General features: G+C 64.9%; 49 protein-coding genes and 1 rRNA gene (1 of these 50 cut by a window edge). 27 read left to right on the forward strand and 23 right to left on the reverse strand.

Going from position 1 to position 56,590, the window contains the following annotated elements; genetic code table 11:
• From rrf to C9F12_RS00015, 3 genes are all read left to right on the forward strand, one after another.
• A 5S ribosomal RNA gene (rrf, locus tag C9F12_RS00005) occupies positions 1-108 on the forward strand; the annotation flags it as partial.
• A gap of 804 nt (positions 109-912) precedes the next feature.
• Positions 913-1,791, forward strand: coding sequence for an MBL fold metallo-hydrolase (locus tag C9F12_RS00010; RefSeq protein ID WP_108447577.1), 879 nt, complete (start codon positions 913-915; stop codon positions 1,789-1,791).
• Positions 1,792-2,162: 371 nt separating this feature from the next.
• Entirely contained in the window at positions 2,163-2,651 is a 489-nt protein-coding gene (locus tag C9F12_RS00015; protein WP_108447578.1) for a DUF2938 family protein, read from the forward strand.
• Here C9F12_RS00015 and C9F12_RS00020 read toward each other — a convergent pair.
• The gene (locus C9F12_RS00020; RefSeq protein WP_162816339.1) at positions 2,638-3,690 is read right to left on the reverse strand and encodes a cytochrome c; all 1,053 of its coding nucleotides are present in this window, start codon (positions 3,688-3,690) and stop codon (positions 2,638-2,640) included. The two genes, C9F12_RS00015 and C9F12_RS00020, sit on opposite strands and share 14 nt — an antisense overlap.
• A 641-nt stretch (positions 3,691-4,331) precedes the next feature.
• Between C9F12_RS00020 and C9F12_RS00025 the strand changes: the two genes are divergently transcribed.
• Positions 4,332-4,772, forward strand: a complete 441-nt coding sequence (locus C9F12_RS00025; RefSeq protein WP_108447580.1) for a hemerythrin domain-containing protein — start codon at positions 4,332-4,334, stop codon at positions 4,770-4,772.
• 100 nt (positions 4,773-4,872) lie between these two features.
• Here C9F12_RS00025 and C9F12_RS00030 read toward each other — a convergent pair whose 3' ends face one another.
• Positions 4,873-6,846, reverse strand: a complete 1,974-nt coding sequence (locus C9F12_RS00030) for an acyl CoA:acetate/3-ketoacid CoA transferase (RefSeq protein ID WP_108447581.1) — start codon at positions 6,844-6,846, stop codon at positions 4,873-4,875.
• 301 nt (positions 6,847-7,147) lie between these two features.
• Here C9F12_RS00030 and C9F12_RS00035 point away from each other — a divergent pair, with 301 nt between their 5' ends.
• Complete coding sequence (locus tag C9F12_RS00035) at positions 7,148-7,999, forward strand: SDR family oxidoreductase (RefSeq protein WP_045993342.1); 852 nt, start codon at positions 7,148-7,150, stop codon at positions 7,997-7,999.
• Positions 8,000-8,112: 113 nt separating this feature from the next.
• On the opposite strand, the gene cysK is transcribed toward C9F12_RS00035, so the two are convergent.
• Positions 8,113-9,084, reverse strand: coding sequence for a cysteine synthase A (cysK, locus tag C9F12_RS00040; RefSeq protein ID WP_108447582.1), 972 nt, complete (start codon positions 9,082-9,084; stop codon positions 8,113-8,115).
• A gap of 279 nt (positions 9,085-9,363) precedes the next feature.
• A complete protein-coding gene (locus C9F12_RS00045; RefSeq protein WP_162816340.1) occupies positions 9,364-10,296 on the reverse strand; it encodes an alpha/beta hydrolase in 933 nt (310 codons plus the stop codon).
• 407 nt (positions 10,297-10,703) lie between these two features.
• Between C9F12_RS00045 and C9F12_RS00050 the strand changes: the two genes are divergently transcribed.
• The gene (locus C9F12_RS00050) at positions 10,704-11,642 is read left to right on the forward strand and encodes an oxidoreductase (RefSeq protein WP_108447584.1); all 939 of its coding nucleotides are present in this window, start codon (positions 10,704-10,706) and stop codon (positions 11,640-11,642) included.
• Between the two features lie 126 nt (positions 11,643-11,768).
• Here the strand turns inward: C9F12_RS00050 and C9F12_RS00055 are convergent, their stop codons facing one another.
• The 8 genes from C9F12_RS00055 to C9F12_RS00090 all read right to left on the reverse strand — a co-directional run bounded on the left by C9F12_RS00055 (position 11,769) and on the right by C9F12_RS00090 (position 20,331).
• Positions 11,769-12,578, reverse strand: coding sequence for a transporter substrate-binding domain-containing protein (locus tag C9F12_RS00055; RefSeq protein WP_108447585.1), 810 nt, complete (start codon positions 12,576-12,578; stop codon positions 11,769-11,771).
• A gap of 110 nt (positions 12,579-12,688) precedes the next feature.
• Entirely contained in the window at positions 12,689-14,188 is a 1,500-nt protein-coding gene (locus C9F12_RS00060; RefSeq protein ID WP_231498630.1) for a tripartite tricarboxylate transporter permease, read from the reverse strand.
• 30 nt (positions 14,189-14,218) lie between these two features.
• Positions 14,219-14,752: a tripartite tricarboxylate transporter TctB family protein gene (locus C9F12_RS00065; RefSeq protein WP_108447586.1), complete on the reverse strand. Its 534-nt coding sequence runs from the start codon at positions 14,750-14,752 to the stop codon at positions 14,219-14,221.
• Positions 14,749-15,750, reverse strand: coding sequence for a tripartite tricarboxylate transporter substrate binding protein (locus C9F12_RS00070; protein WP_108447587.1), 1,002 nt, complete (start codon positions 15,748-15,750; stop codon positions 14,749-14,751). The genes C9F12_RS00065 and C9F12_RS00070 overlap by 4 nt, the downstream gene beginning before the upstream one ends.
• A gap of 126 nt (positions 15,751-15,876) precedes the next feature.
• The gene (locus C9F12_RS00075; protein ID WP_045993337.1) at positions 15,877-16,407 is read right to left on the reverse strand and encodes a chromate transporter; all 531 of its coding nucleotides are present in this window, start codon (positions 16,405-16,407) and stop codon (positions 15,877-15,879) included.
• Positions 16,407-16,973 (reverse strand): chromate transporter, encoded by a 567-nt coding sequence (locus C9F12_RS00080; RefSeq protein ID WP_108447588.1) that lies wholly within the window; start codon positions 16,971-16,973, stop codon positions 16,407-16,409. Before C9F12_RS00080 ends, C9F12_RS00075 begins: the two co-directional genes overlap by 1 nt.
• 3 nt (positions 16,974-16,976) lie before the next feature.
• Positions 16,977-18,638 (reverse strand): gamma-glutamyltransferase family protein, encoded by a 1,662-nt coding sequence (locus C9F12_RS00085; RefSeq protein ID WP_108447589.1) that lies wholly within the window; start codon positions 18,636-18,638, stop codon positions 16,977-16,979.
• Positions 18,639-18,876: 238 nt separating this feature from the next.
• Positions 18,877-20,331, reverse strand: coding sequence for a Na+/H+ antiporter NhaC family protein (locus tag C9F12_RS00090; protein ID WP_108447590.1), 1,455 nt, complete (start codon positions 20,329-20,331; stop codon positions 18,877-18,879).
• A gap of 257 nt (positions 20,332-20,588) precedes the next feature.
• Between C9F12_RS00090 and C9F12_RS00095 the strand changes: the two genes are divergently transcribed.
• On the forward strand, positions 20,589-21,266 hold the full coding sequence (locus C9F12_RS00095) for an FCD domain-containing protein (RefSeq protein WP_045993333.1): 678 nt from the start codon (positions 20,589-20,591) through the stop codon (positions 21,264-21,266).
• 92 nt (positions 21,267-21,358) lie between these two features.
• On the opposite strand, the gene C9F12_RS00100 is transcribed toward C9F12_RS00095, so the two are convergent.
• Entirely contained in the window at positions 21,359-22,051 is a 693-nt protein-coding gene (locus C9F12_RS00100) for a GntR family transcriptional regulator (RefSeq protein ID WP_108447591.1), read from the reverse strand.
• A gap of 107 nt (positions 22,052-22,158) precedes the next feature.
• On the reverse strand, positions 22,159-23,913 hold the full coding sequence (locus C9F12_RS00105) for an IlvD/Edd family dehydratase (RefSeq protein ID WP_108447592.1): 1,755 nt from the start codon (positions 23,911-23,913) through the stop codon (positions 22,159-22,161).
• A 331-nt stretch (positions 23,914-24,244) separates the two neighbouring features.
• Here C9F12_RS00105 and C9F12_RS00110 point away from each other — a divergent pair, with 331 nt between their 5' ends.
• From C9F12_RS00110 to C9F12_RS00140, 7 genes are all read left to right on the forward strand, one after another.
• Positions 24,245-25,216: a tripartite tricarboxylate transporter substrate binding protein gene (locus C9F12_RS00110; protein WP_108447593.1), complete on the forward strand. Its 972-nt coding sequence runs from the start codon at positions 24,245-24,247 to the stop codon at positions 25,214-25,216.
• Positions 25,217-25,273: 57 nt separating this feature from the next.
• Complete coding sequence (locus C9F12_RS00115) at positions 25,274-25,783, forward strand: tripartite tricarboxylate transporter TctB family protein (protein ID WP_108447594.1); 510 nt, start codon at positions 25,274-25,276, stop codon at positions 25,781-25,783.
• A 79-nt stretch (positions 25,784-25,862) separates the two neighbouring features.
• On the forward strand, positions 25,863-27,371 hold the full coding sequence (locus tag C9F12_RS00120) for a tripartite tricarboxylate transporter permease (protein WP_045993329.1): 1,509 nt from the start codon (positions 25,863-25,865) through the stop codon (positions 27,369-27,371).
• A 99-nt stretch (positions 27,372-27,470) separates the two neighbouring features.
• Positions 27,471-28,592, forward strand: a complete 1,122-nt coding sequence (locus tag C9F12_RS00125) for a mandelate racemase/muconate lactonizing enzyme family protein (RefSeq protein WP_108447595.1) — start codon at positions 27,471-27,473, stop codon at positions 28,590-28,592.
• Positions 28,593-28,668: 76 nt separating this feature from the next.
• Positions 28,669-29,610, forward strand: a complete 942-nt coding sequence (locus C9F12_RS00130) for a dihydrodipicolinate synthase family protein (protein ID WP_108447596.1) — start codon at positions 28,669-28,671, stop codon at positions 29,608-29,610.
• The gene (locus tag C9F12_RS00135) at positions 29,603-30,625 is read left to right on the forward strand and encodes a D-glycerate dehydrogenase (protein WP_108447597.1); all 1,023 of its coding nucleotides are present in this window, start codon (positions 29,603-29,605) and stop codon (positions 30,623-30,625) included. Before C9F12_RS00130 ends, C9F12_RS00135 begins: the two co-directional genes overlap by 8 nt.
• A complete protein-coding gene (locus C9F12_RS00140; RefSeq protein WP_045993325.1) occupies positions 30,622-31,860 on the forward strand; it encodes an alpha-hydroxy acid oxidase in 1,239 nt (412 codons plus the stop codon). The genes C9F12_RS00135 and C9F12_RS00140 overlap by 4 nt, the downstream gene beginning before the upstream one ends.
• Positions 31,861-31,881: 21 nt before the next feature.
• Here the strand turns inward: C9F12_RS00140 and C9F12_RS00145 are convergent, their stop codons facing one another.
• Positions 31,882-32,313: an STAS/SEC14 domain-containing protein gene (locus C9F12_RS00145; protein ID WP_045993324.1), complete on the reverse strand. Its 432-nt coding sequence runs from the start codon at positions 32,311-32,313 to the stop codon at positions 31,882-31,884.
• A 281-nt stretch (positions 32,314-32,594) separates the two neighbouring features.
• On the opposite strand from C9F12_RS00145, the gene C9F12_RS00150 reads away from it, so the two are divergent.
• The 5 genes from C9F12_RS00150 to C9F12_RS00170 all read left to right on the forward strand — a co-directional run bounded on the left by C9F12_RS00150 (position 32,595) and on the right by C9F12_RS00170 (position 37,258).
• Positions 32,595-33,125 (forward strand): hypothetical protein, encoded by a 531-nt coding sequence (locus tag C9F12_RS00150; RefSeq protein WP_204248959.1) that lies wholly within the window; start codon positions 32,595-32,597, stop codon positions 33,123-33,125.
• Positions 33,126-33,463: 338 nt separating this feature from the next.
• Positions 33,464-33,940 carry a VOC family protein gene (locus tag C9F12_RS00155; protein ID WP_108447598.1) on the forward strand — a complete coding sequence of 159 codons (477 nt, stop codon included), beginning with the start codon at positions 33,464-33,466 and terminating at the stop codon, positions 33,938-33,940.
• Positions 33,941-34,112: 172 nt separating this feature from the next.
• The gene (locus C9F12_RS00160) at positions 34,113-35,786 is read left to right on the forward strand and encodes a carbon starvation protein A (protein ID WP_108132599.1); all 1,674 of its coding nucleotides are present in this window, start codon (positions 34,113-34,115) and stop codon (positions 35,784-35,786) included.
• Between the two features lie 17 nt (positions 35,787-35,803).
• Positions 35,804-36,070, forward strand: a complete 267-nt coding sequence (locus C9F12_RS00165) for a cory-CC-star protein (protein WP_045993347.1) — start codon at positions 35,804-35,806, stop codon at positions 36,068-36,070.
• A gap of 180 nt (positions 36,071-36,250) precedes the next feature.
• The gene (locus tag C9F12_RS00170; RefSeq protein WP_108447599.1) at positions 36,251-37,258 is read left to right on the forward strand and encodes a TRC40/GET3/ArsA family transport-energizing ATPase; all 1,008 of its coding nucleotides are present in this window, start codon (positions 36,251-36,253) and stop codon (positions 37,256-37,258) included.
• Positions 37,259-37,282: 24 nt separating this feature from the next.
• Here the strand turns inward: C9F12_RS00170 and C9F12_RS00175 are convergent, their stop codons facing one another.
• A complete protein-coding gene (locus C9F12_RS00175) occupies positions 37,283-40,396 on the reverse strand; it encodes an efflux RND transporter permease subunit (protein WP_108447600.1) in 3,114 nt (1,037 codons plus the stop codon).
• Positions 40,396-41,520: an efflux RND transporter periplasmic adaptor subunit gene (locus tag C9F12_RS00180; protein ID WP_108447601.1), complete on the reverse strand. Its 1,125-nt coding sequence runs from the start codon at positions 41,518-41,520 to the stop codon at positions 40,396-40,398. Before C9F12_RS00180 ends, C9F12_RS00175 begins: the two co-directional genes overlap by 1 nt.
• Positions 41,521-41,955: 435 nt before the next feature.
• On the opposite strand from C9F12_RS00180, the gene C9F12_RS00185 reads away from it, so the two are divergent.
• Positions 41,956-43,131, forward strand: coding sequence for an NAD(P)/FAD-dependent oxidoreductase (locus C9F12_RS00185; RefSeq protein WP_108447602.1), 1,176 nt, complete (start codon positions 41,956-41,958; stop codon positions 43,129-43,131).
• Positions 43,132-43,150: 19 nt separating this feature from the next.
• On the opposite strand, the gene C9F12_RS00190 is transcribed toward C9F12_RS00185, so the two are convergent.
• A complete protein-coding gene (locus tag C9F12_RS00190; RefSeq protein WP_108132603.1) occupies positions 43,151-44,053 on the reverse strand; it encodes a LysR family transcriptional regulator in 903 nt (300 codons plus the stop codon).
• Positions 44,054-44,177: 124 nt separating this feature from the next.
• On the opposite strand from C9F12_RS00190, the gene C9F12_RS00195 reads away from it, so the two are divergent.
• From C9F12_RS00195 to C9F12_RS00220, 6 genes are all read left to right on the forward strand, one after another.
• Positions 44,178-45,242, forward strand: a complete 1,065-nt coding sequence (locus C9F12_RS00195) for a tartrate dehydrogenase (protein ID WP_045993316.1) — start codon at positions 44,178-44,180, stop codon at positions 45,240-45,242.
• Between the two features lie 188 nt (positions 45,243-45,430).
• Complete coding sequence (locus tag C9F12_RS00200; protein WP_108447603.1) at positions 45,431-46,408, forward strand: TAXI family TRAP transporter solute-binding subunit; 978 nt, start codon at positions 45,431-45,433, stop codon at positions 46,406-46,408.
• 229 nt (positions 46,409-46,637) lie between these two features.
• Positions 46,638-48,692, forward strand: coding sequence for a TRAP transporter fused permease subunit (locus tag C9F12_RS00205; RefSeq protein WP_108447954.1), 2,055 nt, complete (start codon positions 46,638-46,640; stop codon positions 48,690-48,692).
• 277 nt (positions 48,693-48,969) lie between these two features.
• A complete protein-coding gene (locus tag C9F12_RS00210) occupies positions 48,970-49,533 on the forward strand; it encodes an RNA polymerase sigma factor (RefSeq protein WP_205254604.1) in 564 nt (187 codons plus the stop codon).
• Between the two features lie 206 nt (positions 49,534-49,739).
• Positions 49,740-51,674, forward strand: coding sequence for a VWA domain-containing protein (locus C9F12_RS00215; RefSeq protein ID WP_162816341.1), 1,935 nt, complete (start codon positions 49,740-49,742; stop codon positions 51,672-51,674).
• A 53-nt stretch (positions 51,675-51,727) separates the two neighbouring features.
• Positions 51,728-52,762, forward strand: a complete 1,035-nt coding sequence (locus C9F12_RS00220) for a CHAD domain-containing protein (RefSeq protein ID WP_108447605.1) — start codon at positions 51,728-51,730, stop codon at positions 52,760-52,762.
• A gap of 62 nt (positions 52,763-52,824) precedes the next feature.
• On the opposite strand, the gene C9F12_RS00225 is transcribed toward C9F12_RS00220, so the two are convergent.
• From C9F12_RS00225 to C9F12_RS00245, 5 genes are all read right to left on the reverse strand, one after another.
• A complete protein-coding gene (locus C9F12_RS00225) occupies positions 52,825-53,559 on the reverse strand; it encodes a ParA family protein (RefSeq protein ID WP_108447606.1) in 735 nt (244 codons plus the stop codon).
• A 235-nt stretch (positions 53,560-53,794) separates the two neighbouring features.
• The gene (locus C9F12_RS00230) at positions 53,795-54,094 is read right to left on the reverse strand and encodes a YqjK-like family protein (RefSeq protein WP_045993311.1); all 300 of its coding nucleotides are present in this window, start codon (positions 54,092-54,094) and stop codon (positions 53,795-53,797) included.
• 38 nt (positions 54,095-54,132) lie between these two features.
• Positions 54,133-54,549 carry a phage holin family protein gene (locus C9F12_RS00235; RefSeq protein WP_045993310.1) on the reverse strand — a complete coding sequence of 139 codons (417 nt, stop codon included), beginning with the start codon at positions 54,547-54,549 and terminating at the stop codon, positions 54,133-54,135.
• Positions 54,549-54,938 carry a YqjD family protein gene (locus C9F12_RS00240; protein WP_045993309.1) on the reverse strand — a complete coding sequence of 130 codons (390 nt, stop codon included), beginning with the start codon at positions 54,936-54,938 and terminating at the stop codon, positions 54,549-54,551. Before C9F12_RS00240 ends, C9F12_RS00235 begins: the two co-directional genes overlap by 1 nt.
• 136 nt (positions 54,939-55,074) lie before the next feature.
• The gene (locus C9F12_RS00245) at positions 55,075-56,199 is read right to left on the reverse strand and encodes a phospholipase A (protein WP_108132605.1); all 1,125 of its coding nucleotides are present in this window, start codon (positions 56,197-56,199) and stop codon (positions 55,075-55,077) included.
• 151 nt (positions 56,200-56,350) lie between these two features.
• Between C9F12_RS00245 and mscK the strand changes: the two genes are divergently transcribed.
• Positions 56,351-56,590, forward strand: partial view of a mechanosensitive channel MscK gene (gene mscK, locus C9F12_RS00250; protein ID WP_108447607.1) — the start only. It continues 3,195 nt past the right edge of the window; the window shows 240 of its 3,435 coding nt (coding positions 1-240); its start codon is at positions 56,351-56,353; its stop codon lies off the right edge, out of view.

Below are 56,590 nucleotides of genomic sequence, written 5' to 3' on the forward strand. Positions count from 1 at the left end.
CCATAGCGAGTGGGAACCACCTGATCCCTTGCCGAACTCAGAAGTGAAACCGCTCAGCGCCGATGGTAGTGTGGGGTCTCCCCATGCGAGAGTAGGTCATCGTCAGGCATTTATTCAGAAGAAGCCCAATTCCGAGAGGAGTTGGGCTTTTTCGCATGCATGGGGAAGACCCCTCTCTTTATATGTGGGGCCGCACTGCGTGCGGTCCGGCCGCTCGCAAGCTCGCGTCGTTCGTCACCCCTTGCGGCGTTGCCGCAAAACCCTGGGGTGACTCACCCCCATGCGAGAAACATTGTTATCTTGGTGGCGTCATCCGGCAGTCTTCAGGGAAGAGCGGCGGCCAGGACGGACGGGCGCTGTAGAGCAGAAGGCGGGACCGTCCATCAGGCATTTATTCAGAAGAAGCTCGGTTATCGAGAGATAGTCGGGCCTTCTTTTTGTAAAGAGCGCATGCATGGTCTCTCTACAAGTTCAGCCCCTCTCTTTATATGTGGGGCCGCGCCGATAACCCCCTCGGCGCGGTCCGGCCTGGCTCTTCTCAAGGGCAAGCTCGCGTCGTTCGTCACCCCTTGCAGCTTCGCTGCAAACCCTGGGGTGACTCACCCCCATGCGAGCGACCTTGTTGTCTAAGTGTCATCCTCAGGCATTTAGATAAGCAAAAAACCCAGCTCCGAAAGAGTTGGGGGGATGTCTGTACGATGACCCTTCCTCGTATGCGAGAGTATGCGGAAGGCCGCCCCGGAGAGAGCCGCCCCGACGTCAGGATTTTCTTTAGAAGAAGCCCAATTCCGAGAGGAGTTGGGCTTCTTTCGTTTCTGCTTCCCATGCGGAATGCTGCTCTGGATGGAACAAAGGTGCTAAAGAAAGATCGAAATGGCATATTCATCGTACACAGAGCGAAGGAGGTGCCAGATGCAACGAATTCGTCATTCCGAGGGGCGGCCACAGGTGACGGGGTTCTTCGATACCGCGACATCGAGCGTCCAGTACGTGGTCACGGACCCCGATACCAGACGGTGTGCCATCATCGATCCGGTGCTTGATTTCGATGCGGCCTCCGGTGCGACGTCCACAGCCAGCGCGGATGAACTGCTTGGCTACGTGAAGGAGCACGGCCTCGAAGTCGAGTGGGTGCTGGATACCCATCCCCATGCCGATCATCTGTCGGCGGCGCAGTATCTCAAGCAGCAGACGGGGGCGCCGACGGCAATTGGGCAAAAGATTACCGAGGTACAGGCGCTGTGGAAGGATATCTATCATTGGCCGGAGCTCGCCTGCGACGGTAGTCAGTGGGACAGGCTGTGGGCCGAGGGGGATCGCTTCTCCATCGGTAGTCTCGAGGTCGAGGTGATGTTCTCTCCCGGGCATACCCTGGCGTCGGTGACCTACCGCGTCGGTGATGCTGCCTTCGTCCACGACACCCTGTTTCAGCCCGACTTCGGCACGGCCCGGGCAGACTTTCCCGGTGGCGACGCTCAGGCGTTGTGGCAGTCGATACAGGATCTGCTTGCCTTGCCGGAAGATACCCGCATATTTACCGGACACGACTATCGCCCCGGAGGCCGGGAGCCCCGGTGGGAGAGCACGGTGGCTGAGCAGCGCCGTGACAACATCCATCTCCAGGGTCAGCACGAGGCCGGTTACATCGCCATGCGCAATGGACGCGACCAGGACTTGCCGATGCCTGCGCTGATGCTGCCGTCACTCCAGGTGAATATTCTGGGAGGGCGTTTGCCCAAGGCAGAGTCCAACGGTCGTCGCTACCTCAAGATCCCGCTCAACGCCTTCTAAGCGCCGTGACGCCTGCTGAGAGCGGCCTCCGAGAGCGGAGTCCATGAATATTTCTGCGGCGGGCGCTTGCCGATAGGGTCCGGTGGATATCATCCAGTGATGGTTCCTCGGGCCTTGCCCTTTCGATAGCGACTTCGATATCGACGTCGTTAGCGAGCGCAGGCGCTTGGGCATGCGTTTCTGGTGAAGTGTCTGCTTTCACGCTAGGTTGGTCAGGCGGTTGTCGGCTCAGGTGGCATGAATGGCGCCTCTGCTTGATGGATAGTATTTCCACTTGGCCTGCGCGCGTCGGTGGTGACGCCGATCGTGTGACGGGCGCTTATGCCTTCGGCTCCAGGGCGGTTGATGGAGTCCAGTGTCAGGAGAAAGGGATGTTCGATACGCTTGGTCTTGCCCTGGTGATCGGTGTCGGGGGGACTGCCCTGCTGGATCTGTGGAATTGGCTGTTGAACAAGTCGATAGGGCAACCACTGCCACCCTGGCATCTGGTCGGCCGCTGGTTTTCGGGCTTGCCCAAGGGGAGACTGGTCCATCGGCAGGGGATCGCTTCCTCGCCTGCGATCGGCGGGGAGCTCGCCATCGGCTGGATCATGCACTACGTCGTGGGCGTGAGCTTTGCCTTGGCGCTGTTGTTGGTGTGGGGAGATGGCTGGGCGTTGGCACCGACCTTTGGCCCGGCCTTGATCGTGGGCCTGGTGACGGTAGGCGCGGGCTGGTTCATCCTGCAGCCTGGCATGGGAGTGGGGGTTGCCTGCTCGGGCGCTCCCAACCCGAGCCTCGCCCGCATGAACAACGTGGTGGGCCATATTGTCTTTGCCCTGGGCATGTATCTGACGGCGCGTCTGATCACGGCGGGCTGAGCAGATACCTCGGGGTGAAGCGAGGTTCCAGATAGACAGTCTGGGCCGTCAGAGCAATGCTCTCGAGTGCCTTGTTCAATCGCTCCGGTGTCAGATCGGCCCCCGCTGCAGCCAGGGCTTCTCCGAGCAGGGCGCCAAGGGCGTAGCCGCGCAGGGCTTCGGGCCCCTGATCGTGGAGGGCGGCCCAGCTCAGGGCATCCTGGTGCGGTATGGCGAGGATAACCTCATGGCCGGCTTCTGCCAGGGCAGCGGCGTGTTCGCCGAGATGATCCAGACAACCGACCAGGGTTCTGGGGGTGTCCAGCAGTTCACCATTTTCCAGTTCGTCGACAATATTGTCGCTGGCGACCAGGGTCACATCGGCTGCCGCCGAGAGCGGAAGACTCATGGTCATCAGCCGAAAGCGAAATTCATCGCCATGGCGGCCGAGCAGGCCCACGCGCTGTGCGCTGGTATTGCGCACTTCCTCGACGGCGGCCACCAGGCAGGCGGTCTGCAGGCGCTCTTCCAGCCGGTCATCGATCTCGGCCAGGGTCGTCAACACGTCAGGCCGCGTCGTCACCTCGATACGTCGACCAAAAGCGCCGCCCTGGCTATTGAAGGCAGCAATGGCCGCGCTGAAGCCGATATCCAGGTCCGAATTGCCTGAGATGCCCACCAGCACACGTGTGGGTTCGATGCCGGTGTCCGTCGCCGCCGAGAGCTGTTGCAAGTGGTCGATCAGCGAGTCCAGAACGTCGTCGTCCAGCACGTAACGTGGCATCTGCGCAGACAGTCGGCGTTGATCGGGAGCGATGCCCTGACTCAGTGCCTTCAGCAGACTCGTTCGATCATAGCCAGGCTGGTGGTCTTCGCTGGTCAATGCCGTCCAATGGACAGCAGGTGCAGTGCCATCGATCCCCAGGCCATCGACACCGTGGCAGCTTGCACAGGAGGTATGAGGCGACTCGCCGTGACTTCCCTGCTGGTAGAGGGTCTGTCCTGACGTCAGAGGAGGGGAGTCGGCGGCTCGGGCGGAAAGCACGATGCATGAGGCCATGACGGCAAGTCGAATGCTGGCTCTCAAGGCAGGGTGTCCTCCCGCTATTGCGTGTCCATGTACAGTAACGCAGCTTCCGAGTGGCTGGGCAAGCTACCATCGTCCATCCCCCCGGCTCCTTGCTGCCCACACACTGTAGCCGGGATTGCCGCCTCAGGGCGGCTGACGTCCGAGTTTGTAGTCAGTCGACGCAGCCTCTGTCGGATGCTAACCGACAACCTGTCGGTGCGACTCGAGGTGTTCCCGAAGCCGCACGATTTGGCACGTACCGAGCAAGAATTTGCCAATTGGGTCCGCCCGAAAATGACGTTCGTCCCATTGCTGGCGGTCGTTACCTGGCGCCTCCCGGACGAATCCGACCGGCTAGCGTCCTCAAGCGTTCGCAAAGCGCTCCCGCGGGTTCGCTGAGCAAGCTTTCTTCCCGTAGCCGTCTGGCCTGGGAGTAAAGGCCAGCAGGAGTGGAGAAGAATTGGGCAAAAGACTCGGTAGACTTAGGCGATCGTAGGCTTCGGGTTGCGGATCTTGAACAATAAAACCATCCTTGTATAAGTTTGGTATATGGAAGAGCCGTGACATCGCCATGGAACAGACGCCGTCGACGGCGCGATCCTGGCACCGCTTCTACAAGGAGGAAGAGATCCGTGACCATCTTTGAAGCCCTGCGTGAGAGCCACGACAAGCAGCGCCGCCTGCTGGAACTGCTGGTGGAGACCGAAGGCGACAGTGACGGGCGCGATGAGCTGTTCAAGCGCGTCAAGGAGGAGCTCGAGAACCACGCTGGCGCAGAAGAGCGGGCCCTGTACATGCCGATGATGGAGCATGACATGACCCAGGAGAAGGCGCGGCACAGCGTGGCCGAGCACCACGAGATCGATGAGCTGATCGAGGCGCTCGAGACGACCGACTACAGTTCACCGGGCTGGCTTGCCAGCGCCAAGAAGCTGCAGCATCTGGTCACTCACCACCTCGACGAGGAAGAGCAGGAGGTGTTTCAGCTCGCCGGACGCGCCTTTGACGATGCCACCAAGGCCAACCTCGCTGAAGAGTATCTGCAGGACATGCAGGATCGGGAAGCCGGCTGAAGGCAGACGTTTTTCAAGCCGCTTGCACAAAAGGCGCTGGAGGAAACTCCAGCGCCTTTTTCATGGAGAGCCATCAGACAGCCATATGGTCGCAGAATGGTCAGCTGTCTTGCTGCTCGTCGAGCAGGTGGCTCAGGGCGTCCTTGCGGTTCTCGTAGATGTGCGGTGCATCGGCACGGCGCTCCAGCGCGTCGCCGAGCTTGAGGCGCAGGAAGGCACTGGTGGTGTAGCGAGTGACGCGCTCGTAGAAGCGCTCGGACAATCCGCAGATCATTTCGGTGTAGCGCTCGACCAGGTGCGGCGCGATGGTGAAGTTGTCGTAGTTGACGATGGCATAGACGGGACGGCCCAGGGGCTCAAGCAGGCGTTCGACCTCCCGTTCGATGGTGGCGATGGTGTCATCGTCGTTGACCGCCAGTCCCTCGAAATTGATGAAGAACTGGTAAGTGTCGAGATCGACGCTCAAGCGCTCGGCGATCGGGCGCTCCAGCAGGGTCTCGAGCAGGTCCATGGAGGCGCTGTCGAACAGGCGGGGATCCATGGTGGCAAGGGGCTCGTCGATGTGGGGCCGAAAGTCCATCAGCGCCAGGATGTCGCGCTCCAGTTCCACCCCCGGGGCGATTTCGATCAGCGTCAGCCCTTGCGCACGCAGTTCGAACACGCAGCGCTCGGTGACGTAGAGCACCGGCTGGCCGCGCTTCGCCGCCAGGGGACCGCTGAAGGTGCGGTGCTCGACGCGCTCGACAAACTTGCGCTGGCTGCCGTCGGCGTCGATCTTTAGTCTTCCCGAGTCGATGGACAGCTGGGCACCGGCGGTGAAGGTGCCGACGAACACCAGCCGTTTGGCGTTCTGGCTGATGTTGATAAAGCCGCCGGCGCCGGCAAGCCTGGGGCCGAAACGGCTGACGTTGACGCTGCCCTCCTGGTCGACCTGGGCGAGACCGAGAAAGGCGATGTCCAGGCCGCCGCCATCGTAGAAGTCGAATTGGCTTGGCTGGTCGATGATCGCCTGGGTATTGATGGCGGCGCCGAAGTCGAGCCCGCCCGCCGGCAGCCCGCCGATGACGCCGGGCTCGGCGGTCAGCGTCAGGTACTCCAGCAGCCCTTCCTCATTGGCCACGTTGGCGATGCCCTCGGGCATGCCGATGCCCAGATTGACGATGCTGTTGGGACGAAGCTCGAAGGCGGCGCGGCGAGCGATGACCTTGCGCTCGGTCAGCGAGAGGCTGGCGATGTCATTCATCGGCGCCTTCAGTTCGCCGGCGAAGGCACGACTGAACTGGGTGGCGAAGGTCTGCCAGTGATGCTCGGGCTGTGCCAGCACCACGGCGTCGACCAGCACGCCGGGGATCTTCACGTCCTTGGCCTTGAGGGTGCCTCGTTCGGCCAGACTCTCGACCTGGACGATGACGATGCCTCCGGAGTTGTGCACCGCCATGGCAATGGCCTGCATCTCAAGAAACAGCGCCTCACGCTCCATCGTCACATTGCCGTCGGCGTCGGCGGTGGTCCCGCGCAATAGCGCGACCTGAATCGGCTGAGCCTGGTAGAACAGGTACTCCTCGCCATCGATAGGCATCAGCCGCACGCGATCTTCGGTGGTGCGCTCGTTGATCTTGCCGCCCCCCTGGCGTGGGTCGACAAAGGTATCGAGCCCCACCTTGGTCAGGGTGCCCGGCTTGCCGGCGGCGGTGTCGCGAAATAGATGGGAGATCACGCCCTGTGGCAGGTTGTAGGCCTCGATCTGGTTGTCGATGGCCAGCTTCTGCAAGCGGGGCACTAGCCCCCAGTGGCCTCCGATGACGCGCTTGAGCAGTCCCGGGTGACCGAAGTGATCGACGCCACGGCCCTTGCCGTCGCCCTGGCCAGCGGCGTAGATCAGCGTCAGGTCACGAGGATGGCCGGACTCCACGAAGCGTTGCTCCAGCGCTACCGCCAGTGCCTCGGGAAAGGCCACCCCGACGAAGCCGCCGGTGGCAAGGCTGTCGCCGTCACGGATCAGCTGTACCGACTCCTCGGCACTGACCACCTTGTTGCGTTGGCGACTGACGCTGGGAGGAGTGCGATGGGGCATGGGTGTTCCTTTTCAAGCCATGGGGATAGGGGGCACGTCGGCACGCAGAGCCTATGGACCAGTGTGAGCGACATGAAGGCGGCGAGAGGTCGAGATGCTTGACGGTGCAAAGTCGTTGCTTGCCACTTGAAGTCAGTCGCTGACTGTCCCACTCTGTACAAAAATGGTACACAACCTTCACGTCACGTGCAGAAAAGGGCTTCTGCCGCAGACGCGTGTTGCGTACCGCCGGCCCCCAGGGATGCCCGTGGTGGCGGGGGCCATGACGTTCGCCATGTCGATGAGCCGAAGGAGTGGATCCATGTCTACACAGCAACCCCCTCAGCAACAGCATCGTCAGCCCGGCAGCGAGTCGGCCATGCAGCCCGAGCCGGAGGTGATCCGGGACAGCTACCGTGGCAGCGGCAAGCTGGACGGCAAGGTGGCGCTGATCAGCGGCGGAGACAGCGGTATCGGTCGCTCCGTGGCGGTGCACTATGCCCGTGAGGGCGCGCACTGCGCCATCGTGCATCTGGAAGAAGATCAGGACGCCGAGACCACCCGCCAGATGGTCGAGAAGGAAGGCGGTGAGTGCCTGGTGCTCAAAGGGGACGTCGGCGATGCCGACTTCTGTCGTCAGGCCGTGGCCAGCACCATCGAGCGCTTTGGACGGCTCAATATCCTGGTTAACAACGCCGCCGAACAGTATGACTGGTCCGATATTACCGAGGTGGATGATGCGCAGCTGGAGCGGACCTTCCGCACCAATGTCTACAGCCACTTCTATCTGTCCAAGGCGGCGGTGCCCCACCTCGACGCCGGCGATACCATCATCGCTACCTCCTCGATCAATGCCTTCAAGGGCAATGACACCCTACTCGACTACACCGCGACCAAGGGGGCGGTGCAGGCACTGGTACGTTCGCTGGCGGCGACCCTGATGGATCGCGAGATTCGCGTCAACGCAGTGGCGCCGGGGCCGGTATGGACGCCGTTGATCCCGGCGAGCTTCGACGAACAAAAGGTCGCCGAGTTCGGTGGTCAGGTGCCGATGAACCGGGCAGGCCAACCCAGCGAGATGGGGCCCGCCTATGTCTATCTGGCCAGCGAGGAGTCGTCTTACATGAGTGGTCAGACGCTGCACCTCAATGGCGGCGTGGTGCTCAATACCTGAGATGCCGCGGGAGGCTGCGCGACTCGCCTCTCCAGCGGCAGCGATGAAAGGCGGGATCGAAATGACAGGCGAGCCGGCACGGGCCGGCTCGCCTGTTGACCGTCTGGGCGACGTTACTGGTTGAGTTCCTGCTCGGTGAACAGGTCAGCGAACAGCGCCGAGCTCAAATAGCGCTCAGCGCTGTCTGGCAGTACCACCACGATATTCTTGCCGGCGAACTCAGGCAGCTTGCTGACACGCACCGCAGCCTCGACCGCTGCCCCGCAGGAAATGCCGCAGAGGATGCCTTCCTCACGCATCAGTCGATGGGCCATGGCCATGGCGTCCTCGTTGGTGACCGTCTCGACGCGATCGACCAGATCCATGTCCAGATTGTCCGGCACGAAGCCGGCACCGATGCCCTGGATTTTGTGGGGAGCGGGCTTGAGTTCCTTGCCTTCCCTGGCCTGGGTCAGGATGGGGGAGTCGGTGGGCTCCACCGCCACGGTGGTGATCGCTTTACCCTGGGTCTTCTTGATGTAGCGCGAGACCCCGGTCAGGGTGCCCCCGGTGCCGACGCCAGCTACTAAGACATCGACCTCGCCGTCGGTATCGTTCCAGATCTCGGGACCGGTGGTGGTCTCGTGGATGCGCGGGTTGGCCGGGTTGGAGAACTGCTGGGGCAGGAAGTAGGTCGACGGATCGGACTTGGCCATCTCTTCGGCCTTGGCGATGGCGCCGGGCATGCCCTTGGCCGGTTCGGTCAGCACCAGTTCGGCGCCCAGGGCCTTCAGTACCTTGCGCCGCTCCAGGCTCATGGAGGCCGGCATGGTCAGGGTCAGCGGGTAGCCCTTGGCGGCGGCAACGAAGGCCAGGGCGATGCCCGTATTGCCGCTGGTGGGCTCGATGATGGTCATGCCCGGCTTGAGCACGCCGCGTTCCTCGGCATCCCAGATCATCGCCGCACCGATCCGGCACTTGACGCTGTAGGCCGGATTGCGCCCCTCGATCTTGGCCCAGATCGTGGCGCCTTCATTGACCCGGTTCAGCCGCACCAGCGGGGTGTTGCCGATTGCCTGGGCATTGTCGTCGTGGATGCGAGCCATGTCTGACCTCCGTTGCAGGGCCCCGGGTAGCCAGTACAGGCGAGTCGACCAGGGGCAGATGATGGATGCGAAAGAAATCTATCGAGCGTCCACTATGCCTCAGGTTGGCGCCCGCCACGAGAGAGCGAGGGCTCGCTTACCGCCAGGGGAATTAAAGCGGCTGGCGAAACAGCACGCGCCCGCATCAAGCGGGCGCGTGATCGGCATGGTGAACGCCGTCGCCGTTCAGGACCCAAGGTCGGGTCTTCCGGCGAGCAGCGCTGGCAAGGGCGGAACCTCCTACTGCCGGTCCCACGCAACGAAGGCGTCGACCACCTCCTGTGGGCGCTCCAGCGGATAGAAGTGGCTGGCGTCCAGATATTCCCAGGTGGCGTGGGGCATGATGCGGGCCAGCGCCACGCCGGAGACGTAGGGCGGCTGGAAGGGGTCATGCACGCCCCACAGCAGCATCGCAGGCTTGTTCCACATCACCATCTGAGGTGAGGCCTCAAGGGTGAGGCGGTTATCCATGGCCTTGAGGTACTCGATGAAATGGTTGCGGGTCGACTCGTTCTCGGCATAGTTGCCGTAGAGGTCCTCGAGGATCTCGTCGGTCAGGGTCTCCTCCGGCTGCATGAGACCTGCCGAGGCGAAGTTCTTGACGATCTCGCGGACGTTGTCGGCACTGAAGACCTGGCTGGCCTCGGCGGACTTGGCCTTGGCGATGGCGGCGTTGGCCTCAGGGACCGGCCACATGTCGAGCACGGCGGAGTTGCCGATCACGATCTTGCGGACCTGGTTCTGCTCCTTGAGCTCGGGATCGGTCACCATGATCTGGGCGATGCCGCCTCCCAGGTCGTGGCCGAACAGGATGTAGGGGCCGGGCATGACCTGATTGGCGAAGTCGGTCATGATTTCGGCCTGGCCCTTGAGCGAGTGGTCGGCATCCATGGGGCCGTCGGTGTAGCTGAGCCCGAGTTGGCCGGGCGCGAAGACGTGATAGCCCTGTTCCGCCAGCAGCGGGCCCACCCGGGAGAACAGCACGCTGTTGAGCGGAATGCCATGGATTAGCATGACCGCCGGGTCACCAGGCTCGCCCCATTCGCGATAGGCGACGCGAAAGTCTCCTACATCAGCAAACTGACGGCCGGGCATCTCGTCGGCAAAGGCCGCAAGTGGTGTGATGGCAAGGGCGAGCGACAGGGCAAGGGCGTTGATCGTGCGGATGGGCATGGCGGCTCCTGGGACGGTTATCGATAGCGCTGGCGCCGATGAGCACGGTCGTGATGGCGGTGGCGCAGGCACGAGTGTCAACGGCGGTGCTGACATGGGAGACGGTGGCCGGCCGAGGGCCGAGGCCAGTCGCTTCAAAGGCACTTCATACTCTAGATCAGCGTTACCCGATAAGAAGCCCCCCTGGATTGTCCAAGCATGTTTGAGCATAACGTGATGAAAGCTCGAGTCTGTGCCTTCTCTCCGAGGCCTGTGCCTCTTCACCATGGTCGGGGCTAAAAGAGCACAAGATCGAGCACCTACCTCGAAAGGTGAGTGCCATCTTCGAATTCAAACGCGCTAGCGTGGTAACCGAATCCATGAAATAGGGAGCTTGGCCGTTGAACCATCAAGGGACTGAAAGGTGCGTGCTGGTGACAGGGGCGTCGTCAGGGATCGGCGAGGCGATCGTCACCGCGCTGCTCGAGCAGGGGTTTATCGTCTATGCAGGCGCGCGTAGGGTCGAGCGCATGAGCCACCTGGCTGATAAGGGCGCCCGGGTGCTGGCGCTGGATATCACCGACGCCGACAGCATTGCCGCGGTGCTGACACGTATCGAGCGCGACGGCGTCGAGCTCGATGGGTTGGTCAACAACGCCGGCTACGGCAGCTATGGCGTGCTGGAGGAAGTCCCGATCGAGGAGGCCAGGCGTCAGTTCGAGGTCAACGTGTTCGGGCTGATGGCGTTGACTCGGGAGGTCTTGCCCGGCATGCGACGTCGACGGCGCGGTCGCATCGTCAATATCGGCTCCATGGCCGGCCGTATCTGGTTTCCGGTGGGTGGCTGGTACCACGCCACCAAGTACGCGTTGGAAGCGCTGAGTGATGCCCTGAGGGTCGAGACGCGCCCCTTTGGCCTGTCCGTCAGCCTGATCCAGCCCGGGGTGATTCGCAGCGAATGGGCGGCGATTGCCCGCAAGCCCTTGTGCGAGAACCCTCCCGAGGCGCCCTATGCGCGGATCAAGCGCGGCATGGCCGCCATCCTTGCCGATCACTCCCGGGCCGGCACCCCCGAGATGATCGCCGAGGCGGTGGTCCATGCCCTGACCGCCAGTCGCCCACGTCGACGCTACGCGCGGCCTCGGGACGCCAGGATATTGATCTTCCTGCACTGGCTTTTACCCACCTGGGCGTGGGAGAGAGGCGTCAGGTGGTTGCTGGCACGCTATGCCCGCAGAGCGAGTGACGACAACGGCGGCGGTGCTAGTGTCGACGGAGACGAGGCCGGCCCTGACAGCGGCCCGGAAAACAGCAACGAAAGCGGTAATCCACGCGACGGCGAAAAGCGGGGTGAGGCGGAAAGCTGAGCCGACGCCGGTCAGAACAACGTGGAAAGCATCGAGGGAAGCATCGAGGGAAGCTACAAGGGAAACCACGAAGGAAACGACAAGGGCCCGCCATGCTCAGGCGGGCCCTTGTGATTGCCATGCCGGTTACTGGCGACTGGCGGGGCGCAGGTCGTAGTCGAAGTACTGCTCCATCAGGCGCTGGAAGGTGCCGTCGGCGTAGACCTCGTCCAGAGCCTGGTTGAAGGTCTCGGCCAGGGCTTCATCGCGGGGGCGCACGGCGATGGCATTGCCGCGCCCGAAGATCGATTCTGGCGAATTGATACGCTCGCCGACCTGGGTGAAGTCGCCATCCTCGGCCTTGATATCCAGCGCCTCGATGGCCACCGGGTAGTTGATGAAGGCCAGGTCCAGACGCCCGCTTTCCATGTCGAGGGCGACCTCGTCGGCGGTGGCGTAGCGGCGGATATCGAGGGTGTCGCGATATCGCCCGGTGATGTAGGTGTCCTGGGTGGTACCGCGCTGGACGCCGACGGTCATGCCCTCGAGGCTTGCCAGGTCTTCCGGGTCGACGGCCTCGCCGCGACGGGCCACCCAGACCTTGGGCGACATGGCGTAGGGCTCGCTGAAGCGAACCTGGCGTTCACGCGCTTCGGTGATGCGCATCGACGACAGGATGGCGTCGTACTTGCGTGCCAGCAGGCCGGGGATGATGCCGTCCCAGCCCTGGACGATCCACTCGCAGTCCAGTTCGGCGCGTTTGCACAACTCGTTGCCCAGATCGATCTCGAAGCCCGCGAGTTCGCCGTTGGCGTCGCGGTATTCGAACGGTGGATAAGGCACATCGACGGCGATACGCACCTGGCGAGCCTCGTCGCCGAAGGCGGCGGGCATCGTCAGCATCGTCGCGCAGGCGATGGCCAGGGGGGACAGCAGACGCTGGGAGAAAGAGCGCATGGGGAACCTTGTCGTCAGGGAAGAAGGGGGAGGGGTTATCGTTATGGTGACCGTCGACGGGGCCAGCAGGGCCCCGTCGAGGGTCTGTCGGGTGATTGGCACCCAGGCCGTCAGGCCGCCTGCAGGCGCTTGGCGCGACGGTGGTGGCGTACCGCCAGCACGATCGACAGTGCCGCCAGCAACAGCAGGCCCAGCGATATCGGACGGGTGAAGAACAGCGTCCAGTTCTCGTCAGACATCAGCGCGCGGCGCAGGTTGGTCTCGGCGATGGGGCCGAGAATCACGCCCAGTACCAGCGGTGCCAGCGGGTAGTCCAGCTTGCTGAGCACATAGCCGAACACACCGACGCCGAGCAGCAGGTAGATGTCGGTGACCCGGTTGTTCAGCGCGAAGGCACCGATCACGCAGCACACCAGGACCACCGGCACGATGATCGACTTGGGCACCTCGGTGACGCGCAGAAACCAGCGCATGCTGAACAGACACACCACCAGTACCATCAAGGCGGCCACCAGCATAGCCATGAACATGCCGTAGACCAGATCACCGTGATCCATGATCAGGCGCGGACCGACGCCGATGCCATGGACCATCAGCGAGGCCATCAACACCGCGTCCACCGCGCTGCCGGGGATACCGAGGGCGATCATCGGAATCAGGCCGCCACCGGAGGTGGCCGAGTTGCCGGACTCCGAGGCGATCACCCCTTCCGGCGTCCCGGTGCCGAAGGCCTCCGGGGTCTTCGAGGCGCGCTTGGCCTGGTCATAGGCCAGCAGGTTGGCGATGCTGCCGCCGGCGCCGGGCACCGCACCGATGAACACCCCGACCAAGGAAGAGCGCACCAGGTTGACCGGATAGCTGAGCGTTTCCTTCAGCGCCGCCATGGGGTTGAAGTTGACGTCGTCGGGCATCAGCGCCTTGCCGTGCTTGACGCCCTCGGCGTCTTCCACCTCGGACAGCAGCTGGCTGACGGCGAAGATGCCGATCAGCACCACCAGGAAGGGGAAGCCGTTGGCGAGCAGGTCCGAGTCGAAGGTGAAACGTGCCACCCCCATCATCGGGTCGGAGCCGACGGTGGCAATGAACAGTCCCAGTAGGCCGGTCATCAGGCCCTTGAGCATAGACTTGCCGACCAGGCTTGCGACCACCGTCATGGCGAAGATGATCAGCGAGAAGTATTCCCAGGCGCCCAGTTTGACGGCGATCAGCGCCAGCGGTGGGGCGGCGATGATCAACACCACCACGCTGACCAGCGCACCGAAGAAGGAGGCCCAGATACCCAGCGCCAGGGCGCGGCCAGGCTCGCCCTTGCGCGCCATCGGGAAGGCGTCGAAGGTGGTCGCCACCGACGACGGCGTGCCGGGGATGCCGAGCAGTGCGGCGGAGATCAGGCCGCCGGTGTAACCGCCGACATAGACCGCCAGCATGGTGGCCACGCCCTGCAGCGGGTCCATGGTGAAGGTCAGCGGCAGGGTCAGCACGATGGCCATGGTGATGGTGAAGCCAGGAATCGCCGAGGCGATGACGCCGGCGATGACACCCAGCAGCATGGCGATCATGGTCGAGAGCGTAAACAGTTGGTCCATGCCGGACAGCAGCGCATCCATCATGAGCAATTTCCTCGAGGAGTCGTTGCCGCCTCAGCCGAACAGGCCGCGGGGCAGGCTGATGACGAAGACGTCGCGGAAAAGGGTGTCGACCCCAAGCGAGAACACCAGGGCGACCACCACAGCGATGGCCAGGGCCTTGAGCGAGCGCGCGCCCAGAAGCCATTGACCCGCCAGCAGGAAGGCCAGCGAGGCCAGGCTGAAACCCAGCCAGGGCAGGGCGATGATGTACACCGCAAACAGCGCCAGCACAGCGAAGGCCAGCCGGTGACGCCAGATCCAGGCGCCGACCTGGCCGCGCTCACCGGCGCTCTGGCGCAGGAAGGCACGCGCCTCCTTGAAGGCGATGGCCAGGTTCAATGCCACCAGCGCCGCCAGTACCAGCCGCGGGAAGCTGCCCGAACCCAGTGGTTCCCACATCGACGATGGCAGCGCCTGGGCCCTGACAAAGAGCGCGGTGAACAGCGCCGCCAGGGCGATGTTCAACAGCATATGGGCCAGGGGACCACCCCGGCCCGGGGCGTGCCGCTCCCCGGAAGGGGAGCGGTCGGTGGTGCTCTGGCTCATCGTGCAAGCTTCCCTGACAGACGCTCGATGGTGGCGTTGCTGGTCTCGAGGTACTCGGCGAACGCCTCGGGGCCTTCGAACACCACACTGGCGCCGGCGTTGTGTACCGACTGGGCGAAGGCCTCGTCCTGGCTCATGGCCTCGAAGGCCTCGGCCAGGGTGTCGATGCGTTCTTCCGGGGTGCCCTTGGGTGCCAGAATGCCGCGAATGATGTTCAGCTTGAGCTCAGGATGGCCGAGCTCGGTGAAGGTCGGTACGTCCGGCGCTTCGGGCTGGCGCTCCTCGCTGCCCACCGCCAGGAATCGCAGGTCACCGTTCTTGACGAACTCGCCGCTTGAGGAGATGTCGCCGATGGCGGCGTCGATGTGGCCGCCGACCAGGGCGCGGATGCGCGAGCCGGTGCCCTCGAAGCCGACGTAGCGGAATTGCAGGTCTTCGGCTTCTTCCATCATGGCGGCGTGGATATGCGGCACGCCGCCCAGGGTCACGCCGAAGCGGACCTCACCCGGATTGGCCTTGGCGTACTCGACGAACTCCTCGAAGGTGGTGTAGGGCGCGCCGGCAGGAACCGTCAGGTACTGGGGCGACTGGGTGACGCCGGCCACCGGTTCGAAGTCATCGTAGTTGAGCGGAGTCAGGCCGGTGTGGTGGGCCACCATCAGACCTTCGTGGACCTGACCGATGGTGTAGCCGTCGGCGTCACGCCGGGACAGTTCCTTGAGGCCAGTGGTGCCGCTGACCCCGGGCATGTTGATCACGGGGATCGGCTGACCAAGCTGGGATTCGGCGTGGTTGGCGACCAGGCGCATCAGGGTGTCGCTGCCGCCACCCGGCGACCAGGGCACGATGAATTCCACCGGCTTGTCAGGGTAGGCGTCCTGGGCCACGGCCACACTGGCGGCGGCCAGGGCGGAGGCAGAGACCACCAGGGCCAGCGCGGTCCGGGTGCAAGAGCGGCGGGAAAGAGCGGTCTTTGACGGGGTACGGTGCAGGGTCATGGGATTGTCCTGTGCGTTGAGGGCTTTTGTCTGTGATTGTTGGGATGGATGGTCGGGTTGATTGTTATGGGTGGATCGAAGGTCACGCGTGTTGTTGTGGATGGATCGGTGGTGTCGTGTCGTCTCTCAGCCCAGCAGCAGGGCGCCGTAGCCGAGCCCGAAGCACACCACCAGGGCCGGGTGTACGCGGGTCTTGAGCAGCAGCAGTGCTGCCACAGCGGCGATGATCAGGGTGTGCACCAGGCCCGAGGTCGCCATGCCCTCCTTGAGGAAGCTGACGGTCAGGTAGGCCATCAGCACCATGACGACAGGACGGACCCACTGGCTCATGGACTTGACCTTGATCGAGTCACGGTAGCGATAGAGGGTGCCCAGGGCCGCCAGCATCAGCAGCAGCGAGGGTCCGACGGTGGCCAGTACCGCCACCATGGCACCGCCGGCGCCGGCTACCTCATAGCCGATGTAGCCGGCCATCTTGGTGGCGATGGGGCTCGGCAGGGCATTGCCCAGCGCCAGCGTCTCGGCGAAGCCCTGATGGGTCATCCAGCCATAGGTGCCGACCACCTCGTTCTCGATCAGCGGAATGATCGCGGGCCCACCGCCGTAGCCGACGATATTGGGGATGAAAAAGGCCAGAAACAGCTGCCAGTAGATCATCAGGAGCGACCTCCTTCAGGGGCGTTGCGGGGCTTCTCGGGCCTGAGCAGAGCGGCGATCAGAATGGCGCCGATGATCAGCCCAGGGTGTACGCCAAGACCATAGATCAGGCCACCGGCGGCCACTCCCATGACCAGGGTGGCGACCACGCCGAGCCCGGCCCGGGACTTCTGGAAGAAATCGAAGGTCAGCTGGGCCATCATCACCATCACCACCGGCACCACGCCCAGCCCCATGCCCTGCACCCAGCGTTGGTCGCCGTAGCGGCTGTAAAGGCCGAGCAGCGCGATCATGGCGAAGATCACCGGCACGATCACCGCCACCACCGCATTGATGGCGCCGAACACCCCGCCGACCCGATAGCCGATGTAGCCGGCCATCTTGGTGGCGATGGGCCCCGGCAGGGTATTGCCGATGGCCAGGACATCGGCGAAGGCGTCGTCGTCCATCCAGGCGTGGCGCTTGACCACCTCCTGGTGGACCAGCGGAATCATCGACGGACCGCCGCCGAAGCCGAAGATGCCGATGCGAAAGAAGGCGGCAAATAGCGAAGCTTGTACGCTCATGGGTCAGAGCACCGCGATGGTGGCGTCGGTGCGGGGCTCGGTGCCGCCACAGTAGATGCCGGTCTCGGGGTCACGCAGGATCACCTGGCCACGGCCGTAGCTGCGGCTGTCGGTATCCACCTGCATGCGATGACCACGGGCCGCCATGGCACGTACCAGCGGTGCCGGATAGCCGTGCTCGATACCGATGGTGCGACCGCCCATCCACTGCCAGCGCGGTGCGTCCAGCGCCGACTGGGGGTTGAGGCCGAAGTCGACCAGGTTCATCACCACCTGGACGTGGCCCTGGGGCTGCATGAAGCCACCCATCACGCCAAAGGGCCCCAACGCCTTGCCGTTTCGGGTCAGGAAGCCCGGGATGATGGTGTGGAAGGTCTTCTTGCCGGGCTTGAGCACATTGTCGTGACTCTCGTCGAGGCTGAAGTCGTGGCCGCGGTTCTGCAAGGCGATGCCGGTTCCCGGCACCACGATGCCGGAACCGAAGCCGTGATAGTTGCTCTGGATGAAGGACACCATGTTGCCGTCCGCGTCGGCGGTGGCCAGATAGACGGTGCCACCGGCCCTGGGCTTGCCCGGCTGCGGGTCGATGGCCGCGTCCTGGATCAGCTCGCGACGGGCCTCGGTGTAGGCGTCGGACAACAGCTCCTCGACCGTGTAGGTCATGGCCTGTGGCTCGCTGATATGGGTCTTGCCGTCGGTGTAGGCGAGCTTCATCGCCTCGAGCTGACGATGCAGCAGTTCCGGGTCGTCGCGGTGGGACGCCGGATAGCCATCGAGCAGGCGCAGCGCCATCAGCGCCACCAGGCCCTGGCCATTGGGCGGGATTTCCCAGACGTCGACGTCTCGGTAGCGGGCCGAGATCGGGGTGACCCACTCAGGCTGATAGGCCGCCAGGTCGTCCTTGCGCAGATAGCCGCCGGTGCGACGCGAGAAGGCGTCGATGGCCTCGGCCAGCTCGCCGCGGTAGAAGCTCTCCGCCTGACTCTCGGCGATGGCCTCCAGGGACCTGGCCTGGTCTTCGTTGCGAAACCACTCACCGGCGTCGGGAGCGCGGCCATCGAAGGTAAAGGTGTCGAACCAGGGCTGGGTGGCTTCGCCTTCGAGATGCTTGTGGAAGGTCGCGGTGTCGCGCTGCCACAGGCTGGCGATGACCGGAGACACCGGAAAACCGTCGCGGGCCAGGCGAATGGCGGGTTCGAGCAGGGTCTTGAAGTCCAGCTTGCCGAAGCGGCGCGACAGTTCGGCCCAGGCGGATGGCGTACCGGGCACCGTCACCGGGGTCCAGCCGTAGAGCGGGACCTTGTCGTGGCCGGCCTCGACCAGCGCTTCCCGGTTCAGCGCCTGGGGCGCCACGCCGCTGGCGTTGAGCCCGTGCAGCTCGCCGTTGCCCTGATCGTCGTTGGCGATCCACACCAGCGCGAAGGCGTCGCCGCCGATGCCGCAGCCGGTGGGCTCGACCACCGTCAGCGCGGCGGCGGTGGCGATGGCGGCGTCCACCGCGTTGCCGCCGCGGGCAAGCATATCGCGGCCGATCTGCGCGGCCTGGGGCTGGGACGCCGCCACCATGCCATCGCGAGAATAGGTCGGGCTGCGCCGGGACGGGTAGGGCGTGGCATCGGGGTAGGGAGTGGACAGGGAGCTGGGGTTCGCGCGCTGGGAAGACATGGCGTCTCTCTTCAAGGTGGCTGACTCGAGGTCGCTGATCCAAGCTGGATCGGGTCAATCGTTATTGGTGTTAAAAATCGATTTTATGACCCGACTATGCCGCGCCCTCGAAAGGCCGTCAATCCCCTGAAGAGCGATCCAACGGTTCGGGGCCCGGCAAGGCGGGCCCCGAGAATGATGGCGGGTTTGATGTTCATCTTGGACGCGATCCAGCGGTGACGCAGGCCCTGGCGGAATATCAGGCCCCGGAGGCGGAGCCGGCCGGCTGGCGCTCGTCGCTGCCATGACCCAGGGTCAGGCCGGTGAGTACATAGAGCAACGAGAAGGCGATGGCGCCGTAGCAGAGGATGGCATAGACGAAGAAGTCGGCGGTGGCGACCCCCAGGGTGGCGGCGGTGAAGGCGCCGGTGACGCCCCAGGGCACCAGCGGCGACAGGGTTGTGCCGGTGTCCTCGAGGATACGTGACAGGTTCCTGGTCGGGCTGCCACTGCTGGCGACCAGCGGGCGCAGCAGCGGGCCAAGCAGCGAGAAGGTCACGTAGTAGCTGCCGGTCAGCAGAAAGGCGAGGCTATGCAGCGCCATGGAGCCACCGAGCACCTGGCGCCGTCCGGCGTGGCGTCGGGCCAGGTAGGCGATGGCGGCGTCCAGGGTGCCGGCACTCTTGAACGGGGCCCCCAATACGGCGGCGGCGATCAGCACCGCCACGGTGGACATCATGCCCTGCAGGCCACCCCGGGACAGCATCTTGTCGACCATGGCGACCCCGGTATCGGCGACGAAGCCTGCGTTCATGGCGGAACCGATCTCGGAAAGGCTCGCGCCCTGGAGCACCACCCCGATCAGCGCCGCGCTGAAGATGCCGAGCATGAAGGCGGGCAGCACCGGCTTCTTGGCCAGGATGCAGCCGAACACCACCAGGGGCGGCAACAGGGTCAGCAGGTTGTCGCTGAAGGTGGCGGCCAGGGTGTCGATGATCGCCTGGGTCTGGGTCGACATGCCGTCACCGGCGAGGGTCGCCCCGGAGGTGGCGACGTCGCTGCCGAGCCAGGCGTAGACCACCAGGGCGATCAGGTAGGCCGGCAGGGTCGAATACAGCATATGGCGGATGTGGGTGATGATATTGACCTCGCATACCGCCGAGGCCATCACCGTGGTATCCGACAGCGGCGACAGCTTGTCGCCGAAGAAGGTGCCGGTGACGATGGCACCGGCGGCGTAGGCCGGGGGAATGCCGAGTCCCAGCGCGACCCCCATCAGTGCCACGCCGATGGTGCTGAGGGTGCCCCAGGAGGTCCCGGCCATGACCGACATCAGCGAGCATGACAGGCAGGCCACGACCAGAAAGAGCCCCGGCGTCAGCGACTCGAGGCCCAGGGTGACCATGGCAGGAATGGTGCCGGAAAGCATCCATACCCCCACCATCATGCCGACGCTCATCAGGATCAGAATGGGCACCAGCATGGCCTGGATGCCCTTGAGCAGATCACTTTCAAGGCGGGACCAGGCGATCCCCCAGGCAAGGCATAGCGTCATGGCGATGGCGCCGGCAACGATCAGCGCCACCGCGGTGGGAATGCCAAGACCCATGATGCCGACCAGCAGACTGCCGATGGCGGCGATGAGCAGAATCAGATGGCGAGGGCCAGACAGCGAGACAGCGGGCGCTGTCGAAGGGGAAGCGTCTTGGGACATGGGCGTGTTCCGTTGCTGTTGTTGTGGTGAAGGGGACAGGCTCCGCCCTGTTGGGTCAGGGTTTTCTGTGTCGGGGCATTCTGTGCCAGGGCCTGTTTTGTCAGAGATATCGACCCTTGTGGAAGAAATATCTCGATCGTTGTAAGAAATATCGTCTACTATATTTAATATCGATATTTTGGAAAAACTATGGCCCAGCGCTTGGCGAACGTCAATTGCCGACGTACTCTGCAAGCCTGTTATTTGCGAGTGTTGTCATGATCAATTCCCAACCAGCCGAGGTGGCGGCGAGCGGCGAAACGGCGGCGAGCCAGGTGTTCAGTGCGCTGAAGCAGGACCTGATCCGTGGGCGTTTCGCGGCGGGGGAGAAGCTCGCCATCAGCGCGCTGAAAGAGCGCTACGAGGTGGGGCTGAGCCCGCTGCGGGAGGCGCTCAACCGGTTGGCCGCCTACGGCCTGCTGGAGCAGCACAATCAGCGCGGCTTCCGGGTGCCGCCGCTGTCGGCGGAAGAACTCGAGGATATCTCTCGGCTACGTATGCAGCTGGAGTGCATGGCGCTGACCCAGGCCTTCCAGGAGGGTGACGCCGAGTGGGAGTCGCAGTTGCTGGCCGCCAGCCATCGTCTGTCGCGGGCCAACAAGGCCCAGGGCGAGATCGAACAGTGGGAGCAGGCCCACCAGCGTTTTCACCGCACCCTGTTGGCGCCCTGTGGTTCGCACTGGCTGTTACGCTTCATCGAGCAGTTGCACGATCAGTTCGATCGCTATCGCCGGCTGGCCCCGGGCAACCCGGAGATTCGTGACCGCCTCGATGCCCAGCACGGCGAGCTGGTCGAGCTGGCGCTGGACCGGCGTATCCACGATGCCCGCTACCTTCTCGAAGATCATATCCGTCAGTCCTGGGAGGTCGCCAAGGGCGCCTGCGAGCAAGGATGAGGTGACGCCCCCGACTTGCCATACCGGCTTGCGGGGCTTTTGCCTGCCAGTCCTGGGAGGTTGCCAAGGGCGCCTGCGACGGCTGTCAAAGCCTAGCGATTGGAAGGATGCAGCTCGAGGTAGCGATTCTTGGAGGGCAGCAGGTGCTGCCGGCACAGCTCGCGCAGCGCGTGGCGGTCCTGTTGGCGGATCGCCTCGATCATCGCCTGGTGCTCGTGGCGCGCCCGGGACAGGCTGTGGCTGTCGGCGATGGCGATAAAACGAATGCCGTGGGCCTTCTGGGCGAACTCGTTGATGGTCTCGTAGAGGTAGGGATTGCCGGTCGCCGCGAACAGGGTGCGGTGAAAGGCGATATTGAGGTGGAATACCCGTCGCAGATCATGGGCGTCCACGGCGGTGCTGTAGCGCTGGTGGATGTCCTCGAGCTCGCTCAGCCACTGCTCCGGCGCCGGTAGTGGCAGGGCGTCGACACCGGCGAGTTCGAGGATCTCACGCATGGCGTAGAGCTGCTCGACCTCTTCGGGCGTGTAGGCCTTGACGAAGGCGCCGCGGTTTCTGATGCGTTCGACCAGGCCGATGCTCTCGAGCTGGAACAGCGCCTGACGCACCACGTGGCGCTTGCAGTCGAAGCGCTCGATCAGGTCCTCCTCGACCAGTCGCTCCCTGGGGTGCAGACGCCCCAGCACGATGTCCTCCTCGACACTGCCGACGATGTCCTCCGCCACGCTGGTGGCGCTGGGACGACGGGTGCTGTTGGAAGGGTCCTGCACGCTGACCTGGCTCATCTCGCATCCTCTGCGATCACGATGGTGAAGCGGCGACGAGACGGTCCCGTCGCCGACTCCAGTCTATCAATAGCGCTCACCGCCTTCATCGGCTCGAATGACTTTCCTCACTCCTGGGTCGGCACGCGACAGTGGGGCTCGGGGCGGCACACCTTGAAGTCACAGCCCTGGTCGGCCTGCAGGATCTGCTCCATGAACAGCCGACGATAGCCGAGCATCGGTGGCTGCTCACGCGGCGGGGCCGTGGTCTGCTGGCGGCGGCTCTCCAGGGTCTGCTCGTCCACTTCCAGCGAAATACGGTTGGCAGAGACGTCGAGTTCGATGATGTCGCCGTCGCGAACCAGCCCCAGCGTTCCTCCTTCGGCGGCCTCCGGCGATACGTGCAGCACGATGGTGCCGGCGGCGGTGCCGCTCATGCGTCCGTCCGAGATGCGCACCATGTCCTTGACGCCCTGGGTGGCGAGCTTCTTCGGGATCGGAATGTATCCGGCCTCGGGCATGCCCGGGGCGCCCTTGGGGCCGATGTTGGCCAGCACCAGGACGTCGTCGGCGTTGACGTCCAGGTCCGGATCGTCGATGCGCGTCGCCAGATCCTCCAGCGAATGAAAGACCACCGCCCGTCCGCGATGCTGCATCAGCTCCGCAGACGCCGCCGACTGCTTGATGATGGCGCCGGCCGGGGCCAGGTTGCCGCGCAGCACGGCGATACCGCCTTGTGCGTAGACAGGACGGGAGCGTGGGCGCACCACCGGCTGCTCGACCAGATGCACCGCCGCGTCGATGTTCTCGCCCAGGGTGCGACCATTGATCGTCATGGTGTCCAGGTGCAGCAGGGGCTTCAGCTCTCGCAGCAGCGTCGGCAGGCCGCCGGCGCGATGCAGATCCTCCATATAGCCCTCGCCGGAGGGCTTGAGGTCGACCAGCACCGGCGTCTCGCGGCTCATGCGATCGAAGGCGTCCAGGTCGATGTCGATGCCCAGCCGACCGGCGATGGCGGTCAGGTGGATCAAACCGTTGGTCGACCCACCCAGTGACAGCAGCACCCGCAGGGCATTTTCGAAGGCCTTGGGGGTCAGGATCTGGGAGGGCGTGACCCCGTCACGGGCCAGCCGTACCGCCTCGGTCCCGGACTGCTCGGCGATGCGCTGGCGGTCGGCGTAGACCGCCGGCGCGGTGGCGCTGTTGGGCAGCATGATGCCCAGGGTCTCGGCCAGGCAGGCCATGGTGCTGGCGGTGCCCATCACCGAACAGGTACCCACGGTAGGCACCAGCTTGTCGTTGACCTCGCTGATCTCGGCGTCGTCGATGTCCTGGCCGCGGTAGGCCGCCCAGTAGCGACGGCAGTCGGTACAGGCGCCGACCCGGGTGCCGCGATGGGAGCCCGACAGCATGGGCCCGGTGACCAGCTGGACGGTGGGTATATCGGCGCTGGCCGCCGCCATCAGCTGGGCCGGCACCGTCTTGTCACAGCCGCCGATCACCACCACGGCATCCATCGGCTGGGCACGAATCATCTCCTCGGTGTCCAGTGCCATCAGGTTTCTCAGGTACATGCTGGTGGGGTGGGCGAAGGACTCATGCAGCGTGATGGTGGGGAACTCCACCGGCAGCCCGCCGGCCAGCATCACCCCTCGCTTCACGCTCTCGACCAGCCCCGGCACGTTGCCGTGACAGGCGTTGTAGCCGCTGTAGGTGTTGGCGATGCCGATCACCGGCCGCGACAGCGCATCGTCGGTATAGCCCATGCCCTTGATGAACGCCTTGCGCAGAAACAGCGAAAAGTCGGCGTCACCGTAGTTGGTCAGGCGGTTGGACATGCCCCGGGTGGCGTTGTTGTGGTTGTTGTCTGAGTCCTGGCTCATCGATCGGTCCTCGTATCTTTATCGCTGGCGCCGAACAGCCCCTTCGCAGGAGGGCGTTGCGTCGTGGTTCGCTAGCTAGGTTAGGACGAGAAAAGATGGTTAACAAGATTATTGACAATTTTATTGGCGACCGTCTACGTTGAATCTGGCAGTCACGACGTGCCCGGCGCCTTCGCCCCGACTCAGCGCCCCAAGACAGCGCCCCAGCGTCCTGAGACAGGGCCCAGCGCTCGGAGACAGCGCCTGAGCAGGTGCGCGATGACCGCGCCCGTCGCACGTACCAGTGCAAGACAACGATAAAGACAACGACAACCGCACAAGAGGTGCAGCCATGAAACATCGTGGAGCTTACGCCGCCATCCTTCTGTCGACCCTGCTTCTGCCCGGCGCCGCCATGGCGGAGTACTCCGCCGGCGACGAGATCAAGGTGCTGCAGGGATTCAAGGCCGGCGGGGGCAGTGACGCCCTGGCCCAGCTGACCCAGCCGTTCCTGCGCGAGTCGCTGGGAGTGGACTTCGTCAACGAGTACCTGCCGGGGGCTACCGGTGCCATCGCCTGGACCCGCCTGGCCAAGCAGACCGAGGCCGACGGCACCACCATCAGCATCACCAATACGCCGATGCTGATGACCAACTACATCATGAACGACACCATCACCTACTCGGTGGACGAGCTGACCCCGATCGCCAATGTGGTGACCGACCCGGGCATCATCGTGGTACCGGCGGAGAGCCCCTACGAGACGGTGGAGGAGTTCCTGGCCGCCGCCGAAGAGAACCCGGGCACCATCACCGTGGGCAACTCCGGCGTGGGCGGTGATGACTTCTTCTCCACCATCCTGATCGAGCAGGCCTCGGGGATCAGCTTCCAGAAGGTGCCGTTCCAGGGTGACGGACCTTCGGCCACCGCCGCCATGGGCGGGCAGATCGACGCCAGCTTCAACAACCTGGGCAACGTCTACGGGCACATTCAGTCCGGTAGCCTGAGGCCGCTGGCGGTGTTTGCCCGCGAGCGCCTGTCGATGCTGCCCGACGTGCCGACCCTGAGCGAGAAGGGCATCGAGGTGGTGGCCGGTTCCTCACGTGGGTACAGCGCACCGGCCGGAATCCCCGAGGAGGCGCGCCAGCAGCTGATCGACGCCTTCGAGGCACTCAAGACCAACGAGGAGTTCAAGAAGGTCGCCGAGGAGCGGGCCATGAACCTCGATATCCAGACCGGCGACGACTATCGCCAGATGATCGAGGACATGGAAGGCCAGTTCGAGGAGATCTGGGCCAGCGTGAAGGACGAGATCAACGGTTGATCGGTGCGCTTGCCGACGGGCCAGGCCCGTCGGCAAGCGACCGAGGGAGTCATACTGATGAAACTCAGTCGCCTGCTGTTTGGCCTTTTCGCCCTGGGGGTGGCCACGCTGTTCGGGGTCACCTCGCTGGGCTATCCCGACGCCGCGGCGCGGATGCCGCTGATCTACGCGGTGGTGGTGGGACTGTTCGCCATTGCCATGATCGTGCAGGAGTTGACCGCGCATTCCCGCGCGCGGACTCAGGCCTCGTCGAGCGCCGCGCCCACCCTCGAGGGCAGTCAGCTGGCCGAGGGCGAACTCACCGAAGGCGATGGCGCGCCCGCGCCGCCCGCCAGGCCGCTCAAGGCGATGGCGGTGTTCGTGTTCGCCGCCGTCTACATCTACAGCATCTCCTGGCTCGGCTATGTGGTCGCCACGGCGGCCTTCATGGGCCTGTCGCTGTGGCTGGTGCGCCATGTGTCGCTGCGCTTCAGTCTGATCGGCATCGCCGGTCTGATCACCGTGGTCTGCCTGGTATTCATCGGCTTTCTGGGCCTGCCCGTGCCGCTGTTGCCACCGTTGTTTTAAGTCCTGTCGTGCGCTTCGCCACACCGATCGGCTTCGCTGAGGTCGTCATTGCACCCGCGCGAACCTGGAGCCTGACCCTATGAACGACTCGCTTGTGATGGTGGGGCTGAGCAACGTGCTCACCTTTACCAATATTGCGCTGATCCTCGGCGGCACCCTGCTGGGGCTGTTCGTCGGCGCCATGCCGGGGCTGTCCGCCACCATGGCGCTGGCGTTGCTGTTGCCGCTGACCTTTACCATGGACCCGGCGACGGGGCTCAGCATGCTGGCCTCGCTGTACGTCGGCGCCTCCTACGGCGGCTCCATCGCCGCCATTCTGCTGCGGACCCCAGGCACGCCCTCGGCGGCGGCCACCGTGCTCGACGGCTTTCCGCTGTCCCAGCAGGGGCAGGCGGGCAAGGCGCTGGGGGTGTCGCTGTTCGCCTCCTTCTTTGGCGGCCTGATGAGCGGTATCGCCCTGCTGACCGCCGCACCGTTGCTGGGGGTGCTGGTGTTGAAGTTCGGCCCGGTGGAGCTGTTCGCCATCGCCGTGCTGGGCATCACCATCATCGGCTCGCTGTCCCAGGGCTCCATCGTCAGCGGATTGCTGTCCGGCATCATGGGGCTGCTGCTCAGCACCGTGGGCATGGACCTGATCACCGGCACACCGCGCATGACCTTCGGCAACATCAACCTGTTTTCCGGCATCGAATTCACGGTGGCGCTGATCGGGCTGTTCTCGATTCCCCAGGCGTTGATCCTGATCGAAAACGCCCACGACAGCGACAAGGTGGCCAGCAAGATCACCGATCGGCTGGTGCCGCGGCTGAAAGAGCTGCGCACGCTGATGCCCAACATCCTGCGCTCCGGCGGCATCGGTATCGTTACCGGCCTGATCCCCGGCACCGGCGGCGACACCGCGAGCTGGTTTGCCTACAACGAAGCCAAGCGCTTTGCCAAGGACAAGAGCCGCTTCGGCAAGGGCGACATCGCCGGCGTCGCCGCCCCCGAGGCCGCCAACAACGCGGTGGTCGGCGGCGCGCTGATTCCGACCATCGCCCTCGGTATCCCCGGCAGTTCGTCCACCGCCATCCTGCTGGGGGCGCTGATGGTCCAGGGCATCCTGCCAGGCCCCAACCTGCTCACCGACTATGGCGATGTCACCTACACCCTGATCTGGGCGGTGATCTTCGCCAATGTCGGCCTGCTGGCGGTGGGGCTGATGTTCACCCGGCTGTGCGTCGGGGTGACCAAGGTGCCGGACAGCTTCGTCGCCTGCGCCATCATCACCCTGTGCGTGATCGGCGCCTTCGCCATCAACAACAGTCTGTTCGAGGTGGGGCTGATGCTCGGCTTCGGCCTGTTCGGCTACTGGATGAACAAGGCCGGCATCTCACCGGCGCCGATGGTCATCGGTCTGATCCTGGGGCCGGTGATGGAAACCAGCTTCCAGCAGTCGATGCTGATCGGCCAGAACAGCCCGATGATCTTCGTCGAAAGCCCCATCGCCATGGTGCTGCTCGGCATCGCGGTGCTGTCGATCCTCCAGGCCACGCCGGTCTTCCGCTGGCTGCGAAGCTCGTTGCGGCGCGGGGCACGCACCGGCTGATCGAGGCGCTGTCACCGCTTCAATAGCGGTGACAGCGCTTCATCCACGCCTGCAACCACGCTAGCGACAACCACAACAATATCTTGAAAGGAGCCCACCATGACGCGTATCAGCGACGTCCGTGCCCGCACCATCAGTGTTCCGCTGGACCATCCCACCAGCTTCTCCAATCGTCAGGTGTTCAAGCGCGACTACGCCCTGGTGGAGGTCGAAGGCGACGACGGCGTGGTCGGGATCGGCTTCTGCTACGGCGGCAACAATGCCGGTCTGCTGGTATCACAGGCGGTTCGCGAACTGCTGAGGCCTGTACTGCTGGGGGCCGACGCCCATGCCACCGAAGGCCTGTGGCAGGCCATGTATCAGGAGTCGCTGCTGCATGGTCGCTGTGGCTCGGTGATGCGGGCCATCAGTATTCTCGACACCGCCCTGTGGGATCGCAACGCCCGGGCGGCGGGGCTGCCGCTGTACAAGTACCTGGGGGCGAGTGACAGCGACAGCGTCCCGGCCTACGCCAGTGGCGGCTACTACCTCGACGGCAAGACGCCTGAGATGCTGGGCGAGGAAATGGCCGGCTACGTGGCGCAGGGCTTCAAGGCGGTGAAGCTGAAGGTGGGCCGCGAGGACCTGGCCGGGGAAGAGGCGCGACTGGCGGCGGTGCGCGAAGCAGTCGGCCCACACGTGGCGGTGATGATGGATGCCAACAACGCCTGGCGCGACCTGCCTTCGGCGCTTGCGTTCATGCGCATGGCCGAAGCGTACTCGCCGTTCTGGATCGAAGAGCCGTTCAGCCCCGACGACATCGACAACCACCGCCGTCTAGCCGAGCGTACCCCGGTGCCGGTCGCCACCGGCGAGATCGAGGCCGGACGCTGGCGCTTCAAGGAGCTGCTGGACAAGGAGGCGGCGATGATCCTGCAGACCGACGCCGCCGTGTGCGGCGGCATCACCGAGTTTCGCCGCATCACCGCCACGGCGGCGAGCTACGGGGTCGAGGTCTATCCCCACTGGTTCCATGACCTGCACGTGCACCTGGTGGCCTCGGCGCCCAACGCGCGCATGGTGGAGTTCTTCGCCGATGACCAGGTCCTCAACTTCCGCCGGCTGATCGACACCCAGCTTCAGTTCTCCGACGGCAACCTGCTGCTGCCGAGCGCCCCGGGCCTTGGCTTCAACTTCGACAGCGAGGCGCTGGAGCGCTACGCCAGCGAGCCCTGGTCGTGACCCGTCGTCATCGGCCGCTGGTCGGGCGGCGCCCGACCCCGATCGAGCGCTCCACCCCATTTAAGGAAATCGCATCATGACAGCCACCAACCTGGCCCATGCCAGCGACGCCTGGTCGCCGGTGATCACCCCCTTCACGTCGGATCTCGCCGTCGATACCGAGCGCTTTATTGCCCACTGCCGCTGGCTTGACTCCCACGGGGTCGGACTCGCGGTGTTCGGCACCAACTCCGAGGCCAACTCGCTGACCCTTGGCGAGAAACGCGAATTGCTCTCACAGCTGGGGCAGGCGGGCATCGATCCCTCCCGGCTGATGCCGGGCACCGGCCACTGTGCCATCGACGATACGGTCGTGCTGACCCGCGACGCGGTAGACATGGGCGCGGCCGGAGTGCTGATGCTGCCGCCGTTCTACTACAAGGGCGTCAGCGACGAGGGGCTCTATCGCTACTATTCCGAGGTCATCGAGCGGGTAGGCGATGCGCGCCTACGGCTGTATCTCTACCATATTCCGCCGGTGGCCCAGGTGCCGCTGTCGATCGAGCTGATCGCACGGCTGCGCGAGGCCTTCCCCGAGATGGTCGCGGGGATCAAGGACAGCGGTGGCGACTTCGCCAACACCCAGGCACTGATCGACGCCTTCGGCTCCGACGGCTTTGCGGTGTACGCCGGCAGCGAGCGTTTTCTGCTGGATACGCTGCGCGGCGGGGGAGCGGGCTGCATCAGTGCCACCGCCAACGTCAATCCGGCGGCCATCGCCGGGCTCGCCGCCGACTGGCAGACAGCCGAGGCCGATGAAAGCCAGGCAGGGTTGAACGCCATGCGCGATCTGTTCGAGCGCTATCCGCTGATACCGGCGATGAAGGTGGCTACCGCACATTTTTCGGGACAGGCGTCCTGGGCGACGCTACGCCCGCCCTTGATTGAACTGGCCGCAGGGCGTCGCCAGGAGCTGATCGCGGCGCTGGAAGAGCGAGACTTCGCCATGCCGGGACTCAAGGAGGAACAACATGGATAAAGCACCCGCTGCCCGCGATCGTGGGCAGGCGCCTCGTATCGTCGCCCTGAGGCGGCTGGGCGAGGAGGAACTCGCGGCCTTGAACGAGGTGGGGCAGGTGGACTATTTCGAGGATCTGAACGAGGGCAATCGCGAGGCCTTCGAGGCAGCGATGGCCAGCGCCCACGGTCTGATCGGCGGCAAGCTCGAACTCGATGAGGCGATGCTCGAGCGCTCTCCTAATCTCGAGGTGGTGTCGACCATCTCGGTCGGCTACGACCAGCTGCCGCTCGAGGCGATGAATCGTCGGGGCATCCTGCTGTGCAATACCCCGGACGTGCTTACCGAGACCACCGCAGATACCGCCTTTGCCCTGATCATGGCGACTCAGCGGCGGTTGGTGGAGCTGTCCTGCATGGTGCGGGAAGGACGCTGGACGTCCCATGTCGGTCCCGACCAGTTTGGTCACGACGTGCACGGCAAGGCACTGGGCATCGTCGGCGCGGGGCGTATCGGCGCGGCGATCGCCAGGCGCGGCGCGCTGGGCTTCGGCATGTCGGTGCTGTACACCGCGCGGGCACCGAAGCCTGAGCTCGAGCAACACCTCGGCGCCGAACACTGCTCCCTGGACGAGCTGCTCGCGCGCGCCGACATCGTCTGTCTGGCGGTGCCCTACAGCGATGACACCCATCACCTGATCGACGCCGACGCCCTTGCCCGGATGAAGCCCTCCGCCGCGCTGATCAACATCGCCCGGGGCAAGGTCGTCGACGAGACGGCACTGATCGAGGCGCTGGAACAGGGCACCATCGGCGCCGCCGGGCTCGACGTCTTTACCCGGGAGCCGCTGGACGCCGACTCGCCGCTCGCGCGCATGGGCAACGTGGTGGTGCTGCCGCATATCGGTTCGGCCACCCACGAGACCCGTGCTGCCATGGCGCGGCGCGCGGTGGACAACCTGATCGGTGCGCTGGTCGGCGAAGGCCCGGTCAACGCCGTCAACGAGTCATCCTGGCGAGCAGGGAGGGCATCATGAAGCGACGTCTCGAGCGCATCCTGAGCCTGGACGACTTCGAGCGGGCGGCGCGTCGCCACCTGCCGCGGCCCCTGTTCGGCTATGTCGCCAGCGTGGCCGAGGAGGGCGAGACGGCAAGGGCCGGTCGCGAGGCCTTCAACGAGGTGCACTGGCTGCCCAGGGCGCTGGTCAATGTGTCGTCGATTTCCACCGAGGTGGAGCTGTTGGGGCAACGGTTCTCGCAGCCCTTCGGTATCGCCCCCATGGGTATCAGCGCGCTGACCGCCTACCGGGGCGACATGGTGCTGGCCGAACAGGCCCAGCGTGCCGAGATCCCGATGATCGTCAGCGCATCCTCGTTGATACCCATGGAGGAACTCGCCGAAGCCACCGGTGCGGACTGGTTCCAGGCCTACCTGCCCGGCACCCTGGAGGGCATCGACGCCTTGCTTGAGCGGGTCATCCAGGCCGGTTACAAGCGTCTGGTCATCACCGTCGACTACCCGGTGCCGCCCAACCCGGAAAACCATCGTCGCTCGGGCTTTTCGAGCCCCTTGAAGCCGAGCGCGCGGCTGGCCTGGGATGGTCTGACACGTCCGCGCTGGCTCACCGGCACCTTCCTGCGCACCCTGTTGCGTCATGGCGTTCCCCACTTCGAGAACAACGCGGCGACGCGCGGGGTGCCGGTGCTGGCGAAGCACGCCGCCCGCGACTTCGCCGGCCGGCGTCATCTTGACTGGTCGACCCTCGAGCACGTGCGCTCGCGCTTTCCCGGCCAGCTGGTGGTCAAGGGGATCCTGCATCCCGACGACGCACGCCGGGCCTGCCAGGCGGGCGCCGACGGTCTGATCGTGTCCAACCACGGCGGTCGCCAGCTCGACGCTACGGTGGCGCCTATGACCATGCTGCCCGAGGTGGTGAAGGCGGTGGAGGGCAAGGTTCCGGTGATGATCGATGGCGGCTTTCGCCGCGGCGGCCAGGTGCTCAAGGCGCTGGCGCTGGGGGCCGACTTCGTGTTCGTCGGCCGGCCCTTCAACTATGCGGCGAGCGTCGCCGGAGGGGCAGGGGTCGCCCACGCCATTCGTCTGATGAGCGAGGAGATCGAGCGCAACATGGCGCTGCTCGGGGTGACCGCCATCGACCAGCTCGGCCCCCACCTGCTGCGCCGCAGGGAAGGTGGGACGGCGGGTGCCACGACAGCCGCCGATACGGGTGTCGGGGCAGGCGTCGAGACCGGCGACAAGGCATCCGACTGAGCCGCTCGCGCCTGATGTGCGTCAGGCCCCGTGGTAGCCCTTTTGCTCGGGCTCTTCATCGGCGTCATCGGTGGCTGCTTCGGGCAGTTCGGCCACCCACTCCATGGCCGCGCTGTGCTCCTTGTGGGAGAAGGTGCGGATCTCGATCTTCCTGACCAGCTTGTCCTCGAGATGGGCGATGTGCTTGATCCACTCCTTGTCGGTGATCACCGCGGCGCGATGGTAGTGGTCAAGCTCGCCGATCTGGGTCAGGCCATAGCCCAGGTCACGTAGCAGCGCGGTCAGGGTCATCCAGCGCAGGTTGTCGAGTTCCGCCACCAGGCTGACCTTGGGGCAGCGCTTCTTGGTCATTTCGATCAGATCGATGGCTTGCTGGAGTTCCTGCGCGGTCACGGTACCGCCGGCGCGGATGGCGACCACGTGTTCGGCCGGGTGGGGAATCTGCTCGAGCATCTTGAATCTCCTTGTCGGGGACGGCGGGACTCACGTCGTGATGCAGCGTGACGGGATTTTCTCAGCATAGTCGCTGTGGCATCCATGGCGGTCGATCTTCTGTGTTCGACGCCAACGCTTTGCAGTCCTTGTATTTGGTCGTAAGGCTTGACGTAACGATAGCGACAACGGCAAGTAGGCCCCGACCTTGCTTCGAACGTCGCGATAGATGCAGGTGTGAACGCAGCAATGTCGGCGCCATGACCAGACCAGGCATCATCATGCAAAGGAGGGTGGCGAACATGCAAGCGGATGGAGAGAAAGGCCAGACGGTGGGGTGGGCGAGCTGGGCCCTGGCCTTCGGCCTGGTGGGGGCACTGGGCTGGGTCGCGCCGGCCCATTCACAGCAAGCCCAGGCAGCCGACACGTCCTCCGGTCAGGCAACCGTCATCGAGTTGACCCAGGTCGGCTGTCAGTTCCTGGAAAGCGAGAACGGCACCGATCACGGCATTCACCCCCAGAGCAAGGCCGACTGCGAGGCCTTCAACGACGACACCGGTGAGGCGCGGCTGGCAGAGGCCAGGGTGCTGAAAGTGCCCGCCGGAGACTATGTGTTCCGGGTCAAGAACGAGGGCGTGCCCTATGACCTGGGTTTCTGGCTGCGTGGCGACGGCCTGCTCAACCGCGCTCGGCTACCCAGCGTGTCCGGCGGTGGCCTCGGCACCGGTCAGACCGGGGATTTCGCCGTCAGCCTGGAACCCGGTGAATACGTCTACTCCTGCCCGCTGAATCCGACCCTGGACTATAAGCTGGTTGTCGAAGGCCAAGGATAAAGCGGAAGGCTTGCGCGAAAAGTGCCGGTGCTCGCCGACCTTCCGAAGAAAGCCCGAGGCTTGTCTGAAAGGTGCCTGCGATTGTCGACGGCGGGTGCGAGGCGAGGCCAGGTCAATTCTAGCCAGGCTAGACTAGACCCCGGTCAGTGCGCGCGTGCCTCAGACCCACAGGATCGCGACACCTGACGATCGCCTACGCATCCGACGAAAAAGCTTAACCACCTTGATACCCGCTGTGTCGTTTCGACACGGCGGGTTTTTTGTATCTCCAGCATCAGAGTTTTCCCGTCTAGGCTCTCAGCAATAGCTGTCGTACGCCAAAGCGTCAGGAGGGCCAGATGGCAAAGGTCGAACCCCGCGCGCCCAAGCCGCGTATCGGAATGATCACCCTCGGTGTTCACTCGCTCGAACGGGCCATCGACTTCTATCAACAGGGGCTTGGCTGGCCTCGCCTGGAAGACAGCGCCCCCAGGATCGCCTTCTTTTCGCTGCAGGGTACCTGGCTTGCCTTGTACGGCTGGCACGATCTGGCCGATGACCTGATGGTCAACGCCGGTGGCGAGGGCTTTCGCGGCGTGACCCTGGCCTACATGGCCGAGGACCCCGAAGAAGTGGACGCGGTGCTGCTCCAGGCCCGGCGAGCGGGCGGGAACCTGCTCAAGCCTGGGCAGAAGGCCTTCTGGGGCGGCTACTCTGGCTACTTTGCCGACCCCGACGGGCACCTCTGGGAGGTGGCCCACAATCCCTTCTTCTGGCCTGGACCGGGCGAACCCCAGGCCAGGTCCAGCAACGCCAGATCCAGCAACGATAGTTGATCTCGGTCCACATTCTGGCGGATATCCAGGATGCTGTTTTTCCAATAAAAACAAAGCTGTTAAGCAGGGGGTAGGACGTCGAGGAGAGCCTGGTGGCTACGGGTGCTGTGCTTTCAGGAAGGGACCCTCGACGCAAGGCCGTTACCAATAACCTGCCGCAAGGGAGTCGCTCATGAGTGCAGTCATCGTGTTGGTCCTGGGGTTGGCCGCCATGGCCCTCGGGTACTTCATCTACTCGAAGTTCATCGCCGAGAAGGTGTTGAAGCTGTCCAGGGACTTCGTCACCCCCGCCCACGAGTTCGAAGATGGCGTCGACTTCGTGCCGACCAACCGCTACGTGCTGTGGGGCCACCACTTCACCTCGGTGGCCGGAGCGGCACCCATCGTCGGCCCGGCCATCGCGGTCATCTGGGGCTGGGTACCGGCCTTCTTGTGGGTCATCTTCGGCACCATCTTCTTCGCCGGGGTCCATGACGCCGGCGCGATCTGGGCCAGCGTGCGCAACAAGGCCAAGTCGGTGGGCGCGCTCACCGGGGAAGTGGTCGGCACCCGTGCCCGCAGCATCTTCATGATCGTGATCTTCCTGCTGCTGCTGATGGTCAACGCGGTCTTTGCCGTGGTCATCGCCGGCCTGATGATGAAGTTCCCCTCGGCGGTCATCCCGGTGTGGGGCGCCATCCTGGTGGCGCTGGTCATCGGTCAGTTGATCTATCGCCGGATCATCGGCCTTGGCCTGGTATCGGTGATCGGTGTGGTGGCGCTCTACGCCCTGATCGGCATCGGGCCGGCGGTGCCGATCCAGATGCCCACCGAGGTCGGCGTGCTGTCCGGTCAGGCGGTGTGGATCCTCCTGCTGTTCGGCTATGCCGCCATCGCCTCACTGCTGCCGGTGTGGATGCTGCTGCAGCCGCGCGACTACATCAACGGCCTGCAGCTGTTCATCGGCCTGATCATCCTTTACGGCGCCCTGGCGCTGTTGAACCCGGACATTGTTGCGCCTGGCTTCAACAGCGATGTACCCGAGGGCACGCCGTCGCTGTTCCCGCTGTTGTTCGTGACCATCGCCTGCGGCGCGATTTCCGGTTTCCATGGTCTGGTGTCGTCCGGCACCACCTCCAAGCAGCTGGATCGCGAGACCGACGTGCGCTTCGTCGGCTACTTCGGCGCGGTGGGCGAGGGCATGCTGGCGCTGGGGTCGATCCTGGCGGCCACCGCAGGCTTCGCCACCCTCGGCGACTGGCAGGCCATGTACGACGCCTTCGGCAAGGGCGGGGTCAACGCCTTCGTCGAGGGCGGTGCCTTCATCATCCACAACGGCATCGGTCTGCCCCAGGCCACCGCCGCGACCCTGCTCACGGTGATGGCGGCACTGTTCGCCGGCACCACCATGGATACCGGCCTGCGCCTGCAGCGCTACATCTTCCAGGAGTGGGGTGAGATCTACGACCAGCCATGGATGAAGAAGCCGGCGGTGGCGACCCTGCTGGCGGTGCTGTCGTGCCTGGTGCTGGCCTTCGGTGCCGGGGCAGACGGTTCCGGTGGCCTGATCATCTGGCCGCTGTTCGGTACCACCAACCAGCTGCTGGCCGGCCTGACCCTGCTGGTGGTCACGGTGATGCTGATGCGCAACCATCGCCCGGTCTATTACACCCTGATTCCTCTGGTGTTCCTGCTGATCGTCACGGTGCTGGCGCTGCTGGCCCAGCTCAAGAGCTTCTTCGTCGCAGGCAATTACTTCCTGCTGGCGCTCGATATCGTGGTGCTGATCGCCTCGGTGCTGGTGGCGATGGAGTGCGCCTCGGCGCTCAAGCGGCTGCGTCATGAGGTGCGCGGGGAGGCGCCGTGAGCGATCACGACGAGGGTCTGGCCAAGTGGCGTCGCTGGCTATCGTCGGCGCGCCACTTCGCCGAGGAGTCCTACTCGGCGCCGTACCGCGGCGCCATCGCCCGCGCCCGGCGCGACGAGGACGACCTGTTCATGCTGCTGGTGTTCTCGGAGCTGATGGGCATGCCCAATCCGGTGGGCTACTACACTCTGGAGCTTCAGCCACTGTTGATGGAACGGTTCCATGACTGGCACCAGCGCATGGGCATGGAGCGCTCGCCGCTGGACGACTTCCGCTGCTGTTGAACCGGGGGCGGAGGACGATCACGACACCCTCTAGCAACAATTGCCGGGACCGAGCGTGCGCTGGACAGGGGGTAACGCTGTACCGGGCTGACAAGGACAGGGCTGACAAGGGCAGGGCTGACAAGGGCAGGGCTGACAAGGGCTGGGCTGACAAGGGACCAGAATGGACAAGGGAAGACCATGAAGGAACTGCTGGATCGTCGCCGACTGTGGGTCGGCGGCAAGGGCGGCGTCGGCAAGACCTCGATGTCGGCGGCGCTGGGCGTGCTGGCGGCACGCCGAGGCAAGCGCGTGCTGGTGGCCTCCACCGACCCCGCCCATAGCCTGGGCGACGTCTTTGCCAGTGAACTCGGGGATACCCCGCGGCGGCTATTGCCCGGCCTGGACGCCATGGAGATCGATCCTGATCGCGAGGTCGAGGCGCATCTGGCGCGGGTGACCGCCCAGATGCGGCGCTATGCGGCGCCTGCCATGATGGATGAGCTGGAACGTCAGATGCGCCTGTCGCGGCAGTCGCCGGGGACCCAGGAGGCGGCGCTGCTGGAGCGGCTGTCGCGGCTGATGACCGACGACAGCCTGCCCTACGATCTGGTGCTGTTCGACACCGCGCCCACCGGTCATACGCTGCGCTTGTTGAGCCTGCCCGAGGCCATGGCTGCCTGGACCGACGGCTTGCTCGCCCACAGCCGCAAGTCCGAGCATCTGGGCAAGGTGCTGGCCCATCTGACGCCTGGCTCTCGGCGCGACGTGACCTCGCCGTTCGAGTCGGACGACGAGGCAGCGTCCCGGGATCAGGACCCGCGCACCCGGGATATCGCCGAGACCCTGCTGGCGCGACGGCGGCTGTTTCATCAGGCCCGCCGGCGCATCCAGGACGCAAGTCACAATGGCTTCCTGTTCGTGCTGACGCCGGAACGCCTGCCGATCCTCGAGACCGCCCGTGCCGTGGCGTCGCTGGAGGAGGCGGGGATTCCCGTTGCCGCCACCCTGGTCAACCGCGTACTGCCGGTAGAGGCGGACGGCGACTTTCTTGCCGCCCGTCGCGTGCAGGAAGAGACCTACCTTGCGCGTATCGATACGACCTTCGCCCACCTGCCGCGTCCGCGGGTGCCCTGGCTCGCCACCGACGTCCAGGGTATCCCGGCGCTGGAGACCCTGGCCGACTGCCTGGAGAACGCAGGTTTTTAGAACGCTGGTTTCCAGGACAACGGTTCAGTGTGCGTCCGGCGACTGTTCCATCTCTCGCTCCAGCTTGCGCGCCACGTCGCCGGGCGAGCCGGTGCGCCGTGCCATCAGATCGTAGGCCACCGGTACCACGAACAGCGTAAAGAAGGTGGCGGCGGCGACGCCGGTGAAGATCACGGTGCCGATGACGATGCGCGTCTCGGCGCCGGCGCCGCTGGACAGGATCAAGGGCACGCTGCCGGCGATGGTGGTGACCGAGGTCATCACGATGGGACGCAGGCGGGTCATGGCCGCACGCATCAGCGCCTCGCGGAACTCGGTGCCTTCGTCTCTTAGCTGGTTGGCGAACTCCACGATCAGGATGCCGTTCTTGGCGGCGAGCCCCACCAGCATGACCAGGCCCACCTGGCTATAGATATTCAGCGACTGACCGGTCAGCCACAGGCCGAGCAGGGCGCCGCCGATGGCCAGGGGTACCGTCAGCATGATCACCAGCGGATGGACGAAGCTCTCGAACTGGGCCGCCAGCACCAGGAAGACCACCAGGGTGCCGAGTACCAGCAGGAAGGTGGTGGCGCCGGTGGACTCGCGATAGTCCCGGGCCGCGCCCTTGACGTCGGTCTGCACGCCCGCCGGCAGCACCTCACTGACGGCGTTCTCGAGGTAGTCCAGCGCTTCGCCCATGGAGTAGCCGTCGGCAAGGTCGGCCTGCAGGGTGATCGCCCGCAGGCGGTTGTAGCGGTTGAGCTGGCTGGGACCGGCGAAGGCCTCGACGGTGACCAGGCTAGACAGCGGGATCAGCTCACCGGTGCGGTCCGAGCGCACCCGCACGTTGTCCAGGGAACTCGGCGTGGGGGTGGAGCCGCGCTCGCCTTCGAGGATGACGTCGTATTCTTCGCCCTGGTCGGTGAAGCGGGTCACGGTGCGGCCACCCAGCAGTGTCTCCAGGGTGCGGCCGATCTCGCTGACGGTGACGCCGAGATCCGCGGCGCGGGTGTAGTCGATATTGACGTTGAGCTGGGGCTGGTTTTCCTCGTAGTCGCTCTCGAGGTTCAACAGTCTCGGATTGGTCTGGCGAATATGGTCCATCAGGGCGTCGCGCCAGGTCACCAGCTGCTCGTAGCTGCCCCCGCCAAGCACGAACTGCACGCCCTGTTCGGTGCCGCCGCCGAAGCCCTGGCGCATCACCGGGAAGGCACGGATGCCGGGCAGGTCGGCCAGTGACTGGCGCACCTCGTTCATGATCGGCCAGGCGGGTCGACGCTCGGCCCAGTCCGACAGTCCGACGATGGTGAAACCGGAGTTGAAGTTCTCGGTGTTGCCGCGCCCCTGGGGAGCGATGATCAGCACCCGTTCGACCTCGCCGGTCTCGCGCAGGGGCAACAGCCGTGCCTCGACCTCGTCCATGTAGTCCTCCATATAGGAGAAGGTGGCGCCGGGCGGGCCGCTGATGATGACGAAGAAGGTGCCGCGGTCTTCCCGCGGGGTGTACTCGGCCGGCAGTTGAGGATACAGCCAGGCGATCCCGGCCAGCATCGCCACAAAGCAGGCTACCACCAGCCAGCGCGCCTTGAGCACGACCTCCAGGCAAGCCCGGTAGACGCCCTGGGCCCAGTTCAGCCCCTGGTCGACCCAGTGGGCCAGGCGCCCCTCGTGAAGGCTTGGCGACAGGATCTTGGAGGCCATCATCGGGGTCAGGGTCAGCGCCAGCAGGGTGGAGATGGCCACCGCCGCCGACAGGGTCAGGGCAAACTCGGTGAACAGCTTGCCGACGTCGCCCTGGATAAAGCTCAGGGGCACGAACACCGCGATCAGCACAAGGCTGGTGGCAATAACCGCAAAGGCCAGCTGGCGGGCACCGCGGAAGGCCGCCACCAGCGGCGTCTCGCCGTACAGGTGCATGCGTCGATGGATGTTTTCAAGCACCACGATGGCGTCGTCCACCACCAGGCCGATGGCCAGCACCAGCGCCAGCAGGGTCAGCAGGTTGATGGTGAAGCCCATGGCCGCCAGGGCGGCGAAGGTGCCGATCAGGGTGACCGGCACGGTGACCGCCGGCACCAGGGTGGTGCGCAGGTTACCGAGGAACACGAAGATCGCCACCACCACCAGGCCGATGGCGATCAACAGGGTGCTGACCACCTCGCGAATGGCGCCGGACACGAAGGTGGAGGCGTCGTAGTTGAGTGACAGGCTCATGCCGTCCGGCAGGCGAGGGGACAGCCGTTGCATTTCGGCGCGCACCGCCTTGGACAGCGCCATGACGTTGGCGGTGGACTGCTTGACCATGCCAAGGCCCACCACCGTCTGGCCGTTGCCGCGAAACAGCGAGCGCTCCTCCACGGTGCCGAGTTCCACCCGGGCCACGTCGGCCAGGCGCACCAAATAGCCGCCTTCGCCGCGATCGAGCACCAGGGCGCGGAAGTCCTCGGGGGTCGAGAAGCTTCGTGGCAGGCGCACCATGAACTGACGATCCTGTGACTCCACCGCGCCGCCGGGCAGCTCGACGTTTTCAGCCCTGAGTGCGGACTCCACGTCGCTGACGGTCAGGCCGCGGGCGGCCAGGGCGTCATTGTCGAGCCACACCCGCATGGCGTATTCCTTGGCGCCGCCGACGAACACCCCGGAAACGCCTTCCTGCACCGAGAAGCTGTCCACCAGGTAGCGCTCGGCGTAGTCGGTCAGCTCCGCCGTGGTATAGCCCTCGCCGGACAGCATCAGCCACATCACCACCTCGGAGCTGGTGTCCTCCTTGCGCACCTCCGGTGGGTCGGCCTCGTCCGGCAGATTGTCGGCGGCACCGGAAATTCGGTCGCGCATGTCATTGGCGGCGGCGTCGATGTCGGTGGACAGGCTGAACTCGACGTTGATATTGGAGCTGCCGTCGGTGGAGGTGGAGGAGATCACCTCGATGCCGGCGATGCCGGCGATGCGCTCTTCGAGTACCTGGGTGATACGGGTCTCGACCACGTCGGCGGACGCCCCGGGGTAAGCGGTGCGGATGCTGACGATGGGCGGATCGATGGTCGGGTATTCCTGCAGCGGCAGACGGGTCAGCGCCAGCAGGCCGAAGGCGACGATCAGGGCGGCGAGGACGGTGGCCAGCACCGGGCGCTGGACGGAAACGTCGGACAGGCGCATCAGGTGTCGTCTCCCTGGCGCTGCTCGAGCAGAATGTCGCTGACGCTGGTGGTGTCGTCCTCGACGCCGATCAGCGTGATCCGGGAGGCTTCATGCAGGCGGTCATTGCCGTGGGTGACCACCAGCTCGCCGGCCTCGAGTCCCTTGACGACTTCCACGTCGCCTTCGCGCCGCGAGCCTACCTCGATATCCCGGCGGACCACCTCACCGGCCTCGGTCGACGTCGGCTCACGCGTGGTCAGTACCCACACCCGCTGGCGCTGGCCTTCCGGGACCAGCGCGGACTCGGGAATCACCAGCGCCTGACGCGGGCTTCTGGCGATGGTCACCCGCATCAGCATGCCGGGACGCAGCAGCCTCTCTTCATTGTCGAGCAGGGCACGCACCGAGATGCTGCGGCTGATAGGGTCGATGCGCGAGTCGATGGTGGCGATCTCGCCCTCGAACACCCGGTCCGGGTAGGCCGCGGTGGTGGCGGTAAGCGTGAGCCCCCGTGACAGCGAACCGAGCTGGACCTCGGGCACGTCGAAGTCGAGCTTCATGTGGGAGACGTCGTCCAGGGTGGTCAGCTCGGTGCCCGGAGTGACCAGGGTGCCGACGCTGATGTCACGCACCCCGACCACGCCGTCGAAGGGCGCCTTGACCCGGTAGTTCTCGAGCATCGCCTCGAGCCCGGCGATGGTCGCGTCCACCTGCTGAAGCTGGGCACGGCTGTCCTCGACGTCGGCGCGGGGCGCCAGATTGCGGCTTTCGAGCTGAGCGAAGCGATTGACCGCGTTCTGTCGCTCGGTGCGCAGTGCCTGGGCCTCACGCAGGGCGGCGCGTTCCTCGATGTCGGACAGCTCCACCAGCACATCGCCACGGCTGACCTCTTCGCCGCCCTCGAAGTTGAGCGCCGAGACGGTGTCGGTCACCGTGGCCGACAGGGTCACGCTCTCGTTGGCCGACAGCGTCCCCAGCGACTCCAGCGGATCGGACCAGGCCTCCTGGGTCACCTCGGCGGCGATCACCGGGGTGGGGGGAGGCCCCTGGGTGCCGGCACCGCGCTGCTGCGCCAGGCTGGGCGACACCACACCCGCCAGCACCGGGGCCAACACCAGAGCCAGGGCCAGGCGAACCCCCATCCTCCCTGGTCTCGACGTGCGATGCGATAGGGTCCTGGGGCAACGAACTGACGGCATGGCAAGCTTCCTGCGTTGGGCATTCTACGGTGGACGGCGCTCGAGGCGTGGCCGACGCACAGCGTAAACGATCGGATACGATGGTCGTACACAAGTGTCCGAGGATAGCGACAGCATGCCTGAGACATGGCCTCGCTGGCTTGAGCAAGGTGCGGGTTGCACAATCTTTTCGCAAGTCGTTCGCCGAGTAACAACAGGCCGTTGCATGCCACGGTGTTTCAGGGCGAATCGAGTGGACGGCTCTGCTAGTATGGCGGGCTTTTGTTGCGCCAAGGGTTTCGGCAGCGCGCTTGCACATGGCGACCAGCCCAGGGTGAGGCGCTGCCGACGAGGGCGTCAGGGCGTGATGCGAACAACGGGCGGTGAGGGGAATGATCCATGAAGGTTGACGTGGTAGTGATTGGTGCCGGAGCCGCCGGTCTGATGTGTGCGCTGACGGCGGGCTACGCCGGACGCTCGGTGCTGGTGATCGATCACGCCAACAAGCCGGGCAAGAAGATCCTGATGTCCGGCGGCGGGCGCTGCAACTTCACCAATATGGCGACGACCCCGGCCAACTTCTTCTCCGCCAATCCCCACTTCTGCATCTCGGCGCTCAAGCGCTATCGCCCGGAGCACTTCGTCGAGCTGGTCGAACGCCACGGCCTCGAGTACGTCGAGAAGGCGCCGGGACAGTTGTTCTGCGCCGACTCCGCCAAGGACCTGCTCCAGGTGCTGCTGACCGAATGCGACTGGGCCGGCGTCGAGCTACGCCTGAAGACCAGTGTCGAGCGCATCGAACGCCAGGGCGAGGGCATGCGCCTGGCCACCTCCGCCGGGCGCATCGATGCCGGTGCAGTGGTCGTCGCCACCGGTGGGCTGTCGATCCCCAGCATGGGCGCCACCGGCTTTGGCTACGATATCGCCCGTCAGTTCGGCCTGGAGGTCACCGAGACCCGGGCGGCGCTGGTGCCCTTTGCCCTGACCTCGCAGTGGAAGGAGCGGGCGGCGGCGCTTGCCGGGGTGTCCACCGACGTCGTCGCCCGCTGTCGCGGGGGCGAGTATCGTGAACCCTTGCTGTTTACCCACCGTGGGCTGTCCGGTCCAGCCATGCTGCAGATCTCCAGCTACTGGCAGCACGGCGACGACCTCGAGATCGACCTGATGCCCGGCAAGGACGCCTTCGAGGCGCTGTGTCAGGCCCGCCGCGATACCCCCAAGCGTCGCCTGTCTACCTGGCTGTCCGAGCATTACCCCAAGCGCCTGGCGCAGTCCCTGGTGGAGTGGCAGGGCGATGACGGCGTACTCGCCGAGCGCTCCAACGCAAGCCTTGCGGCCTGGGCGGACTTCCTCAACCGCTTTCGCATCAAGCCCGCCGGCACCGAAGGCTGGCGCACCGCCGAGGTGACCATGGGCGGCGTCGGCGTCGACGCCATCTCGTCGAAGACCTTCGAAGTCCAGGGCCTGCCCCAGCTTCGCTTTATCGGCGAGGTGCTCGATGTCACCGGCGAACTCGGCGGCTACAACTTCCAGTGGGCCTGGGCGTCGGCCGTGGCCTGCGGCCAGTCGGTGTAGACGCTTCGTCCCCCCCTGCCTACTCATGCGACGGCAAGGCCTCCATCTCGCTGACCAGATGGTCGATGAAGCGGCGGATGCGGATCGGCAGGTGATCGGCGTAGGGGTAGACCGCGTAGATGTCGGCGTTGGGTAGCTGGTAGTCCGGCAGCACCCGTACCAGGCGTCCCTGCTCCAGATGTTCGTGCACGTCCCACTCGGCGCGCACGGCGATGCCGTGGCCGCGAATGGCCCAGGTCAGCACGCTCTCGCCGTCGTTGGCCGACAGGTTGCCACGGACCTTGACCTGATGGTGACGTTCTCCCCGGGTGAAGCGCCAGTTGCCGTAGGTGTCCTCGTTCTGTCTGAGCACGATGCAGTTGTGTTCGCTCAATGCTTCCGGGGTGTCGGGATGCCCGTGTTTCTTCAGATATTCGGGTGATGCACAAAGCAGACGTCGGTGGGAGGCGATCTTTCTGGCATGCAGTCCCGAGTCGGGAAGGGTGCCGAATCGGATACCGATATCGAAGGCATTTGCCACCAGATTAAGCGGGTGATCCGAGAGGTGAAGCTGACAGTCGATATCGGGGAATTGTTCGACGAAAGATGCGACGAAAGGAGCAATGTGACGTCGACCGAATCCGAAGGGGGCGTTGATTCTTATCTGTCCCGAGGCTTCGTCGGCGTTCACCTTTAGTGCATGGTGAAGCGCTTCCATGTCGGCCAGCATGCGCTTCGCGTAGCGCAACATGACGACCCCGTCCGGGGTCAGACTCATGGCTCTCGGGGTGCGGTAAAAAAGCTGGGTGTCCAGGGATTTTTCCAGATTTGCCAAGCGCTTGCTGGCAGCAGCCGGGGTGATGTCGAGATCCTTTGCGGTGCGCGACAGGCTGCCCGCTTCACACAGGATGACAAAGAATTCGAGGTCGGCAAGCGATTTCATGGTTAACCCAGGCGTCATGGTAGCTTCAACCGCCAGTCTATTGCCGCCAATTGTCCCTGTCACCTAGCCTTCGTGAACCCGGCAAGACCTCCGGTTTACAGAATCTTCAGTGAGGTGACAGCAGATGAGAACGCATAAGGTGGCGGTGATTCCCGGTGACGGTATCGGCCTTGAGGTCATCGAGGCAGGCAAGCAGGTCATCGAGGCGCTGGCCAAGAAGAGCGGCGACTTCAACTTCGAATTCGAGGACTTCGACTGGAGCTCGAAGCGCTATCTGGAACAGGGCGAGTACATCCCCGAGGGTGGCCTCGCGAAGCTCGCGAAGTTCGACGCCATCTACTTTGGCGCCGTGGGCAGCCAGGACGTGCCCGACCACGTGTCGCTGTGGGATCTGCGCCTGGCCATCTGCCAGGGCTTCGATCAGTACGCCAATGTGCGCCCGGCGCGGGTGCTGCCGGGCGTGAAGAGTCGTCTCGAGGGCGCCGACAAGATCGACTGGGTGATCATCCGCGAGAACAGCGAGGGTGAATACTCCGGCAACGGCGGGCGCGTGCACCAGGGGCTGCCCGACGAGATCGGCACCGAGCTTTCCATCTTCTCGCGCAAGGGCATCGAGCGGATCCATCGCTTTGCCTTCGAGATGGCCCAGAGCCGCCCGCGCAAGAAGCTGACCCTGGTGACCAAGTCCAACGCCCAGCGTCACGGCATGGTGCTGTGGGACGAGGTGTTCTTCGAGGTGGCCAAGGACTTCCCCGAGGTCGAGATCGATCGTGAGCTGGTCGATGCGGTGACCACCCGCATGGTGCTCAAGCCCGAGACCCTGGATGTGGTGGTCGCCACCAACCTGCACGCCGACATCCTCTCGGATCTTGCGGCAGCGCTTTCCGGCAGCCTGGGTATTGCGCCTACCGCCAACCTCAACCCCGAGCGCAGCTTCCCCTCCATGTTCGAGCCGATCCATGGCTCTGCCTTCGATATCGCGGGCCAGGGGATCGCCAATCCGGTGGGCTCGTTCTGGACCGCGGCGATGATGCTCGAATACCTCGGCGAGAACACCGCCGCCGAGCGCCTGATGGCGGCCATCGAGCGCCTGACCGAGTCCGGCATGCAGACCAAGGACCTGGGCGGCGACGCCATGACCCGCGACGTGACGGCGGCCATCTGCGCCGACATCGAGGCCCAGGGCTGAGTCTGAGATCCCCGTCGTTTCCTGCCCCCTGCGGGCAGGAGGCGATGACCTTGCCCCCGTCGGATGGCATCGATGCCGAAACACCGACGCGGGATTCGGGGAGGCTCGGCTTCCGAGCAGAGACTCCCCGCTCCACGAGCCCATCGAGAGGCTTGGCAGTAACAATCACAACGCCAAGGAGCAACGCCATGAAATCCCAAACCCTTCTTTTCAGTGCAGTGATCGCCGCGGTGGCGGCGAGTCCGAGCATGGCCGCCGACGACCAGAGTGACTGGCCCCAGAGTGTCACCATCGGCACCGGTAGCCAGGGCGCTACCTACTACATCTACGGCAGCGGCTGGGGCAACCTGGTAGGTGAGCGCACCGGCATCTCGTTCGGCGCCGAGGTCACCGGTGGCCCGGTGCAGAACGTCACCATGGTGCAGATGGGCGAGCACGAGTTCGGCATGGTCACCATGGGACCGGCCTATCAGGCCTGGCAGGGTAACAGCAAGCTGGCACCGGGGGTCGAGCACACCGACGTGCGCGCGGTCTTCCCGATGTACCAGACGGCGCTGCAGGTGATCGCGCTCAAGGACTCGGGCATCGATTCCATCGATGACCTCGACGGCAAGACCGTCGGTATCGGGCCGGCCGGTGGTACCGGTGATCTGTATTTCCCGCAGATCTTCGACAAGCTCGGGATCGAGGCAGATACCCGCAACGGCGGCGCTGCCGACCAGGCCGGTCAGGTCCAGGATGGCCTGCTCGATGCGTTCGCCTTCGCCTCGGGGATTCCGGTATCGGCGTTCAGTCAGCTGGAAGCCCAGGCCGACGTCAACATCTTCTCGTTCTCGCCGGAGGAGAGTGAGCAGTTCCTCGAGGACTTCCCGGCACTCAGCGCCTCGTCGATCCCGGCCAGCGCCTATCAGTCGCTGGACGAGCCGACACCGGCGGTGTCGATCTGGAACTTCGCCATCACCCACAAGGACATGCCGGAGGGACTGGTCTACGAGGTCACCAAGGCCGTGATGGAAGAGCATGAGCGCATGCTCAAGGTCCATGGCTCGGCCAAGGAGACGCTGCCGGAAAACTTCTCCCAGAACAGCTTCATGCCCTGGCATCCGGGCGCCGTGCGCTGGTTCGAGGAGAACGGCTACGACATCCCGGACGATCTGGAAGGCTGAAGTGCTATGGCGCCGGCCGTCTGAGACGGTCGGCCCTTGAAGCTCGTGAGCCGGGGTCCGCCAGGGCCTCGGCCCTCGTGACCTGAGGTACAGCGAGATGACAACGACAAGACAACCGGAGCCCGCCGACGAGGTGGCTCCGCTTCAGACGGTGGTGGCGGATGGCGCCGACGAGCTGCCCCGTGCCCACAACGAGCGCGTCCTCGGCGGGCTGGTCGGCAGGACAGTGATGCTCGGCTGCGTGCTGTTTACCGCGATGCACCTCTACGCGCTGAATATCGCACCGATCGAGACCTGGACCTTTCGCATTCTGCACATCGCCGGTGGACTGATGGTCGGCTTCGCCATCACCGCAGCGATGTCGGTGGACCCTGAAGGCGGGGCCGGCAAGGGCTCAAGGCCAGCAGGACTCGAGCGAATCGCTGCACTGATCACGGCACTCGCCAGTGGCTACGCGGGCGCCTGCGCGCTGGCCCTGTGGGGGCTTAGTGAAGGCCCTGGTGTGGCGGTGACCAACTGGCTGCCGCTGCATCTGGCGGTGGCGCTGGCGATCGCCAGCGTGGCGGGGGTGGTATCGAGCTGGTGCTTTCCCAGTCGTGGTGATCGCATTCACTGGCCGGATCTGGCGCTGATGGTATCGGCGCTGGTGGTGGCGGCCTTTCTGATCTTCGTACTGGGACGCTGGCGCATGGCGGCGGGCACTCCGCTGGTGGGCACGCCTGAACTGCTGGTCTCGGCCAGTGGGGTGCTGTTGATCATGGAGCTGACCCGGCGTATCGCCGGTCTGGCGCTGATCGCCATCACCAGTGTCTTCCTGCTCTACGCCTTTGCCGGGCCCTACCTGCCGGGCATCCTCGAACATGACGGCTACACGGCCAAGCGCTTCTTCACCTACTTGTACACCGACAGCGGGGTGCTGGGGCCGACCACCGCGGTGTCGTCCACCTACATCATCCTGTTCATCACCTTCGCCGCCTTTCTGCAGGCCTCCAAGGTCGGGGACTACTTCGTCAACTTCGCCTTCGCCGTGGCCGGGCGTTCGCGCGGTGGCCCGGCCAAGGTGGCGGTGTTCGCCTCGGGGCTGATGGGCATGATCAACGGCACCTCGGCGGGCAATGTGGTGGCCACCGGCTCGCTGACCATCCCGTTGATGAAGCGGGTGGGCTACCATCCGCTCAGCGCGGGCGGCATCGAAGCGGCAGCTTCCACCGGTGGCCAGATCGTGCCGCCGATCATGGGCGCCGGCGCCTTTATCATGGCCGAGATCACCGGCATCCCCTATACCGAGATCGCCTTCGCCGCGCTGATACCGGCGGCGCTGTACTTCCTCGCCATCTATCTGATGGTGGACCTGGAAGCCCGCCGCGACGGCATGCAGGGTCTGCCCAAGGACCAGTTGCCGCTGGTCACCGAGATGCTCAAGCGGGTCTATCTGTTCCTGCCGATCATCATCCTGATCACCACCCTGTTCATGGGCTATTCGGTGATCCGTGCCGGCACCCTGGCGATGGCCAGCGCCGCCGTGGTGTCCTGGCTGACGCCGCACTGGATGGGGCCCAAGGCCTTGCTGCGGGCGCTGGAACTGGGGGCCCGAATGTCGGTGCCCTTGATCGCAGTGTGCGCCTGTGCCGGCATCATCGTCGGCGTGATCTCGCTGACCGGCGTCGGTGCGCGCTTTGCCTCCATGCTGCTGGGGCTGGCCGACACCAGCCACTTCCTGGCGCTGTTCTTCGCCATGTGCATCTCGATTCTGCTTGGCATGGGCATGCCGACCACGGCGGCCTACGCGGTGGCGGCGTCGGTGGTGGCGCCGGGGCTTCAGCAGATCGGCATCTCGCCGCTGGTGTCACACTTCTTCGTGTTCTACTACGCGGTTCTGTCGGCGATCACGCCACCGGTGGCGCTGGCCGGCTACGCGGCGGCGGCGATCTCCAACACCAATGCGCTGAAGACCGCGGCCACTTCGTTCAAGTTCGGCCTGGCGGCGTTCATCGTGCCCTTCATGTTCTTCTACAGCCCCGAGCTTCTGATGCAGGGGACCTGGTGGGCGATCCTGAGGGTGGCGATCACCGCCGGTATCGGCATCTATCTGCTGGCGGCGGCGCTTCAGGGCTATTTCCTGGCGGCTCCGGCGAATCTGCTCCAGCGTGTGGTGCTTGGGGCAGCCGCCCTGGCGATGATCTCCGGTGGCCTCGTCACCGATCTGATCGGCCTGGGACTGGGCGCGGCGATCTGGGGCGTGCAACGCTGGCGCCACAAGAGCGCCGGTACGCTGCCCTCCTGAGGAGCGCAAGGCAGCAAAGCCAGGACGCCGCGGTACCTGGCGTCCTGGACCTGAGCGCAAGCCCAGGTGGTAAATCGCGGGGGAGGCGGCCTACGGGCCGCCTCTTTTTGTGCTACTACCGTTTGCAGACGTGGAGGCTTCCTGTTCAAGCGATCCCTGTCCGCCACTTTTTTTCTCAGCCGCCCAAGGAATCGGCTACCAGCGACGTCTTTACATGTAGATGCCCCCCTGTGGGCTGATGTGTATTTCCGAGAGCCCGACCGCGAGGAGCGGCCACTTGTCGATTCAAGAGCCCGAAACCCGGGCGCCAACGGATGTAGAACTGGTGAAGGGCGCCGCCGGAGGCGAGCGTGAGGCCTTTGCGTGCCTGCTGTCTCGCCACTACGACCGGCTGTTTGCGCTGGCCTGGCGGCTGACCGGCAGCCGCGCCGAGGCCGAGGATCTGACCCAGGACATCTGCCTGGCCTTGCCGGACAAGCTAATCCGCTTCGACGGGCGCGCCGCCTTTACTACCTGGCTCTATCGGGTCGCGGTCAACGCCGCCCACGATCGTCGCCGGCAGCAGGCCACGCGGCGCAAGGCTGCCGAGGGCTGGGAGGCCTGGGAGCGTGGCCGACACCAGCGCAATCGACAGCGCGACGATGAACAGCGCTGGCTCGCCAGGGCGATGGCGACGCTGTCGACTGAGCTGCGTGACACCGTGGCGCTGTCGCTGGGCGAAGGCATGACCCAGGCGCAGGTGGCCGAGGTGCTGGAGGTTTCAGAGGGTACCGTGGCCTGGCGCATGAGCGAGGTGAAACGACAATTGAGCGCGCTGGCCCAGGCGGAGGAGGGAATATGAGTGATGAGCTGAAGCGCCTCGAACGGGCCCTGTCATCGGCACCCGCGCCGCAGGCGGAGGTGAAGTCCGGGCATCTAAAGGCGGCGCTTGACCGGTTCGATCAACGTCAGGCCGCCGACCAAGAGTCCAGGGCCGAGCCACGTCTCTCGGGGGAAGGTCGCGACGACATCAGGTCGCGGCCGCGTTCACCCCGGAGGGATGCCAGCATGAACCGATCGCTTAGCCACAGCCCGTCACACCGTCGTCCATTGCATCGTCGACCATCAGTGGCTGCCGCCGCCTCGCTGGCGGCGTTGTCACTGGGGATTTACCTGCTGTGGCCCCAGGCCCAGGACTTCGACGCCATGACAGGGCCCGAGCCGAGCCAGGATGCCGAGATGGCCGTCTCGCCACCTCGAACTGCCAGCAAGCCCGAGTCTGCCCCTGAGTCGACCGAGGGCGAACGTCTGGCGATTGTGGCGAGCAAGACAGGACCGGTGGCAGACCAGATGGCCGGTGACATGCCCCTTGATACGGCCGTCGTGACGGCTGTCGAGACGGAAAGCAAGTCTGCGGGGCAGGTCACTCAGTTGGCCGAGGCTCCCAGGCTCTCTGTGTCGCGATCTCCCGCGCTCTCTTCTTCACCATCGACGTCGCTCTCTCCTTCGACATCGATGGAGATGCGCGGCCTGATGCCGAGTCAGGAGGTCGCACGGATAGCGCCCTTGCCGAGCCCGGGACCTTCGGTCCAGATGCCCACCGCCTCCTCGGAAGCCTATCCCGAGTTCGACGCCTCGAGTGTCAGGGTGACCGCCGAGACGCCGGTATCGACCTTCTCGGTGGACGTGGACACGGCAAGCTACGCGGTGGTGCGTTCTTCGCTGATGCAGGGACAGTTGCCGCCGCCCCAGGCGGTGCGCATCGAGGAGATGATCAACTACTTCGGCTACGACTACCCCCAGCCGGACGCCGAGGCCTTTCGCCCGATGGTCGATGTCTTTGCCTCGCCGTGGAATCCCGAGCGTCAGCTGGTGCGCGTGGCGCTGCAGGGCAGGGCGGCCACGCCTGGCCCCCGCTCGCCGGTCAACCTGGTGCTGCTGATCGACACCTCCGGCTCGATGCGCTCGCCAGACAAGCTGCCCTTGCTCAAGCGCTCCATGGCGCTGTTGCTGGGTGAGCTGAATGACGACGACGAGGTCGCCATCGTCACCTACGCCGGCAGCGCCGGGGTGGCACTGGCACCGACTGAGGCATCGAACACAGAGGAGATCATGCAAGCGCTCGAGAGCCTGGCGCCCAGCGGCGGTACCGCCGGCGAAGCCGGCCTGAGCCAGGCCTATCGGCTGGCGGGGCAGATGAACGGCGAGGACGAGACGACCCGGGTGCTGCTGGCCACCGACGGCGATTTCAATCTTGGCCTGAGTGATCCCGAGGCGCTCGAGCGCTTTATCGCCGACCGGCGTGAGGGCGGCGTGTATCTGTCGGTGCTGGGCTTTGGCCGAGGTAATCTCGACGACGCCGTGATGCAGTCGCTGGCCCAGTATGGCAACGGCCAGGCCGCCTATATCGACAGTCTGGCCGAGGCGCAGAAGGTGCTGGTGGACCAACTGGCGGCGTCGCTCGAGCCCATCGCCAACGACGTCAAGGTGCAGGTCGAATTCAATCCGGCGCGGGTGCAGGAGTACCGCTTGATCGGCTACAAGACCCGCGCGCTCAGGCGAGAGGACTTCCGCAACGACCGCGTCGATGCCGGCGACATCGGTGCGGGTCATCAGGTGACGGCGCTCTACGAGATTGCCCCTGTGGGCTCGAGCGCTGCCCTGACCCGGCCATCTCGCTATCAGCAGGGACAGCAAGTGACGGGGGGCCAGCATGACGAGCTGGGGCATGTGGCGCTGCGCTACAAGGTGCCGGGGGAGTCGCAAAGCCGCCTGATCGAGACGCCGATCTCGCCAGGCGTGACGACAGCCGACAGCGAGGCGTCCTTCGCCGCCGCCATCGCAGGCTTCGGCCAGCTGCTGGGTGACGATCGCTACCTGGGCGACTGGGGGTGGGATGAGGCTATCGCGCTGGCCGAGGCCAGCAAGGGCAAGGACCGCTACGGCTATCGCGCCGAGGCGGTACGCCTGATGCGCCTGGCCGGCGGACTGTCGGATCGCTGAGTTTCTGCGCTACGCTTGAATGCATCATCTATTTCTTGTTCAGGAGAGAGTGTATGGCCAAGGCGCTGGGACAACGGCGGCTGGGGACGGTGCTTGAAGCCGTCATCCTTGAGATGCTCGATGAGGCTCGTCAGGCCTATCCGCGCATCCAGGAACCCGAGGACAGCGAAGGGCTGCACGATTTTCGGGTGGCCTTGAGGCGCCTGCGCAGCACCATCAAGGAGTTTGGCGATCAGCCGGGGTTTGCGATCGACAAGGCGTTGTTGCGCCAGTTGACGGCGCTGGCGCGAGCCACCAACGACGCTCGTGACGGTGAGGTGATGCTGGCCTGGCTCGATAGTGTGGCCAAGACGACGGGAGCGCCGGAGCGTGGCGCCATCGGCTGGTGGCGGGAGCGCCTGGCGGCGCAGGTGGAACAGGAGTACGCCTCCATCGACGCCAGTGTGGCGGGGTTTCCGCTGCTCGACACCCGCCTGCGCGAGGCTGCCGGCAAGGCCGCTCTCAAGGACAAGGGCAAAGACAAGGACAGCAAGAAGAAGGACAAGAACAAGGACAAGAAAAAAGGCAGCAACAAGGCCGGCAAGGAGCCTCGGTTTGGTGACGCCTCGGCCCAGGTGCTGGCCCGGCTTGGTGAGGGCTGGCTTGAGGAGCTCGCCGCGGTAAAAGGGCGCGAGGAAGAAGAGACGCTGCACCGTCCGCGTATCACCGGCAAGCGGCTGCGCTACCTGCTGCGTCCCTGGCGGGAACAGGGCGAGGTCTTCGCCGAGCTCGAGGAAGAGCTGAAGACCTTTCAGGATGCCTTTGGCGATCTCCACGACGACCTGGTGAGGGGCGACGTGCTGACCACGGCGGCGCTCTTGCATACCGAGGAAGAAACCCTGGATCGCCTGGAGGCAGCGCTCGAGCAGGCCTCACCCAGGGCCACCGCGCCTCGCCATCTACGCGGCTTCATGCTGCTGCACGCGCACCACGAGGCGCAGACAGAGCAGAACCTCAAGCGGGTGCAGGCGCTATGTCGCAAGCCGCGCCTGGAGCGTCTCGAGGCCCGGATCAATGAGGCCGTGACACTGATGAAGGCTCCGCAATAGCGCTGAAAAAGACCCAGGGCGGCCCTGAGGGCGCGCCCGAGAACAAGCCTCGGGCCGTTCAGTCAGGCCACGCGCTGTTCGATCTCTTTCCACAGGCTGGCGTAGGCGCGGCACGCTGGGGTATAGGGGGCAAAGTGGCGTACTGGGGCGCGCTCAAGCCCCATGCGCTCGACCGCACTGGCCGCCGGGATGACGCTGGACAGCCGCAGCGGCCAGCGCTTGCCGAAGCTTTCCATCACCTCGCGATGCATGGTGCGGCGACGATCGGCCAGGGTGATGAAGGGCCACAGCGGGCAGACCAGATCCTGGTCGTCGAGGAAGGTCTCGAGTTGCTCCAGAGTGCGTAGCGAAAGGGTGGAAGGCACCACCGGCACCAGCAGGGCGTCGACGCTGGTGAACATGTTCTCGGACATGTGGGATAGCGTCGGTGGGCAGTCGAGGATGACCAGATCGTACTCGTCGCGTACCTTGCCGAGGATCTGACGCAGATGACTGGAGCCATGATGCTCGAGCAGCTGGTCCATCTCGCGGGAGTCCAGCGAGGCCGGCAGCACATCGAGGCCATCCACGTTGGTCGAGCGGATGACCTTGTTGAAGGCCGCCTTGCCTTTGACCAGCTTCTCGACGCCACCGCGGATCTTGGGCTTGATCTTCAGATAGAACGTCGTTGCCGCCTGGGGATCCAGGTCCCACAGCAGCACCCTGTGGCCACAGGCGGCGGCTTCGCAGGCTAGATTGACCGCCGACGCCGTCTTGCCCACGCCCCCCTTGATGCTGTAAAGCGACAACATCCGCATCGCAATTCGCCCCGTGAATTTGATGAACTAGAACAACGACTTTAGCACAGCTTTGTGCAGTGAATGGCGTTGTTCGCCAGGGGATATTGACGTTGTTTTGTATACGGTCTTGGTAGTCGCTGCAACAACAACCTTTCTTGATTGAAGTTCTGGGCGCTGAAGGTCTGGGCGCTGAAGGTCTGGGCGCAGAGGGGCTGGGCGCAGAGGGGCCGGACAGTGAGGGGGCGGTGTCCTGTCAGCGCTTGACCAGGCGCCTGACGCGCTGGATGGCGAGACCGGTCACCACCAGCTTGCGACCCCAGCGAGCCAGTCGGCCGGGGTGGCGCAGCACGGGAATCAGCGCCGTGCCGGCGGCAAGCAGGGCCGGCGTGCGATAGCGACTAAGCGCCTGCCAGCCGGCGTCGATGCGCTCTCCGGCAAGATGGAAACGGCGCGAGGCCAGCAGGATGTCCAGCCGCTGCTGTTCGATGGTGGCCTCGAGTTCGGCCTTGCGCTCGGCGCGAGAGGGGCTCGCACGGCGGTCATCGCGGCTCATGGCATTGCTCCCTGACGTGTCGGCAGAAAGATGGCGGCTCATCGACGATGTGGCTCATCGACGTCGGGCCGCATCGATTCTTCGGCAAGCTCTCGATCCAGGGCCAGGTGCTTCAAGGTGCTGACCAGCAGCGTGCGACGACGTGCCAGGCGCATCGCCGCCAGGGCCAGCCCGACGCCTCCTGCCAGAAGCACCGCCGCGCATACGGCGATGGCGGTAAGCCGGAAGGAGTTCCAGAACAGGACCACGACGAAGGCCGTCAGGGTGGCGATGCCGAGCATCAACAGCACCATGCTCAGCCCCAGCAAAAGGGCCAGGGTTACCAGTCGAGCGCGTTCTTCCTCGAGTTCCAGAACGGCGAGACGCAGGCGCGTCTCGCCGGTGGCGATCAAGGTCGAGAGGACCCGCTTGCCCGCCCCGAATAGCCGTTGTGCCGGTCCTTGGCTGTCTGCCATCAGCGCCGCCCGATCAGCATACCGACGATGCAGCCGACGGCAGCACCGATGCCGATGCTCTTCCAGGGGTTGTCGTGGACGTAGCGATCACAGGCATCGACCTGGTCGGTGACGCTGTCGCGGGTCTGACGGTAGACGCGCTCTCCAGTGGCTTCGAGGCGAGCACGGGTATCCTTCAGTCGTGCCTCTGCCTTGCTGCGCCATTCCTTGACGGTCTCGCTGGAGTCGTCGGCGGTGGCGCTCAGCAGGTCTTCGAGGGTGCTCGACAGCTGCTTGAGGTCGTCCCTGAGTTGCTCGGTGGAGGCGCTGGAGCTGCTGGTGTCCGCGTCGCTTGCAGCGCTCTTGGCGTTGGACTTGCTAGCGGTGGTGCTGGAGCTTCGTGTAGCCATCGTGTCTTCCTTTGACGCAGGTGGATTAACGGTACCAAAGATGAATCTTTACCCGTTCATGCTCGCATCAGAATAGCAGTCACGGCAATGGCCGGCGGCCGACTGTGCAAAGAAGCACAATTGGCCGCCGCCGGCATCACGGATTGAAGCCGCCCGCCGAGAACAGCGGGTTCATGCTGAAGCCGATACCCAGGCGATTGACGCGCTCGTCGTAGTCGATAAGGCTCTCGCCGTAGCCATAGTAGTACTGCACGTGCCCACGCACCTTGCCGAACAGCGGCCAGGAGTAGTCGAGCTGGGTGCCGTAGTTGCCTTCGTCGGGGTTGCCGCGCATCAGCAGGCTGGCTTCGTGAGTGTCGAACATCTGCCGGGCCACGGTGACGTCGGCATAACCCACGTAGTCCTCGATGTCGGGGTTGTCGTCATCACTATCGTCTTCCGGGATGCGCCAGAACGGCGAGACTGCCAGCGCCCACTCGTCGTTGATCCAGGAAGTGGTGCCGATGACCCGGTTCCAGCTGCGTGACAGCGGGTCCGAGCGGCCATTGGACTGGTGATTGAGCGAGATGCGGTTGTTGACGTTGGTCCAGCCCCACAGGGTGGTGTCGTTCTGGAAGTCGATGAAGAACTCAGGCTCGTAGTTGGTCTCGCGAAACGGCGAGGACTCGTCGCTGTTGTAGGCCTGCCACCAGCTCTTCTGGGTGTAGGCGAAGTAGAGGTCGGCGTTGTCGAACAGCACGTCCTCGGCGATGTTGAACTTGGCACTGAACTGAAACTTGAGTTCGGTGTTGTCCATGTCAGCATCGTCTTCACCGGCACGAAAGGCGCCGGAATTCGGGTTGGTGTTGTAGCTGATCGGCAGGATGTAGTTGCGCCGGTGGGTGGTGATCGAGAACGGGTTGCTCTCGGACTCCTGCTCTAGCTGACGACGCTCCTCGACGGTCTCCTCGATGGGCTTGCCCGAGGCACGTGCAACGATCTCCTCGGAGGCGGGCAGACCGGTGGTGTCGGGGGCTTCGGCGTTGACCGTCGATGAAGTGCCGGCGCTACTGACGGCCACGGCCTGTGCACCCTCGCGCTGGGCCTCGTCATCGTCGAGTTCATTTTCCAGCTTGGCGAGCTCAGCCTTCAGGGCCTCGATACGCGCCTCCTTGGCCGCGCGCTCGGCGTCGGTCAGGCCGCCGTCGGCGACGGCCTGTCCACTGATGGCAAGCGCCAGCAGGGAAGGGAACAGGGAGGAACGGACGGCGGGGCGGGTCATAGGGTGAATCCATTCGACAGGTGGAGGCGTTGTTCTACCATGGCGGCGCAGCGAGTCAACTTCGTGGAAGAATCTTGCACTGGATTGCCATACTGACACACTGGGTTGAGAATCTCGCCTCCTCCACGCTGCGACAGGAAGTTCTCTTAAGATGCCCAGCTCGCCTTCTTCGTTGTTCCGAATACTCCCCCTCTTGCTGGTGTTGCTGCTGTCTCTGCTGTCGGTATCTGCGGTGGTGGCCCAGGAAGCGCCCGAGAAGAGGCTGCCGGACAAGCAAGAGCTGCAGTCGCGCCTTGACGAGCGCGTCGCCAATGCCAGCGATCCGCCAAGCGCCACGGCGCAGGAAGAGATCGATGCGCTGTCAGAGGCGATCGATGCGGTGGAGAAATTG

The sequence above is a fragment of the Halomonas sp. BN3-1 genome (assembly GCF_003056325.1).
GTDB classification, from domain to species: Bacteria; Pseudomonadota; Gammaproteobacteria; order Pseudomonadales; family Halomonadaceae; genus Halomonas; species Halomonas litopenaei.

What these genes read in the sequence shown, in the direction of transcription:
- C9F12_RS00090 (WP_108447590.1), bottom strand. Translation starts at nt 20,331, where the DNA reads ATGTCCCAAGACGCTTCCCCTTCGACAGCGCCCGCTGTCTCGCTGTCT.
- C9F12_RS00135 (WP_108447597.1), top strand. Translation starts at nt 29,603, where the DNA reads ATGGATAAAGCACCCGCTGCCCGCGATCGTGGGCAGGCGCCTCGTATC.
- C9F12_RS00075 (WP_045993337.1), bottom strand. Translation starts at nt 16,407, where the DNA reads ATGATCTACTGGCAGCTGTTTCTGGCCTTTTTCATCCCCAATATCGTC.
- C9F12_RS00205 (WP_108447954.1), top strand. Translation starts at nt 46,638, where the DNA reads ATGCTCGGCTGCGTGCTGTTTACCGCGATGCACCTCTACGCGCTGAAT.
- C9F12_RS00220 (WP_108447605.1), top strand. Translation starts at nt 51,728, where the DNA reads ATGGCCAAGGCGCTGGGACAACGGCGGCTGGGGACGGTGCTTGAAGCC.
- C9F12_RS00105 (WP_108447592.1), bottom strand. Translation starts at nt 23,913, where the DNA reads ATGAGCCAGGACTCAGACAACAACCACAACAACGCCACCCGGGGCATG.
- C9F12_RS00190 (WP_108132603.1), bottom strand. Translation starts at nt 44,053, where the DNA reads ATGAAATCGCTTGCCGACCTCGAATTCTTTGTCATCCTGTGTGAAGCG.
- C9F12_RS00185 (WP_108447602.1), top strand. Translation starts at nt 41,956, where the DNA reads ATGAAGGTTGACGTGGTAGTGATTGGTGCCGGAGCCGCCGGTCTGATG.
- C9F12_RS00160 (WP_108132599.1), top strand. Translation starts at nt 34,113, where the DNA reads ATGAGTGCAGTCATCGTGTTGGTCCTGGGGTTGGCCGCCATGGCCCTC.
- C9F12_RS00055 (WP_108447585.1), bottom strand. Translation starts at nt 12,578, where the DNA reads ATGCGCTCTTTCTCCCAGCGTCTGCTGTCCCCCCTGGCCATCGCCTGC.
- C9F12_RS00030 (WP_108447581.1), bottom strand. Translation starts at nt 6,846, where the DNA reads ATGCCCCATCGCACTCCTCCCAGCGTCAGTCGCCAACGCAACAAGGTG.
- C9F12_RS00015 (WP_108447578.1), top strand. Translation starts at nt 2,163, where the DNA reads ATGTTCGATACGCTTGGTCTTGCCCTGGTGATCGGTGTCGGGGGGACT.
- C9F12_RS00060 (WP_231498630.1), bottom strand. Translation starts at nt 14,188, where the DNA reads ATGATGGATGCGCTGCTGTCCGGCATGGACCAACTGTTTACGCTCTCG.
- C9F12_RS00045 (WP_162816340.1), bottom strand. Translation starts at nt 10,296, where the DNA reads ATGCCCATCCGCACGATCAACGCCCTTGCCCTGTCGCTCGCCCTTGCC.
- C9F12_RS00085 (WP_108447589.1), bottom strand. Translation starts at nt 18,638, where the DNA reads ATGTCTTCCCAGCGCGCGAACCCCAGCTCCCTGTCCACTCCCTACCCC.
- C9F12_RS00130 (WP_108447596.1), top strand. Translation starts at nt 28,669, where the DNA reads ATGACAGCCACCAACCTGGCCCATGCCAGCGACGCCTGGTCGCCGGTG.
- C9F12_RS00145 (WP_045993324.1), bottom strand. Translation starts at nt 32,313, where the DNA reads ATGCTCGAGCAGATTCCCCACCCGGCCGAACACGTGGTCGCCATCCGC.
- C9F12_RS00155 (WP_108447598.1), top strand. Translation starts at nt 33,464, where the DNA reads ATGGCAAAGGTCGAACCCCGCGCGCCCAAGCCGCGTATCGGAATGATC.
- C9F12_RS00170 (WP_108447599.1), top strand. Translation starts at nt 36,251, where the DNA reads ATGAAGGAACTGCTGGATCGTCGCCGACTGTGGGTCGGCGGCAAGGGC.
- C9F12_RS00235 (WP_045993310.1), bottom strand. Translation starts at nt 54,549, where the DNA reads ATGGCAGACAGCCAAGGACCGGCACAACGGCTATTCGGGGCGGGCAAG.
- C9F12_RS00140 (WP_045993325.1), top strand. Translation starts at nt 30,622, where the DNA reads ATGAAGCGACGTCTCGAGCGCATCCTGAGCCTGGACGACTTCGAGCGG.
- C9F12_RS00125 (WP_108447595.1), top strand. Translation starts at nt 27,471, where the DNA reads ATGACGCGTATCAGCGACGTCCGTGCCCGCACCATCAGTGTTCCGCTG.
- C9F12_RS00120 (WP_045993329.1), top strand. Translation starts at nt 25,863, where the DNA reads ATGAACGACTCGCTTGTGATGGTGGGGCTGAGCAACGTGCTCACCTTT.
- C9F12_RS00150 (WP_204248959.1), top strand. Translation starts at nt 32,595, where the DNA reads ATGCAAGCGGATGGAGAGAAAGGCCAGACGGTGGGGTGGGCGAGCTGG.
- C9F12_RS00195 (WP_045993316.1), top strand. Translation starts at nt 44,178, where the DNA reads ATGAGAACGCATAAGGTGGCGGTGATTCCCGGTGACGGTATCGGCCTT.
- C9F12_RS00200 (WP_108447603.1), top strand. Translation starts at nt 45,431, where the DNA reads ATGAAATCCCAAACCCTTCTTTTCAGTGCAGTGATCGCCGCGGTGGCG.
- C9F12_RS00215 (WP_162816341.1), top strand. Translation starts at nt 49,740, where the DNA reads ATGAACCGATCGCTTAGCCACAGCCCGTCACACCGTCGTCCATTGCAT.
- C9F12_RS00175 (WP_108447600.1), bottom strand. Translation starts at nt 40,396, where the DNA reads ATGCGCCTGTCCGACGTTTCCGTCCAGCGCCCGGTGCTGGCCACCGTC.
- C9F12_RS00065 (WP_108447586.1), bottom strand. Translation starts at nt 14,752, where the DNA reads ATGAGCCAGAGCACCACCGACCGCTCCCCTTCCGGGGAGCGGCACGCC.
- C9F12_RS00100 (WP_108447591.1), bottom strand. Translation starts at nt 22,051, where the DNA reads ATGAGCCAGGTCAGCGTGCAGGACCCTTCCAACAGCACCCGTCGTCCC.
- C9F12_RS00035 (WP_045993342.1), top strand. Translation starts at nt 7,148, where the DNA reads ATGTCTACACAGCAACCCCCTCAGCAACAGCATCGTCAGCCCGGCAGC.
- C9F12_RS00240 (WP_045993309.1), bottom strand. Translation starts at nt 54,938, where the DNA reads ATGGCTACACGAAGCTCCAGCACCACCGCTAGCAAGTCCAACGCCAAG.
- C9F12_RS00230 (WP_045993311.1), bottom strand. Translation starts at nt 54,094, where the DNA reads ATGAGCCGCGATGACCGCCGTGCGAGCCCCTCTCGCGCCGAGCGCAAG.
- C9F12_RS00110 (WP_108447593.1), top strand. Translation starts at nt 24,245, where the DNA reads ATGAAACATCGTGGAGCTTACGCCGCCATCCTTCTGTCGACCCTGCTT.
- C9F12_RS00225 (WP_108447606.1), bottom strand. Translation starts at nt 53,559, where the DNA reads ATGCGGATGTTGTCGCTTTACAGCATCAAGGGGGGCGTGGGCAAGACG.
- C9F12_RS00080 (WP_108447588.1), bottom strand. Translation starts at nt 16,973, where the DNA reads ATGAGCGTACAAGCTTCGCTATTTGCCGCCTTCTTTCGCATCGGCATC.
- C9F12_RS00070 (WP_108447587.1), bottom strand. Translation starts at nt 15,750, where the DNA reads ATGACCCTGCACCGTACCCCGTCAAAGACCGCTCTTTCCCGCCGCTCT.
- C9F12_RS00180 (WP_108447601.1), bottom strand. Translation starts at nt 41,520, where the DNA reads ATGGGGGTTCGCCTGGCCCTGGCTCTGGTGTTGGCCCCGGTGCTGGCG.
- cysK (WP_108447582.1), bottom strand. Translation starts at nt 9,084, where the DNA reads ATGGCTCGCATCCACGACGACAATGCCCAGGCAATCGGCAACACCCCG.
- C9F12_RS00095 (WP_045993333.1), top strand. Translation starts at nt 20,589, where the DNA reads ATGATCAATTCCCAACCAGCCGAGGTGGCGGCGAGCGGCGAAACGGCG.
- C9F12_RS00115 (WP_108447594.1), top strand. Translation starts at nt 25,274, where the DNA reads ATGAAACTCAGTCGCCTGCTGTTTGGCCTTTTCGCCCTGGGGGTGGCC.
- C9F12_RS00010 (WP_108447577.1), top strand. Translation starts at nt 913, where the DNA reads ATGCAACGAATTCGTCATTCCGAGGGGCGGCCACAGGTGACGGGGTTC.
- C9F12_RS00020 (WP_162816339.1), bottom strand. Translation starts at nt 3,690, where the DNA reads ATGGCCTCATGCATCGTGCTTTCCGCCCGAGCCGCCGACTCCCCTCCT.
- C9F12_RS00245 (WP_108132605.1), bottom strand. Translation starts at nt 56,199, where the DNA reads ATGACCCGCCCCGCCGTCCGTTCCTCCCTGTTCCCTTCCCTGCTGGCG.